Source organism: Azospirillum argentinense (assembly GCF_000632475.1).
Taxonomy (GTDB): Bacteria; Pseudomonadota; Alphaproteobacteria; order Azospirillales; family Azospirillaceae; genus Azospirillum; species Azospirillum baldaniorum.
On record NZ_CP007798.1, the window covers coordinates 115,343 to 163,159 of the forward strand.

The 47,817-nt window shown below is 65.0% G+C and carries 33 protein-coding genes (1 of these 33 running past the window's edge); 21 read left to right on the forward strand and 12 right to left on the reverse strand.

Going from position 1 to position 47,817, the window contains the following annotated elements:
- Both ABAZ39_RS32610 and ABAZ39_RS36400 read left to right on the forward strand, forming a co-directional pair.
- A protein-coding gene (locus tag ABAZ39_RS32610) for a recombinase family protein (protein WP_040137482.1) crosses the window boundary here: on the forward strand, positions 1-164 show its 3' end. The gene continues 427 nt to the left of window position 1, outside the view; the window shows 164 of its 591 coding nt (coding positions 428-591); its start codon lies off the left edge, out of view; its stop codon occupies positions 162-164.
- Positions 161-313, forward strand: a complete 153-nt coding sequence (locus ABAZ39_RS36400) for a hypothetical protein (protein WP_160174888.1) — start codon at positions 161-163, stop codon at positions 311-313. Before ABAZ39_RS32610 ends, ABAZ39_RS36400 begins: the two co-directional genes overlap by 4 nt.
- A gap of 98 nt (positions 314-411) precedes the next feature.
- Here ABAZ39_RS36400 and ABAZ39_RS32615 read toward each other — a convergent pair whose 3' ends face one another.
- From ABAZ39_RS32615 to ABAZ39_RS32635, 5 genes are all read right to left on the reverse strand, one after another.
- Entirely contained in the window at positions 412-1,461 is a 1,050-nt protein-coding gene (locus ABAZ39_RS32615) for a hypothetical protein (protein ID WP_051658844.1), read from the reverse strand.
- Between the two features lie 400 nt (positions 1,462-1,861).
- The gene (locus ABAZ39_RS32620) at positions 1,862-6,088 is read right to left on the reverse strand and encodes a glycosyltransferase family 4 protein (RefSeq protein ID WP_040138516.1); all 4,227 of its coding nucleotides are present in this window, start codon (positions 6,086-6,088) and stop codon (positions 1,862-1,864) included.
- A 96-nt stretch (positions 6,089-6,184) separates the two neighbouring features.
- The gene (locus ABAZ39_RS32625) at positions 6,185-7,630 is read right to left on the reverse strand and encodes a hypothetical protein (RefSeq protein WP_144243689.1); all 1,446 of its coding nucleotides are present in this window, start codon (positions 7,628-7,630) and stop codon (positions 6,185-6,187) included.
- Positions 7,614-8,807: a glycosyltransferase family 4 protein gene (locus ABAZ39_RS32630; protein ID WP_040138518.1), complete on the reverse strand. Its 1,194-nt coding sequence runs from the start codon at positions 8,805-8,807 to the stop codon at positions 7,614-7,616. Before ABAZ39_RS32630 ends, ABAZ39_RS32625 begins: the two co-directional genes overlap by 17 nt.
- Positions 8,804-11,029 carry a glycosyltransferase gene (locus ABAZ39_RS32635; protein ID WP_081863511.1) on the reverse strand — a complete coding sequence of 742 codons (2,226 nt, stop codon included), beginning with the start codon at positions 11,027-11,029 and terminating at the stop codon, positions 8,804-8,806. Before ABAZ39_RS32635 ends, ABAZ39_RS32630 begins: the two co-directional genes overlap by 4 nt.
- A gap of 590 nt (positions 11,030-11,619) precedes the next feature.
- Between ABAZ39_RS32635 and ABAZ39_RS32640 the strand changes: the two genes are divergently transcribed.
- The 7 genes from ABAZ39_RS32640 to ABAZ39_RS32670 all read left to right on the forward strand — a co-directional run bounded on the left by ABAZ39_RS32640 (position 11,620) and on the right by ABAZ39_RS32670 (position 23,070).
- Positions 11,620-13,737 (forward strand): glycosyltransferase family 4 protein, encoded by a 2,118-nt coding sequence (locus ABAZ39_RS32640; RefSeq protein ID WP_160174889.1) that lies wholly within the window; start codon positions 11,620-11,622, stop codon positions 13,735-13,737.
- A gap of 143 nt (positions 13,738-13,880) precedes the next feature.
- On the forward strand, positions 13,881-14,864 hold the full coding sequence (fcl, locus tag ABAZ39_RS32645) for a GDP-L-fucose synthase (protein WP_040138521.1): 984 nt from the start codon (positions 13,881-13,883) through the stop codon (positions 14,862-14,864).
- 714 nt (positions 14,865-15,578) lie between these two features.
- Positions 15,579-17,123: a M10 family metallopeptidase gene (locus tag ABAZ39_RS37625; RefSeq protein ID WP_040138522.1), complete on the forward strand. Its 1,545-nt coding sequence runs from the start codon at positions 15,579-15,581 to the stop codon at positions 17,121-17,123.
- Positions 17,124-17,317: 194 nt separating this feature from the next.
- Positions 17,318-18,760, forward strand: coding sequence for a class I SAM-dependent methyltransferase (locus tag ABAZ39_RS33660; protein WP_051658845.1), 1,443 nt, complete (start codon positions 17,318-17,320; stop codon positions 18,758-18,760).
- Between the two features lie 37 nt (positions 18,761-18,797).
- Positions 18,798-20,165 (forward strand): DUF2142 domain-containing protein, encoded by a 1,368-nt coding sequence (locus ABAZ39_RS32660; protein WP_040138523.1) that lies wholly within the window; start codon positions 18,798-18,800, stop codon positions 20,163-20,165.
- Between the two features lie 59 nt (positions 20,166-20,224).
- Positions 20,225-21,610 carry a DUF2142 domain-containing protein gene (locus tag ABAZ39_RS32665; protein ID WP_160174890.1) on the forward strand — a complete coding sequence of 462 codons (1,386 nt, stop codon included), beginning with the start codon at positions 20,225-20,227 and terminating at the stop codon, positions 21,608-21,610.
- Between the two features lie 167 nt (positions 21,611-21,777).
- The gene (locus ABAZ39_RS32670; protein WP_040138525.1) at positions 21,778-23,070 is read left to right on the forward strand and encodes a nucleotide sugar dehydrogenase; all 1,293 of its coding nucleotides are present in this window, start codon (positions 21,778-21,780) and stop codon (positions 23,068-23,070) included.
- A 25-nt stretch (positions 23,071-23,095) separates the two neighbouring features.
- On the opposite strand, the gene ABAZ39_RS32675 is transcribed toward ABAZ39_RS32670, so the two are convergent.
- Together ABAZ39_RS32675 and ABAZ39_RS32680 are read right to left on the reverse strand one after the other, a co-directional pair.
- On the reverse strand, positions 23,096-23,923 hold the full coding sequence (locus ABAZ39_RS32675) for an ABC transporter ATP-binding protein (protein ID WP_051658846.1): 828 nt from the start codon (positions 23,921-23,923) through the stop codon (positions 23,096-23,098).
- Between the two features lie 14 nt (positions 23,924-23,937).
- Positions 23,938-24,798: an ABC transporter permease gene (locus tag ABAZ39_RS32680; RefSeq protein ID WP_200475616.1), complete on the reverse strand. Its 861-nt coding sequence runs from the start codon at positions 24,796-24,798 to the stop codon at positions 23,938-23,940.
- A 306-nt stretch (positions 24,799-25,104) separates the two neighbouring features.
- On the opposite strand from ABAZ39_RS32680, the gene ABAZ39_RS33800 reads away from it, so the two are divergent.
- The 6 genes from ABAZ39_RS33800 (at position 25,105) to ABAZ39_RS32705 (ending at position 32,960) form a co-directional block, all read left to right on the forward strand.
- On the forward strand, positions 25,105-27,540 hold the full coding sequence (locus tag ABAZ39_RS33800; RefSeq protein WP_081863514.1) for a glycosyltransferase 61 family protein: 2,436 nt from the start codon (positions 25,105-25,107) through the stop codon (positions 27,538-27,540).
- Positions 27,541-27,856: 316 nt separating this feature from the next.
- Positions 27,857-29,077, forward strand: a complete 1,221-nt coding sequence (locus tag ABAZ39_RS35360; RefSeq protein WP_081863515.1) for a class I SAM-dependent methyltransferase — start codon at positions 27,857-27,859, stop codon at positions 29,075-29,077.
- 608 nt (positions 29,078-29,685) lie between these two features.
- Positions 29,686-29,874: a hypothetical protein gene (locus ABAZ39_RS35985; protein ID WP_144243690.1), complete on the forward strand. Its 189-nt coding sequence runs from the start codon at positions 29,686-29,688 to the stop codon at positions 29,872-29,874.
- Between the two features lie 5 nt (positions 29,875-29,879).
- Positions 29,880-30,761, forward strand: a complete 882-nt coding sequence (locus ABAZ39_RS32695; RefSeq protein WP_144243691.1) for a hypothetical protein — start codon at positions 29,880-29,882, stop codon at positions 30,759-30,761.
- Positions 30,762-30,779: 18 nt separating this feature from the next.
- Entirely contained in the window at positions 30,780-31,058 is a 279-nt protein-coding gene (locus ABAZ39_RS32700; RefSeq protein WP_040138528.1) for a hypothetical protein, read from the forward strand.
- A gap of 219 nt (positions 31,059-31,277) precedes the next feature.
- The gene (locus tag ABAZ39_RS32705; RefSeq protein WP_051658847.1) at positions 31,278-32,960 is read left to right on the forward strand and encodes a glycosyltransferase family 4 protein; all 1,683 of its coding nucleotides are present in this window, start codon (positions 31,278-31,280) and stop codon (positions 32,958-32,960) included.
- A 100-nt stretch (positions 32,961-33,060) separates the two neighbouring features.
- Here the strand turns inward: ABAZ39_RS32705 and ABAZ39_RS32710 are convergent, their stop codons facing one another.
- From ABAZ39_RS32710 to ABAZ39_RS32720, 3 genes are all read right to left on the reverse strand, one after another.
- Positions 33,061-33,624 (reverse strand): D-sedoheptulose-7-phosphate isomerase, encoded by a 564-nt coding sequence (locus ABAZ39_RS32710; RefSeq protein ID WP_040138530.1) that lies wholly within the window; start codon positions 33,622-33,624, stop codon positions 33,061-33,063.
- 117 nt (positions 33,625-33,741) lie between these two features.
- A complete protein-coding gene (locus ABAZ39_RS32715; protein WP_040138531.1) occupies positions 33,742-34,788 on the reverse strand; it encodes a rhamnan synthesis F family protein in 1,047 nt (348 codons plus the stop codon).
- Positions 34,788-36,443, reverse strand: coding sequence for a class I SAM-dependent methyltransferase (locus ABAZ39_RS32720; RefSeq protein ID WP_160174891.1), 1,656 nt, complete (start codon positions 36,441-36,443; stop codon positions 34,788-34,790). The genes ABAZ39_RS32715 and ABAZ39_RS32720 overlap by 1 nt, the downstream gene beginning before the upstream one ends.
- A 440-nt stretch (positions 36,444-36,883) precedes the next feature.
- On the opposite strand from ABAZ39_RS32720, the gene ABAZ39_RS33665 reads away from it, so the two are divergent.
- From ABAZ39_RS33665 to ABAZ39_RS32745, 6 genes are all read left to right on the forward strand, one after another.
- Positions 36,884-38,374: a glycosyltransferase gene (locus ABAZ39_RS33665; protein WP_051658848.1), complete on the forward strand. Its 1,491-nt coding sequence runs from the start codon at positions 36,884-36,886 to the stop codon at positions 38,372-38,374.
- Positions 38,364-38,531, forward strand: coding sequence for a hypothetical protein (locus ABAZ39_RS36405; protein ID WP_160174892.1), 168 nt, complete (start codon positions 38,364-38,366; stop codon positions 38,529-38,531). Before ABAZ39_RS33665 ends, ABAZ39_RS36405 begins: the two co-directional genes overlap by 11 nt.
- 288 nt (positions 38,532-38,819) lie before the next feature.
- Complete coding sequence (locus tag ABAZ39_RS32730; protein ID WP_040138533.1) at positions 38,820-39,779, forward strand: UDP-glucuronic acid decarboxylase family protein; 960 nt, start codon at positions 38,820-38,822, stop codon at positions 39,777-39,779.
- A 44-nt stretch (positions 39,780-39,823) separates the two neighbouring features.
- Entirely contained in the window at positions 39,824-40,909 is a 1,086-nt protein-coding gene (gene gmd, locus ABAZ39_RS32735) for a GDP-mannose 4,6-dehydratase (RefSeq protein WP_051658849.1), read from the forward strand.
- 140 nt (positions 40,910-41,049) lie between these two features.
- A complete protein-coding gene (locus tag ABAZ39_RS32740) occupies positions 41,050-42,492 on the forward strand; it encodes a mannose-1-phosphate guanylyltransferase/mannose-6-phosphate isomerase (protein WP_040138534.1) in 1,443 nt (480 codons plus the stop codon).
- A gap of 10 nt (positions 42,493-42,502) precedes the next feature.
- Positions 42,503-44,359, forward strand: coding sequence for a glycosyltransferase (locus ABAZ39_RS32745; protein WP_051658850.1), 1,857 nt, complete (start codon positions 42,503-42,505; stop codon positions 44,357-44,359).
- 83 nt (positions 44,360-44,442) lie between these two features.
- On the opposite strand, the gene cysN is transcribed toward ABAZ39_RS32745, so the two are convergent.
- Positions 44,443-46,341, reverse strand: coding sequence for a sulfate adenylyltransferase subunit CysN (gene cysN, locus ABAZ39_RS32750; protein WP_040138535.1), 1,899 nt, complete (start codon positions 46,339-46,341; stop codon positions 44,443-44,445).
- Positions 46,341-47,264 (reverse strand): sulfate adenylyltransferase subunit CysD, encoded by a 924-nt coding sequence (gene cysD / locus ABAZ39_RS32755; RefSeq protein WP_040138536.1) that lies wholly within the window; start codon positions 47,262-47,264, stop codon positions 46,341-46,343. Before cysD ends, cysN begins: the two co-directional genes overlap by 1 nt.
- Between the last annotated feature and the right edge of the window lie 553 nt (positions 47,265-47,817).

Here is a 47,817-nt window from a genome sequence, read left to right on the forward strand (position 1 = left end):
AGCTCACGACCGCGCAATGCCGTGAAATCATTGAGATGGTGACATCGGGGAGGAAGTCCGCCGCCGAGGTTTCCCGGCTCTTCGGCGTCCATCCCGCCACGGTCAGCCGCTTGCTCTCCCGGGCCCGCCGCTTAGCGTACGATTTTGAACAGATTCTGCGATGACCCCCCTTCGCTTCCTTGTACAGCCGATGCAGTTCATCGGCCTCAAGGTGCCGCTTCAGATGAACTTTGCTGCCCATCCTCAGACAGGTGGAACAGCGGAGCCTCAATGGAAGCCTTCAGCCGCCGACGGTATGATTGATATTATCTGAACACTTCGAAAAACCAGCCTTGAGCAGAGGCCGGTTGGGCCCAGGTCAGTCCAGATCCGATCCACCTTGGTCGAAAGCCGCTCTGACCATGCTCTTGCTTATCGCCCCGATGCCTTTTGGAGGATTTTCTGCTGGAACTCTTCGGATTCCAGAAAAGCTTGCACCATGTCATCAAACGACTGATGGATGCTCAAGTGAAACTCCACGACATCCTCTCCCTCCGGCATGCGGCCGAGGATCGTGCGGTAGGCCCAGACAATCGCGTCCCGGCTGAGGGGCGGTGAGCCCCGCTCGAAATTGCCGATGGCTTGCCCACGGTATTCGGGAGAGTCGAGGAACCACTGGGTAAGCGAGGGCAGGCTTGTATGCTGGGTGCGCAGCCAATCGATGATTGACCAGTCCGTCGGTTCCCGCCCGAGCAGGATGCGATGACACCAGAGAACAGCGTCGGCACTGAGGCCATCCTGCCGGGACGCGCCGGTCAGGCCGAAGGCCATTTCGACGGCCTGCACCTCGGAACGGATGATGGCCAGCCGTTCTTCGAACGTTGCGCCATTGCCGCGGATGATCTGGCGAACGAAGCGCGCCTTGTAGTTGATCAACCCTTCGGTATCGACATACAGGGAGTCACGGAGTTGCTCGTTGTCACACAGCACGCTGTGGAGGAGCGCCTGGTCATCCATGACGGAGTGCCATTCCCGTCCCGCGGACAGAGCCTGCTCGTCGATGTCGAAGAAGCGTTTGTTCCATTCCTCCACGATGAAAGCTGTGGAGGGGTGCGCGAAGTTCAGCAGAAACACCCCGTTGTTGATGTCCCACCATCCTCCCTCAGCGCCCTTGCTGGCAATCAGGGCATGGCGATTGTGGCTTTCCGCGTAGGCCCGGACATCGAACGCCAAGTCAGCGATGAAAGCGTCGGCATCCATATAGAAAACCCAACCCCGGTACCCGCGGCGGAGCAAATCGGACAGCAGGATGATGCGGTTGAAGGCCGCGTGCCAGGGATGATAGCCCCGCTTGATTCCCACATACGCATCGTAAGGGATGCCATGCCGCTGTGCGTAGGATGCGTTGAGGCGACCGGTGATGGTCAGCATCTCCGCGTAGCGGAATGGATCGGCCGTTTGTAGGATCAGCATCTGGGTCACTGTGTGTTGTCCTTGCGCAACGGCTGGTTCCCAGCCTTCCTCTCATGCACGGTCCGTTGCCCTCGCCGACATGCGGCCGTTGTAAAGGCTCCCATGATCGGCTGGCCGCAAGCGCCTTCGGTATCATACGAATGCGGCCAGCACCACTGGTGCCGCCGGCATTGTGAATAGGCATGGCATCGGCGTGGACGGTCGGGCAGCCAAAGCCTCGATCCACAAGACGCGCTCCCGCGCCGGGTTGTCGAAGGCCAGTTCGATGGCGTCCCACCGGCAATGGCCCCGCAGGCACGTGGCTGACCTGTTTGCGAGAACCGATCCTCTAAGAGCTCCTATCAAAACCCGTGGAAAGTGGGCTGAAGCCGTTGATTTACCTCAGCCCTACCCGGTTTTGATCCGCACTCTAAGCCTGCACAGGTATCTTCCTGGATATGGTGTCCGTGCCAAGCAGATCGCGCAGCCATACGGCCGCGTGGTTCCAGCTGTGCCGCCCAAGCGCCTCGCGATGACCGGTGAGCCCCATTCGCCCAGCCTCGACGGGATTCGCGGCCAGGAGCGCGATGGCGTCGGCCACTGCGGTGGGGGTTTCCGCGACGATCCCGTTCGTGCCGTTCGTGACGAGATCCAGCCCCGTCAGGCAGCGGCCGGTGACGATCACGGGCCGCCCCGCCATCCACGAGTCAAGGATCGCGGGAGCCGAAGCGTCATCCAGGACGACGGTGGCGACCGCACCCGTCAGAGCACCGATGAAGGCGGTCCGGTCCAGGTCCGTCAGCGCGCGGATCCGATCGCCGCAGGCCCGCAGAGCATCGGGATCGACATCGGCGGTCCGATTGGCGGCCTGATCGACGATCAGGATGTCGAGGTTCGCCACGCTGTCCAGAAGACCGGCGAAGGCTTCCCAAAGCGGCGCAGGGAGACTTGCCGCACCGACCAGAAGGACGTAAGGGCGCGCGATCCGACGGGCCGCCCTGAATGCCTTTTCCGCCGCGATGCGCTCGATGAACGCGGTCGGGTCCACCCCGCCTCCGGGCAGGACCGCGACCCGGTCGCCCATGTCCGGGAACAGGAAGCGGTCGGCTGAGGAGAAGGTGAGGATGCGCTTCGCCGAACGGCAGGCCTCGAAGAAGGACGGCCAGTACGCCGACGGCCCGTCGAACCCATCCTGGAGCAGGAAGAATACGGGTACGGTCGCCCGGCGCAAGGCGTCGAGCAGTTCCATCGGCATGCGCGAGGCGTCCCAGCGAACCAGCATCGCGTCGCAATCGGCAACGCGCTGCTCCAGCGCCGTGGCAAGGGCCGGTGCGTTCAGGGCATGGACGGCACGGAAAGCCGTCTCCAGATCCTCGGAACGGTCCGCGGCCACATTGCGCAGCGTGCGGGCGAAGGCCGGCCAGTGATCGACGCGCGTGATGGTCGCGGCATCGAGAGCCAGGTCGACGTTTTCGAACGCGTCGTCGAACCCGCTCCGTTGCGACAAGCGTTCGAGCAGGAAGCCTCGCCGGCGCGGACCATCGTCCTCCGCCTCCCCGTCCGGCAAGGACAGCTCGATCAACGTGGCCACGCCCGGATCCAGCTCCACATCCAGGGTGAAGGTCTGCCGGAGAATGCGGGTTTCCGGCTCGCCGCCATTCACGCGGACCTGAACCGAACCATACAGGCTGGCGTCGAGCCGGCCTTCCAGACGCACCGTGCGGGTGCCAAGCCGGGCAAAGATCCCGGCGGTCGCTCCGCTCCACCGGTGACGGCGGCCGTCCATCTGCTCCAGCGGATACCAGCCGCCAAGCAGGCACGTCTGCCGCAGGATCGGGATGATCTGCCGGCCAAACGCGATCGCTTCCGCGTCGAGCCGGCTTCCCAGAGCTTGGACGGTCGGCGTGTCCGGGGAAGCCGGCGGCGTGCAATCCAGCAGCGTGGCGGACTGGGCGAAGGGAAGGACGGCCGAAACCGCCGGAGCGGTGCGGGGCAGGATGGCGGTACCGAACTCCCCCTGGTCCCGCACCTCCTCAAGGTTCGGCGCGATGAGGTCGATCGTGGCCTCGCCGGACGCGGCCAAGGCGTCGAGCATGAGCCGCAGGCGATCGTCCCGCCGGTCGCGGCAGGGTTCGGTGCAGGAATCCGCAACGACGAGCAGGCGCAGGGGCTGGGAACGCCGAACGCTCTTCACGGCGGCCGCCCGGACGACGGCGCGCAGGGCATCGGCCTGCACGTCCCATCCCAGGGTCTGGGCGGCATGGCGGTGTGCCGCCTCGCCCAGGGACTGCCTCAGGGCCGGGTCGGACATCAGGTCGCGAATGGCCTTCACGAAGCCTTCGAGCGGCGCAATAATCACGTGCCGGCGATCCGCCACGTCAAAACCGCGCACCCCCGTCGGGGTCGAGACGGTGGGCAGGCCGTACGCCATGTATTCCGACGCCTTGAGGCTCGACCCGCTGCCCATCGACACCGGGTTCAGCGCGATGTCGGCGTGGCGCAGAAGCCGTGTCTTCTCGTCCTGGTCGACCGTGCCGAAGCGTTTCAGGCGAGGCTGGTCGGCAAACTCGTCCAGTGCCGCGCAGACGCCGCCAATCACCCACAAGCTCATCCCCGGCAGAGCGGGCAGCACGTCTGTGCACAGGAAACGGGCCGCATCGACGTTTGGCCGGTGGTCGCTGCCGATGAAGACGGCGACGAAGCCGGTTTCGGGGTTGCGCCCGGCTCGCGCGGCGATGTCGGCCGCGGCCTGTTCGGGCGGCAGGATCTCCGCCCCGTTGAGCACGAGCCCGATCGGTTTCCCCGGCGCGCGGCGCGCGAACTCCTCGCCGTCCCCCGCTGCGACGGCGACAACGGCATTGGCGACCGACAGGGTGTTGTCTTCCAGCGCCGCGACGAAGGCGGACAGCGGCGCGCCGTCGGTGTGGTTCGACAGCAGATCGGCCTTCAGCTTGGCTTCGACATTGTGCGCCTCGTACAGCACCGGGCGCAGCTTGCCCGTGGTGTCGAGCAAGGGGGCGAGATAGGGATGGGAAAACACGATGGCCGCCGCCCGGTTGCCGAGTCTTGCGAAAAGCGTGCGCAAGGGCTCGTTCCGGTTGCAGAACAAGGCGGAGGCGATGTCTCCCACCGACACCGTGTTGCGGCGCATGGTCATCGCCTCGAACGCGTGCTGCGCCTGGGTCTTCGGAACACGGAACTCGAAGAAACCGGGAGAGAGCTCCTCCACGGCCACGCCCTCGCCCCCGGAAAGGCAAAGGTTGACGACGTCGGCATCGCGCGCCAGACGACGGCTGAGCTGGACGATGCGGTTGGCGCCACCGGTCACGGGTTCGCGCACGGAGTAATCGTTGGCGATCAGGATCAGGGGGCGGTCCGCGATCATCGATTGGCCGGCTGGCGACCGATCGGCCAACGATCGGTCAACCGGGCGCGGCGCCGTTTCGAGGACCGGTCGGATCGCCGATGCGATGCCTTCGGCCACGCGGTCCCAGGTGAACGAGGTTCGGACGAGATCCTGCGCCCTCCTGGCGAGATCGCGGGCCAGCGTCTTGATCGTTGCGAGCCGCAGCACACCGTCCGCGAACTCCGCATGCTCCGCGACGATGCAGTGCACATCGTCCTTCACCGGCAACCCGCGCACGCCCATGGGCGTGGACACGACCGGCACGCCGGCCGCCATGGCCTCCAGCGCCTTCAAGCTGGTTCCCGCCCCCTGGAAGATGGGGTTGACGAAGAGGGAGGCCGTCTTGAACAGGGCGGTCTTCGTCGCGTGGTCGACGGGTCCGATGACGGAGACGTTGGCGGCCGTCGCGGCCATGCGCTTCCGCACGCTGCCGGCGATCACGAAATGAACCATCGGCAGCCGGGGCGCCAACTCGTTCAGGATGAAGGCCGCCGCCTTGAGGTTGGGCGGATGGTCGGAACCGATGAACAGAGCGGTCGGGCGCGAACCGATGCGGCTGGCGAGTGCGGGGTGCCGTGCGGCAAGGTGCCCAGCCGCCGCCTCGGCGCCGGAATTGTCGAAGCCGGCCGGATCGACGCCGTTCGGGGCCAGATGCAAGCGGGAGCGGGGGATGGCGAATTCCAGGGCGAAGCGCGCCCTCTCCTCGGCCGACGTCGCGAACACCAGCGCGCTGCCCTGGGCGAGCCGACGCTCCAGCCCTTCCACGAACCGGCGCAGCCTGTCCACGCCGGGACCGGACGCCAGTGCCTCCACCATGGCGGTTTCAAAATTGTGGCTGTTGTAGATGCGCGGCTTGCCATCCCGCCCGAAACCACGGTCGTAGAGCAGGGTGTAGGGAAACTCGTGGATGATCGCGTCGGCCTCGGCGGCGAGCGCATCCACCACCTCATGATAGCGGGTCGGCGTGCGACCGACGAGCGCGGCGGCGACCCCGACGAATTCCCCCGTGATCCCCTCCCGGTGGAAAGCGCGGTGGATGTCCTCGAAGGCTGGGCATTTCGGAATCCGGTGCTCGCGCAGACGCTCGGTGACCTGGATCCGCTCCTCCGGGCCGTCCGGATGGGTCCAGGTGACGAGGTCGATCTCGAAATGCCGGCTCAGCTCTGCATAAACATGGTGGAACCGGAGTTCACCACCGCTGGACGGAGGGAGGAAGGCGGGAAAGAAGTTGAGGACTAGGAGTTTTTTCACGACCGTCTATCCCGCTTTCACTCTTTTACTGCCGCCCTCCCGCGGTTCGGGATGCAAGCGGAGCCGCGACACGCCGTATCGGCTTGAGTCAGCCGGTTACGGCGCTGGAGGGCGAGGTTTCTGCCCGGTGCGCAGGGACGCAAGCTCATATTCAAGGTCCGCGACCGTCCGCAGCAACCGGTTGATCGTCCCGTAAAGGGCGCTCTGCACGTCCGACGGATCGTTGGCCCCGTCGATGTAGGTGACGATGCCCTTGTCCCGCGCCTCGCCGGAGAATTGCAGGGTGTGCAGGAAGCCGGCGGGCGTCACGGAACCGGACGTGAGTTCCTCCATGTAGGAGCGCAGGCCGGAATCGTCCGCCTCACGCTTCAGAAGGCGCCGATAGGCAAGCGAGATCGCCTCGGTCGGGTCGCCTTCGAAGGGAAACTGGCTCATATGGTAGAAGACCCCGGTGTCCTTCCCCTCGTCGGCCGCATCCGTCACGATGGTCACGGCGTTCGACTGGCCGGTAAGGTGCTTGACGAGGCCGTTCAGCACATTCGCCGCATCCGGGCCGGCGCCCCGCAGCCTGCCGCACCACAGGGCGAACTCTTCGCGTGTCGGCACGCGGTCGGCAAACTTCTGGAACAGGAGGAACAGAACCTCTCCCGGCATGACGTCGGCGATCCGCCGGAGATCCAGCGTGTCGGATTCGGCGGTGGCAATGGCGTCACCGGCCTGGATGCTGTCGATGACCCGTTCGGCGAGCCGGGCAAGATCCTGCAGGCCGCCCGCGGAGTCCATCCCGGCGGGTTCGCTGCGCGGGTAGACGGCGAGGGAGGTCACCGCGACCGCAAGCATGCGGTCGTCCTTGGAATTCGCGATGAAATCGCTCGGGCGGCGCTGGACCGGAGCGTGGATGCCGATCTGATGGACACGGCCCGACAGCAGGGCATCGGGCGGCAGGACCGCCCGAATCCAGAACCCCTCATCCGGGGACACCGGATCGTCGACAACCTCCGTCTTGTACTTCCGGTTGTTGACGACGACCGACAGCCTGTGCGGTTCCAGGCCGTCGACGCACTTCATCACCTTCCATTCGACGACGAGATCCCGTTCGCGAAGGAGCGGGACCTCCACCGTGCCGATCGCCTGGCTGCTCCAACGGAAGCCGTGGTTGGTGCCGTCGCGCCATTCCGAACCGTGCCAGCCGTTGCCGGAAAAGTACCCCCAGATCGGAATCTCGATGGATTCCAGACCCGCCGGGCGTTCGTTGCCGGACAGGCTGCCATTGAACACCGGGCGGCCGACGCCCAGCATGTCCACGGAGGCGATGCGGTCCACCATCCGCTCGGTCCGCATGTAGGCGATCTCGTCAGCCAGCAGACCGATTGCGGCGTTGAGCACCTCCTGGGAACCGCCTCCTTCGCCCTTCAGCTTCTCCAGCTTGCGGCGGATATCGAGGCTGTTCTCATACATCAACTGACCGAAGACACCCTTCAGGTCGTTGTGGAGCTGTGCTTGTTCCATCGCGGCAAGGCCACCATCAATCGGCTTGTTCATGGGAATCCCTGCTTTTGGTGATGATGTCCATCATCCGACTGTACATGTGATCACGGGAAAAAGACTTCGCTCGGGCGCGGGTGGCGGTGCCGATGGCGGCGCGCTGCTCCGGGGGGAGCCGCAGCATTTCGACCATGCACTCCACATGCTGCCAGTGCCACGCGGTTCTGCACAGGCCTCGGGAAAGCTCACCGTCCAGAAGCTCTCCGACGCTGCTGACGTCGTTGGCGATGATCGGCAAACCGAACGAGGCCGCCTCGACCAACGCCAGGCTGAACCCTTCGTACTTCGTCGGGAAGTAGAAGAGATCGGCGAGCAGGAAGTAATCGTCGACCTGGTCCGTCTCTTCGACCAGGGTGACGAGACTCTGGAGCCGGTTGTGGCGGACCAGCGCCTCATGCAGTGCCGAACAGCGGCCCCCGCCGACCCAGACATAGTGGATGTCGGGCTCGACGCGGGCAACGTCGCGAAGCACCGCGATCGCCTCCTCGAACCCTTTCTGGGTGTCGTGGCGACCGACCGTGAGGACGATGCGGTCCTGCTCCCTGAAACCGTAGCGGGCGCGCAGCGCCGGCCGCTGGCCGCGACGCTCGGCCAATGCGGCGTCGTCGAGCGTGGCGGTGTTCGCCGGCCCGTTGTGGACGACGCGGATATCCCCTTCCGGGGCCCGCAGGCTGTCGGCGATGAAGAACCGATTGTCGCGCGACACGCAAACCCAGCGGACCGGACCGCGCATCGATGCCCGCAGGATCATGCGCTCGGCGTCGGTCATGTCGATCGGGTGGGGACAGAGATGGACCAGTGCCACCGACGGAAGACGGCGTGCCGTCAACTCGGCCAGAAGCCCGGTGCCGACCGACAACCAATTGAGGTTGACGAAGGGAACCACGTCCACGGTGGACGGGAGACGGTCGAGAAGACCGGCCAGCATGGCCTGCTGGCGCTGGATGTTCTCCACGGGCCCGACCGACCAGTCCCAGACGATGTCATTGTCCTCCACCAGCGTGGCGGACGCGGCCCTGGGCAAGGCGGCAAGGCGGTGGTGGACCTCCGTGCCGACGACCGCGGTGACACGATGGCCGGCAGCCCCCAGCGCCTCGATCAGCCCGACCAGATAGACCTCGGCTCCCCCGAAACGCTCGGCCGGACAGAGGATCAGCACATGCAGCCGGTTCATTGGGTGGCGCCCGCCTTGGACAGCAGCTTCAACAGGGAAGCTTCGCGCTGCCCGTACTGGACGGCGAAACTCTTGATCACGCGATCGAACTGCTGGACCGAATGCCTCTCCTCGGCCCAGCGGAGGAAGCGGGCGGACCGGGCCTCGTACTCTCCCTTCACGAACAGAATGGAGAACAGGGAGGCCACAAGCGGACCGAAGGCGGAGAAGCGCTCCTCATGATCCAGGGCGCGGCCGGTCGTGCTCGGATTCGGGTCGAGCCGCAACAGGCAGACCCCGCGGTTGACGAGATGGCTCTTGATCTCGACCGCCGCGGGAAGTTCGGCGCCAAGGTGAACGCAGGCACGGTAGCCATGGCTGATGGAAAAATCGCAGGCGTCGGCCTGAACGAGGCGCAGGCGCTCGAAACCGGCCAGCCGTGTGGCGAGGGTTTCGGAGACGGGCGTGCAGGAATGGACGTCGATGGTGACCGACCGGCGGTGTTCGCGGGAGAAAAACGCGTAAAGGCGCAGAATCGCGTCGATGTGGCGTTCCAGATCGTCGCACAGGACAAGGATGTTGCCCTCGTCGCTGCGGCTGAAGGCGGTATCGATCATGGGAACGAGGAAGTTCTGGACCCGCCTGGGCAACGACTGCGCCAAGCCGGCATACACCGACAGGCCAGTGGAGAAGACGCAGGACGTTCCGCTTTGCACCGAACCGCCTCCTTCATCCTCGCCGAACCAGGTCTTCCATCGCTCCAGCGTTTCCGCCGAGACGTCGGCGACCACCGTGCTCCCGGCATCCACGGCCCAGTGATCGTCCGGCGGGGCCTGCAGAATGGCGAGCACCGGCCGGATCGCTGCGAGCCGGGCGGCGGCGAAGCCGGGGGTTTCATCCACGTTGGCGTGGATCATGTTCTTCCATTGCCATTCCTGGAGCGCATCGCGCGTTTCCAGATCGCTGGCGTGCGGATAGACGATGTGGACGTGGAACAGCTCGGACAACCGGCGGATCATGAACGCGGTGCGCCGGCGCGGCGCCGAATCCTCCTTCCAGAATTCTGCGACCGGCACGACCGCGCAGCGACGCTGGCGCGCCACCTCCACCAGCATGCCCAGCTTGCCCTCGAAATCGTCGCGCAGGGAGCGGGTGATGCGCTGCGACACCTCCTCCAGATGCCCCCGCAGCGCGTCGGGCTGCGTGATCGCCTGGCGGCAGACCGGAATGAGGTCGGCGATCCGTTCGATTTGGTGGCTGGGTTCGGTCGAGGTGATGCCTTCGAAGGCATGGGCGGTGCCGATGACCGCCTTGCCATAGCAGACGGCTTCCACCGTCTTGATCTTCAGACCGGTGCCGAAATCATAGGGACTGATGATGTAGTCGCAGGACGCATAGAAGTCGTCGAGGGAAGCCACCCGGCCGAGGATCCGGACCTGCGGCATCCGGGCATCCGGCAACGTTTGCGCGAAGGTTGAAATCAGGCCGCCGATCCACACCTCGACGCGACCCGCGAATTCGTCCAGAAGCGGGGCGGCCGCCTCCATGAAGCGGCGCAGGTTCTCGCAGTTGATGGGGTTCTCGCTGCCGACATAGCCAAAGACGATGGGCCCCTGCCGAACCGGCGGCGGCGGAAGGCGCAAGGACTCGAAATGGCCAAGGGTGACCACCGGCCGATCGGTGACGGTGCGGAAATACTCCGCCTCTTCGGACTTGATCGCGAGAATGACATCGGAGCGCGCCAGACCACGCGCTTCGTCCGCTTCCGTCGTGTAAAAGAAATCCGCAGGAAGGTTGTTCTTTTGCAGGATTTTCTTCCGTCCACCAAGGCGGTCGTGCGTATCGAGAACCTTCAACGCCCTGGGATGCACCCACTCGAATGCCCTGCTGAAGAAGACATAATTGACAATAACAATGTCGAAAAAGACGCCCCAGCCGAGCCAGTTGACATTCTGGCCAATCTCGTCATCCCACCAATCGTCAAGACCATAAGCGTCCTGGTCGGTAGAGGATACAACCGGCTTGCTTGGGTGAATGATCGAAAGAAACTCCCATTCATCCCGAAGTTCGCGGTAAGAATTGGGGTCTATTTTGTTCAGCCATTCCCGAGGAAAATAAGCAAAGTAAATATTTCCGCCCTGGTTTTGCAGTGTTTTGGTTACTTGAAAGATGCGCTTGCGATTCCCGCGAGTGGTCGGATGGGTCGGCGTAGGAGTGACGACCAGAACATTAAAATTCTTCATTACCTGTCACACGAATGGGAACCAGGGAAATTATACTACCGGAAGATAGGGGGCCGTTGCCACCCCCGTCAAGACCTCACAGCCGGGCCGACCCGGCCAAGGGCAGCGGCCTCATCCACACATGGCGACCGCGGGTCGCAATGCGTCGCCACGCGGCACGCCGAGCCCCTGGCCGTCGCCGGCGTCGAACGCATCGGCACCACCCTTCCCGTTGAGGCCGCAGCGCACGACTATGCTCAAACCGAGGCCCTTGTCATCGCGGCGTGATGCCGTCGAGCGCACGTCAGGACTTGCACTCGACGGTATTACTCGCGCATGCCTCATCTCGTTGACCTTGGAAAGGTAAAATGCTAGCCGTTCGCAAGCATCCCTTCCACCGCCCCCCATGGAAGACCATGTTGACCAATCAATGTGCCCGCAGTTGCTTTGTAAACAGCGGCCAGGAAATCGTTTCGGTCGATCATATCGATTGCGGGCGCTTGATTGGCTGGTACAAGAGCTTGAACGAGGACGCCGGCACAATTTCAATTGTCATTGGCGATAACCACGAAATGGAGATTGCCGCCAATCTTCCGCGCCAAGATGTCGCGATGGCGGGCTACGGCGCTCCGGAATGCGGGTTCGACCTCGTCTTCCAACCGCCCCTGCCGGTCTCGACCCGGATCGCGATCGTTTCCAGGGGCACGGGCAAGGAGCTTCTGTCGGCGATCGTCTATGACGAGGGTATGATCATGCAATCCGGCAACGCGGCGGCCGAGGAACCGGTCTCGCTGTTCGGCGTGCCGAGCGTCCCGGCGCCCCAGGAGCCTTTCTCCGAGCGGGGGGTGGCCATTGCGGGCAACAACCTGATCCTGTTCGACATTTCGGATCTGGTCTATTACATCGGCCATCATGACAACCTGACCGGCATCCAGCGGGTGCAATCCTGCATCCTGCTGGCCATGCTGCGTCACGGCATCTATGACCGGCGACGCCTGCTGTTCCTCAGCTACAACAACCACCGCGGGCACTTCATCCATATTTCGGTGGAGTTCATGAGCGCCCTGCTGGAGGATCTGCTGCGTCCGGCCCGTGACCGGCGGATCGCCTACTCCAGGGAGGACGCCAAGGTGGGCCTCCTGCCGCAGTCGGCGCCGCTGCATCAGAGTTTCGGCGCGCTCGCCGGCCAGTCAGCCGTGCTGTGCCTGCTGGGAGCCGCCTGGGTCAACCGCGACTACTTCCGGCGCGTGGTGGAATTGAAGCGCGTGCTCGATCTGCGTTTCGCCATGGTCGTGCATGATCTGATCCCGATCTACGCCCGCGAAACCTGCGACCAGGGAACGGCGCGCGTCTTCACGAGTTTCCTCAAGCGCGCCCTGCGCAACACCGACCTCTTCTTCGCTGTCTCGCAGAACACCGCGCGGGATTTGCAGCGCTACGCGGAAGAGATCGGCGTGACGGCCCCTCCGGTCATCGTCACCCAGAACGGCTCCACCTTCGATGAGTTCATCGCCGCCGGCGCCCCGCCGTCGCCGCTGTTCATGGAGCGCATCCGCAAGCCCTTCACCCTCTTCGTGTCCACGATCGAGGGGCGCAAGAACCACATCTTCGTCTTCCGTGTCTGGCAGGAACTGGTGAAGGCCGGCGTCGATGTGCCGGATCTCGTCTGCGTCGGCCGGCTGGGGTGGCGGGCCGAACAATTCCTGTCCAAGCTGACGGAAACCAACAATCTCCAGCGCCGGATCCACATCCTGAAGGATGTCTCGGACGAGGAACTGGACTGGCTCTACAAGAACTGCCTGTTCACCGTCTATCCGAGCCTTTACGAGGGCTGGGGCCTGCCGGTGGGTGAATCGCTGGCCAAGGGCAAGCTGTGCGTCACCAGCAGAACGTCCTCCCTGCCGGAGGTCGGCGGCGATTACGCGGTCTACATCGATCCCAACGACACCGGTTCCGCCATCCCGGTGCTGCGCCGGCTGATCACCGACGCCGCCTGGCGCGAGGGGCTGGAGCACAAGGTCGTCACCAGCTATCAGCCGGTCTCCTGGCGGACGGTGGCCGAGCGGGTGATCACCGGTTGCCTGGAGGCCGGACGCAAGCCGCGCACCAGCATCTTCCCCACCATCGACTGCGGGCAGGAATACTGCTTCGGCGCCCTGCCGGACGCCCTGTCCGACCGGCTGGGGGAAGAGATGATGGCGCAAATCCTGGAAACGCGGCGTGCCCGGCTGACCAGCGCCTATCTGTCGGACGCGGCCTTCCTGGCGGCCGAGGAGTTCCGCATCGGCGAATCCTGGTGCGAGCCCGAGAGCTGGGGTGTCTGGTCCCGCTATCCGGATGCCGGCCTCGGCTTTCTTCTGCCGCAGGAATCCCAGGGCGGAGTGCAGGCTTGCCTGCTGCTCAATGTGCCGGACCCTTTGCGCGGGATGTCCTTCCACATCGAGGAGGACGGGGAGATCCTGGCCGCCGGCTATCTGAACAGCGAAGAAGTGTTCGTGACCTTCCGCATGCAGCCGCGCCACGATGCCGAAGGGCGCGTCCTGCCCTCACGGCTGATGGTCCGAACCCGACATGATCCCGCTAAGCAGGCGGAGCTGAGAGCGATCGACGCCCGCGGAATTGGGCTTGGCTTCAAGCGCTTCCTGGTCAACCGCTTCGATGATGTGCTCGGGCGCCTGGAGGTCATGGAACGGCTGTCGATGCGGGCTTTGGAGAAGCCGGCAGGATGATCCCGCGGGGCGCCGGGGCAGAAAGCCCGACGCCCCGCAGCCCTGCCATCCCGTTGCCGGCCATCACGGACGGACGGACGCGGCTGGCTTTCGCCGCCGTTCCGATCCATGGTGCTTCGCTGTCCGTTTCCAGGAGTCCAGACATGCCGTCGTCGTCCCCGTCCTCCTTTGCCCCTTTCTCTCTTGAAGGCAAACGTGTCTGGGTTGCCGGCCATCGCGGTATGGCCGGTTCGGCCATCGTGCGCCGCCTGGAGCGGGAGGGTTGCGAGGTTCTGACCGTCGGCCGGGAGGCGTTGGAACTGCGCCGGCAGGCGGAGGTGGAGGAGTGGATGGCCGCGGCCCGGCCCGATGCCGTCTTCCTGGCCGCAGCGACGGTCGGCGGCATCCACGCCAACAGCACGCGCCCCGCCGAATTCCTGTACGACAATCTTGCCATCGAGACGAACATCATCCACGCGGCTTGGCGCACCGGCGTCCGGAAGCTGGTTTTCCTCGGCTCGTCCTGCATCTACCCGCGCTTGGCCGAACAGCCGATGCGTGAGGACGCCCTCCTCACCGGGGCGTTGGAACCGACCAACGAGTGGTACGCGATCGCCAAGATCGCCGGCATCAAGCTGTGCCAAGCCTACCGGCGGCAGTATGGTTGCGACTTCGTCTCCGCCATGCCGACCAACCTGTTCGGCTACGGGGACAATTTCGATCTGCAGCAGGGCCATGTCGCCGCGGCGCTGCTGGCCAAGATCCACCAAGCCAAGGAAAGCGGGGCGGACACGGTGGAACTCTGGGGGACCGGCACCCCCATGCGCGAGTTCCTGTTCGTCGACGACCTCGCCGATGGCCTTGTTTTCCTGGCCAAGCATTACTCCGAAGAACCGCACGTCAATCTCGGCACCGGCCAGGAAATCTCCATCCGTGGGCTGGCCGAGCTGTTGGCGGAGGTAATCGGCTACGAGGGCGGATTCCACTTCGACACCAGCAAGCCCGACGGCGCCCCGCGCAAGGTGATGGACGTCAGCCGCATGGAGGCGATGGGTTGGACGGCGTCGACCCCGCTGCACGAAGGCTTCGCACGCACCTATGCATGGTACCGGAGCAATCTCGGCAAAGGCACATTGCGCGGCCCCTGAAGCAGGCCTCCGTTCGCTTCGGATCCACATCGCCTCATTCGGTTGCAGCCTCCTACCATCAAGCGTAGAGCCTGATGTGTCAGGCTCTACGCTTGCTCTCAAACGGCGGGCGCAGCCGGCCGGCTGCTTGCCTTCGCAGGCGTGAGTCTGCAGGGCTGCCAAAGGGGACGAGTCAGCCTCCAAAGCCGCTGGCATCACGCCGTCGGCGAGGCGCGGAATCGTCTTCACAATGGCTTTTTGAGCGTCTCATCCACACGAATAATCCTGACGGATTCTTCTGTCACCTTGGGAATACCCAGGCACCCGACAGATTTTGCGCCCGCTTTTTCCCAAAACCTGTTCAGTCTAAGCCCATCGCAGGCAGCAATTCCATAATTGCTGCACCACACGAAAACTGCGCAATCATTTTCTATTAGTCACAAATAGAGATTACTAAACACAACTGAACAATTTAATCGCTCATAGAAAACATCAAATTAAGGAAATCACTTTCCACTGAAAATTTAGGGGCGTCGTATGAGCACGCCGGACTCCGTTTTCCCTGTGACCAGGGCGCAGCCAAGTGGAAACATCATTGCTGATTCTTTGATATCGCAATACCAATGGGGGAATCTGGCAGGAGAAGGCGTTACCCTCACCTACTCCTTTGGGACGGCGGGTGTATCAACCTATCAGCCCTTTTACGCGACGCCGGACCCGGGAAGCGCCTGGACCTTGTCCGACACAGCCAAGGATGCCATCCGCACCGCCTTCGCGCATTGGAGCGCGGTGGCGAACATTTCCCTGATCGAGGTTCCCGACACCGGGGATTCCTGCGGCGACATCCGCATCGGCGGCAGCGCAGCGCCGTCGATTGCCTACACGATCATGCCCCACGGCACCCTGCCGGAAGGCGGCGACATCTGGTTCGGCCTGCAGTTCGCCGATCCCGGCCTGTCCTGGGAGCCCGGTTCCTACGCCTATCTGACCGCCGTTCACGAGATCGGCCACGCGCTCGGCCTGAAGCATCCGCACGAGACCGACGGCGTCTTTCCAGCCGCCCCCAGGGAGATCGACGCCCAGCAATATACGGTGATGAGCTACCGCTCCACCCCCAGCCTGCCGGCCGATTTCGGCTATTGGCAAAGCCGTTTCCCGAACACCCCGATGGTGAACGATGTGCTGGCCATCCAGCAATTGTACGGCGCCAACATGACGACCAACGCCGGCAACACCGTCTATTCCTGGCAGCCTGGAGAGAAGATCCTGGAAACCATCTGGGACGCCGGCGGCCACGACACCATCGACTGGTCGAACCAGACGACCCCGGCCCTGATCAGCCTCGTCCCAGGCACCTACAGCAACCTTGGCCCCACCTGGACGGCCGGCTTCACCCTGAAAACGGCAACGCTCGGCATCGCCTACGACACGTGGATCGAGGCGGCGATCGGCGGTTCCGGAAACGACATGCTGATCGGCAACAGCCGGGACAACCAACTCTACGGTGGCGACGGGGACGACACGCTCAGCGGCGGCGGCGGCAACGATCTGCTGGATGGCGGAAACGGGTTCGACACGGCCCTTTTCAGCGGCGCCTTCCACGACTACACGATCATGAACACCGCGCCGAACGAAGTGACGGTCTCCGGCCGCGACGGTGTCAGCATCCTGCGGAACATCGAGCACCTGTCCTTCGGCAACATCGTGATGGCCCCGAATCCCGATGCCGCTCCGGGCACCTGGGCAAACACCTTCTTTTCGATCGGGAGCGTCTCGTCGAGCCAGACCCTGCTGCAGCAGGCGGCGGCCTATGCCGGACCGGTGGACTTCCTGCAATGGCAATGGATCGGCACGAACGCCAGCGAGGCCGTCGCCGGAACGGACGGCAACGACTTCATCCACGGCCTAGCCGGCAACGACGCCCTGGTCGGCGGCGGCGGCGACGACGTGATCGACGGTGGGACCGGCTCCAATTTTCTGGTCGGCGGCTCCGGTCACGACACCTTTTTCCTCGACGGACGCAGCGGGCAGCCGGTCTGGTCGACCATCACCGACATCGAGGCCGGGGAGATGGCCGTCCTCTGGGGCTGGCAGAACGGAACCTCTTCCCTGACCTGGGAAGCCATGGCCGGAGCCGAAGGGAGCAAGGGAGCGACCGCGAACGTCGACTTCAACGGCGACGGCATACCGGACGCCTGCCTCACCTTCAGCGGAAAGCCGATCGACGCGCTGACCTCCGCGGTCGGCCAGGGCTACCTGAGCATCTGGGCGCTCGCCTGACGGAGGGAGCGGGACGGCCATCCGGCGCGTCCCGCTCCCGTGCGGGCAGCCGTGCAGCCGGAAGGCGCTGCACAACCGGGCCAAGAGGCTTGCTCTGGAAAGGCGACTTATCCAATATCGCCGGGCCCGCTCCGGGCATACACCGGCGCCATCGCCGTTCCTCTCTGCCCCGCCCGGCCAGGAAGTCCCGTCTTATGAGCCTGCTCGCCCGTATCGCCGCCCGCTTGCCGGAGCCTGCCCAGCCTTTTGTCCACCGCCTGGGACACATCCCCCGGCTGATCGTGGCCGAACGCTTCGTGGCTGAAACGGGCGGCCTCGCCAGCATACGGCTCGACCTGCAGGGGGCTCCGCTCGCGCCCGACCGGCCGGTCACGGTCAGCGTGGTGCAGCCGGCCACCGGCGATTCCCGCCAATTGAGCGTGCGCGACTGGACGCTGTTCCGGAACAGCTTTCCGGTTCCCTTCCCGGCCTTCGCCAACGAAGCCGGGGACGTCTTCCATCTGTTCGTGACCCAGGGCGAGACGCCGCCGGCCACCGCCGCTCTGGCCGCCCACGCCCGGCGCATCGGGCTCGACGCCCGTCCGCCCGTCGTGCTTCCGTCGGCCAGCACGTTCGGCATGGCGCGGGTGCTGCCCGGCTCGAACGACGCGCTTCCGGTGGCCTACGGCATCGACGTCTTCTGGTGCGACAAGCACGGGATGTATTTCGAGGGCTGGATTCATTGCCACCAGCACAAGCTGACCGGCCTGCGCATCCGGGTCGGCGACGACGTCTACGACGTGCCGGAGTTCCGCCGCCGCGAGGACCTGCTGGCCTTCTATCCGGACCATCCGCATGTCGTGGACAGCGGCTTCGTCGGCTATGTGCAGGGCCGACCCGGCCAGCCGGTCCATTTCGAGGTGACGAGCGATGCCGGCAGCCGCTCCATCCCCATCGAGCTTCCCAAGAGCACCCTGCTGAAGGAGCCCTGGACGGAGTACCAGCACGACACTATCAACGACTTCGTCCATACGCTTGGCCGTTTCGTCACGGAGGTGAACGAACGCAACCTCGTCGTCGCCGAAATCGGGTCCCGCCATGTCGGCGAGGCGAGCGAGAACATGCGCAGCTATTTCACCGGGGCGAAGCGCTATGTCGGCATCGACATCCACGCCGCCCCCGGCGTGGATGTGGTGGGCGACGCCCACGCACTCGACCGCCTCGTCGGGCAGGGCGGCATCGACGCCGTCTTCTCCCTGTCGGTGATCGAGCATCTCGCCTGCCCCTGGGTCCTGGCGGCGGCCTCCAACCGCGCGCTGAGCATGGGCGGCATCGTCTTCCACAGCGCCCCGCAGACCTACCCGCTGCATGAAACGCCCAACGATTTCTGGCGCTATTCCGACGAGGGGCTGAAGGTGCTGTTCGGGCCGGCGACCGGCTTCGAGGTGATCGCCGCCGGCATGGTGAACGTCATGCACATGTATCCGGAGGAACGGCGCGGCGTCTTCGCCTCCGTTCCGATCAATCCCGGCTACGGCAACGCCTTCATCCTGGCCCGCAAGGTGCGCGATCTGCCGGACGGCGCCGTCGCCTGGCCGATGGATTTCGACGAGAGCCGGGATCGTGCCGCCCAGTACCCTGTGCGCCCCGCCACCTGACGCAGGCCGATGCCGCCAGCGGGACCGGAAGACGACGATGAGAGACGACGCACAGCGGCCGGATTGGCTGCCCTGGATCGCCGGGGCCGTGACGGTGGCGCTCGGTCTCCTCTTCCTCATCCTGATGCCACCGCTTTACAACCCCGACGAGATGAACCACCTCTACCGGGCTGAACAGATCAGCCGGGGGGAACTGCTGGGCCGCCGGATCGGCGCGGATCGAACCGAGGCCGGCGGCACGATCGACGGCAACCTGATGGCGGCGTTCGTTCCCTACATCAGCGCCCAGATCAACCGCAGCCCGCCTCCGCCGTCCATCCGGGGGCTTCCCGAAGCCGCCATCAAATGGGGCGGCCCGGCGATGACCATCGATTTCCGCAACACCGCGATCTACCCCCCCTATTTCTATCTCCCCTCGGTGGCCGCCATTCTCGGAGGAAAGGCGCTGGGGGCCAGCATCCACCAGACCTTCTACGCGGCGCGCCTCCTGAACCTCCTCGCCGCCGTGGCGGTCCTGGTGACGGCGCTCGCCCTGTTCCGCACCGGCAGGACCGTGGCGGCCACGGTCCTGCTGTTCCCGACGGCGGTGTCGCAATACGCCGCGGTGTCGCAGGATGGGCTCCTGATCACGGTCGGGGCGCTCGCCGCCGCACTGGCCTCCCGCCCCCTGTCGGAACGGCGGGCGGCCACCGGCGTGGAAATCGCCTGGATCACCGCGCTGCTGGCGCTGCTCTTCGTCACCCGCCCGCCGCTGGTGCCGCTCGCCCTTCTGCCCTGGGCGCTCGCCCGACGCCCGCTCGCCCCATGGGGCATCCTGCCGACGCTCGGGCTGGTCGCCGTCACCGCCGGCTGGTCGCTCTATGCCGGCACGACGATCAAGGTGCCCTGGTGGGCCTCGCCCTTCCACTATTCGATGACGGAGCAGTTGACCGGCATCCTGACGTCCCCGGCCACCTACGGCGCCGTCCTGTGGCGGACCATGTCCGATCTGGGACACGGCTATCTCCTCCAGGCCGTCGCCGTCTTCGGGCTGCTCGACGTCTTCCTGCCCGGCTGGGTCTACGGCGTCGCCGCCCTGGGGATCGGGCTCGCCCTGCTGCGGGACGGCCATACCGCCAGCGGCGGCAACGGGCTGTTCCGCGGGACGGGAGTGATCGCCGTGGCCGGCACCTGGCTGCTGATCATGACGATCCAGTATCTGGATTTCTCACCCGTGGGCTTCGCCCACATCCTGGGGGTGCAGGGGCGCTATTTCCTGACCCCGGCGCTGTTCCTCGGCCTGCTTCTTCCGCACTGGAGGCTGCCGGCACCGCTGGCGGCGCTGTCGGCGGGCGCGCCTTTTCTGACGCCTGTGCTGGCCGCCGCCACCCTCCCCACCACGATCGCCCTTCACTACGCCACGTGAGCCCCATGGACGTCCTCTTGCGCACCGGTTCCGCATTTCAACGGGTCTCCGAGGCCTCCGTGGCCATTCTGGCGCGGCTGGAGCGCGGGTTGCCCCTGCTGTTCCTGGCCTATGCGCTGCCCATGGTGATCTTCCTCTCCATCACGATGCCGGCCTACCTGAACCCGGACGAGACGAACCACGCCATGCGGGCCGAGCAGGTGAGCCATGGAGCGCCCCTGAACTGGCGCACGGGACCGTTCGACGCCGGGGGAACGATCGACACCGGCCTTCTCTCGCTGCTGGAGGTCTACTGGCCGATCCTGGCCGAGGCCGACAAGCGTGTTACCCGCAGCATGCAGGACCGGTCCCATGCGGTGACGTGGAGCGGCAATCGCATGTTCGCCAACACGCCCAACACCGCCGTTTATCCTCCTACCCTCTATCTTCCGGTGACCGTGGCCATCTGGATCGGCAAGGCGGCCAAGCTGCCGGTGGAGACGACGCTGATCCTGGGGCGGCTCATCAACGGCGCGGTTGCGGCGTCCCTGACCGCGCTCGCCATCGCCCTGGCGGCACGGGGCCGCTTCGTGATCTTCGCCACGATGCTGCTGCCCATGTCGCTCGCGCAGTTCGCTTCCTGCTCGCAGGATGCGCTGCTGCTGTCCGGCGGGGCGCTGCTCGCCGCCCTGCTGTCCCGGCCGATGTGCGGCCGGCGACCGGCGACCGGGGCGGAGTATCTGGGGGCCGCCGTCCTGGTCGCCCTGCTGTCCATGTCGCGTCCGACCAACTTGGTCTTCATCCTGCCGCTTCTTCTGCCCTCCGTGGCGCCGCGCCTGACGGGCCGCTTCTCAGCCCTCACCGTGGTGGGCGGCGCGGTCGCGGCGACGCTGGCCTGGATCGTGTGGGTGGCCATCTACGTCCAGGTACCGCAACCCCATTCCGGCATCGTCCCGATGATGGGCGATCAACTCCGCCACCTGATCGCCGACCCGCTGTCCCTCTTCACGGTGCTGTGGAACACGGCCCTGATGTACACCCACGGTTACTACGTCATGATGATCGCCTTTCTGGGGTGGGGGCAGGCGGCCTTCACGGCCCCATCCTGGTTCTACATCCTTGCCGGCGTGGTGCTGCTGTTGGCCTGCGCCACCGAAGTCCTGGGTCCGCCGGGCCTGACGCGGCGGCAGCTCGCCGTCGCTTGGCTGAGCGTGGGCGCCTCGTTCCTCGGCATTCTCGTGATCCAGTATCTCAGCTTCTCGCGCGTCGGCGGAACGTTCGTGGAGGGGGTGCAGGGACGTTACTTCCTGCCGCTCGCCGCGACGGCCGGCCTGCTGATGCCGGCCATCGCCGCACCGGCGGCGCTGCGGCTGGCGACGGCGGTCCCGGTTCTGGTCTTCCCCATCGCCACGCTGCTGACCGTGCCGACGATGGTGATCGGGCGCTTCTATCTTCAAGCCGGCTGAGGCCGGGATCGCCCGGCGGCATTTTTGCCGCGAAGGCCCAGGCGCGCCATCATTCTCGCGCTATCATCCTTGGACCGAGGGCGCCGTCATGGCGGCGTGATTCAACCGAACGGCCTCCCGAAAACCCGGCACGGTTCACACCTCTCTGACTGCGGAGCCTTCTCGTCATGACCCATTCCCGCCACATCTCGGTCATCGGACTCGGCTATGTCGGCCTGCCGGTGGCCGTTGCGTTCGGGCGGGCCGGGGTTCCCGTCGTCGCCTTCGACATCGACGCACAGCGCATCGGGGCGCTGCGGAACGGGCACGACCACACGGGCGAGGTGCCGGATGCAGAGCTGGCCGAGGCCAGCCTGCACCTGACCGACGACCCGGCGGATCTGGCGCGGGCCGACTTCCACATCGTCACCGTGCCGACGCCGATCGACGACGCCCACCGCCCGGACCTGCGCCCGCTGCTGGCCGCCAGCCGCACCGTGGGGTGCCATCTGAAACATGGCGACGTGGTGGTGTACGAGTCCACCGTCTATCCCGGCGCCACGGAGATGGACTGCGTGCCGGTGCTGGAAGCGGAATCGGGTCTGACCCATGGGCGGGACTTCACCGTCGGTTATTCGCCGGAGCGCATCAACCCCGGCGACCGGGAACACCGCTTCGAAACCATCACCAAAGTCGTTTCCGGCTCGGACCCGCGGACGCGGGCTCTCGTCGCGGCGGTCTACGGCAGCGTGGTGAAGGCCGGCGTGCACGAGGCTCCCTCCATCGCCGTGGCCGAAGCCGCCAAGGTCATCGAGAACACCCAGCGCGACGTCAACATCGCGCTGATGAACGAGCTGGCGGTGATCTTCCATCGCATGGGCATCGACACCCGCGATGTTCTGGAGGCCGCCGGCACCAAGTGGAACTTCCTGCCGTTCCAGCCGGGGCTGGTCGGCGGGCACTGCATCGGCGTTGATCCTTACTATCTCACCCATCGGGCGGAGCAGCTCGGCCACAATCCGGAGGTCATCCTGGCCGGCCGCCGGATCAACGACACCATGGGCCAGTATGTGGCCCAGGAAACGGTCAAACGGCTTCTGCGCAGCCGCGGCGGACAGGCCGGGCCTTTGCGGGTCACCGTGCTGGGCCTGACCTTCAAGGAGGACGTGCCGGACATCCGCAACACCCGCGTGGTCGACATCGTGTCGGAGCTGCGCGGGTTCGGCGTGGAGGTCGCCATGCACGACCCGTTGGCTCCGGCGGACGAGGCCGCCCGCGAATACGGCCTGACTCTCACTCCGCGCGTGGCGCTGCCGCCGGCCGACGCCGTGATCCTAGCGGTGCCCCATGCCGCGTACCGGTCGGAGGGCTGGGATCTGGTGACCGGCCTGCTGAAGGACCGGCGTGGCCTGGTCATGGACGTCAAGGGAATGCTCGACCGCACCCGCAAGCCGGATGGCGTTCAGCTCTGGCGCCTCTGATCCGAGGCCGGTCGGCGGGGCGGTGTCAGAACCGGCGGACCGACGCGGCCAGAGAGGCCCCCTCGGGCAGGCCGGCGGCCGCGTCGGCCTCCTTGGCGGCCTCGTCGCAGATGGCCTGGTACTCGTCCATGACGCTGTCCACCGGACCGAACGCGCGCAGGCAGCCATTCTCCAGCCACAGGGCCTTGGTGCACCACATCCGGATCAGGTCGTTGGAATGGGAGGCCAGGAACATGATGGAAGAGCGGTGGATGAAGTCGGCCAGCCGCAGTTGGGCCTTGTGCAGGAACTTCGAATCGCCGGCGACCACCCATTCATCCATCAGCAGGATGTCCGGCGCGATGCAGGTCGAGATGCCGAAGGTCAGCCGCAGAGTCATCCCCGCCGAATAGGTCCGCAACGGCATGTGGAGATAATCGCCCAGTTCGGTGAACTCGGCGATGTCGGCGACATGCTTCTTGATCTCCTCGCGGGACAGGCCGATCAGCAGACCGCGCAGGATGATGTTCTCATAGCCGCTCTGGTCCATGTCCATGCCGAGCCCGATGTCGAACATCGGCGTCACCCGACCGTTGATCTCGACCTGGCCGATGGTCGGTTCGTAGATGCCGGCCAGCACGCGCAGCAGGGTGGTCTTCCCCGCCCCGTTCGTCCCGATCAGCCCCACCCGGTCGCCGTGCTGGATGTCCAGCGACAGGTCCTTCAGAGCCTCCACATAGATGCGGTTGGTGGCGTCGGACGCGATCCGTCCGGCCGTCCCGCGGGACAGCAGGGCGCGTTTCAGCGACCGCGACCCACCATGGTACAGCGAGAAATGGACCGATACGTCGCGGAGCGAGATGGAGGCTGACATCGCGGAAGCGCTCTTCAGATCCAATAGGCGATGCGGTTGCGGAAGCGGTGCAGGAACAGCAGGCTCGCCGCCACCGACAGCGCGGTGAAACCCAGTGTGACCGCGTAGGTCAGGGCCGAGGGCACCTGCCCCAGCAGGGGCTGGCGCAGAAGCTCGATGAAATGGTGCACCGGGTTGACCAGCGCCAGGGCGACGCGGTCGCCCAGCATCTCCGGCTTCCATATGATGGGGGTGAGGAAGAAGATCACCTGGGTCAGGCTGGTGATGATCTGCGGAATGTCGCGGAACCGGGTCGAGACCATGCCCAGCAACATGCCGACGCTGAGGGCGTTGACCAGGATCAGGAGCAGTCCCGGAACGGCGAGCAGGGAGGCCCAGCCCGGCACGATCCCGAAGATCACGGCCACCACCACATAGACCACCGCGTTGTGCCCGAAGATGATCAGGTTGCGCCAGATGTAACGGCAGACATGCAATGTGAAGGGCAGACGCATCTGCCGGATGTAGGCTTCCGATCCGACGAACACCATGCCCGATTCATTCAGCAGGCTGCTGAGGAACCCCCAGACCAGAAGCCCCAGGCAGAGATAGGGCATCAGATCGGCGACGTCGGTGCGCAGCAGATGGGCATAGAGGAAGCCCAGCGTCCCGATCATCACCGCCATGCTGAGGGTGAGCCAGAACGGCCCGAGAAGCGAGCGCCGGTAACGCTGCAACACGTCGTTCCACCCCATGCCGCCCCACAGCCGCCACATCGACAGACCTTGCCGGAGGTCGGTGAGGGTCAGCCCCCAGTTGGGGACCGCGGTCAGAACCAAGCGGGGAGACGGGCGGGACGGCGTCCCTGTGGCCGGGCCGGAGGTTTTGGAAGTCACGAAATCCTGCACAGGAAGGTTCCCTGGTCGGCGGCCCGGCAGTCATACGTCCGAACGGCGGGCCGACGCAAGCGCCCTTCGAGCGAGGTGGGGGAACCGCCCCCGGATGTCCCGGAGGCCCCGTTTCGTGAGGGGCTGGGGCCGAGAAAACCGCCCGTATTCGTAAGCAACAGACACGCAAGAAATGGAGCCGTGCGGAGGCCCGGAGCGGCTCAACCTTGCACGCCTTGCGCATCAAAACTCTCACATGATAAACTTTCCGCGGCTGATCGGGTCCGAAAGGACTACCCAACTGGGAAATGTTGAATGAATAATCAGGTCGAGATTTGGGGGGAAAACGTCAGCCTTCGAGAAGCCGCCGCCGCAACAGAAGCGGCGTTCGTCGAGTTCGGGACGCCCGACAAGGTATATGATCACTGGACACGGTCCTGGGTTGATCCAGCGCCCACTGTCGGTGCGGCGCGGCTCAAGAATGTCGCCTTCTCGTCAATTTTCCACACTCTTCTCCCCAACAATGGGTTGGTTGTCAAAGAGACGACTTATACGAAAGCATTCGATTTTTTCAAAATCGATCACAGCATTGATCCCGAATCCGGTAAGATCGGATTCAAATTCCCCGAAGACCCGGTCTACATCGACGATCCCGTTTTTGTGATCGGCGGCCATAGCAATTATTCGCTTTGGTTCATGTCCTGGCTCCCCAGGCTGCGCTGCCTGGATCTTCTGCCGCAGCTGGGAGTTGACCCAACGCGTCTGCGGTTCCTGGTCCATCACGATATTTTCGAGGCCCAGCTCAATTCGCTGGAGAAGATGGGATTCGGTGAGGATCGCCTCATCCGCAACACCATTGACCGTCCCCTCGTCTTTCGCGATGCCATCGTTCCGACTTTTTTCTCCAACCAGTATGTTTCTGTTCAGAACATTGCGTTTGTGCGCGAGCACTTCGCTCCGCAACAGAGTGCGGCCGAGATTGAGAATCCGACCAAGATCTACATCAGCCGTTACCGGCATGGGCGCAACCGCCGGAAGATCGTGAACGAAGGGCCTTTCCTGGCGCAGATCGCTCCCCACGGGTTCGAGCGCATCGCTCCGGAAGCGCTGAACTTCGAGGAACAGTCCGGATACGCGCGGCGCTCGCAGGCGCTTGTCGGTCCTCATGGGGCCGGGCTTGCCAACATGCTGTTCGCGCCGAAAGGCGCCAAGATCCTGATTATCGAGCACAGCGCGGAATCCCGGCGCTTTGCCGAAATGGCGGCGTTCTGCGGTCATACGCCGTTCACCTTTCATGCCGACGACGCAGAGGAGTCGACGGACTGGAGCCGCGACATCCATGTGGACATCGGCCAGTTTGACGCGTTCCTGCGGTTCGTCAGCCAGACGGAAGCGGCAGAGATCGATCCTCTTGCCTTCAAGCCCGGTGAATTGGAATCGTTCATCGAGAGCCTGACATGGGCCAATCCCCGCCGCGCCGCAGCCAAAGCCGCCTCCGGCCAATCCAGCCCGGAGGACAAGGTCCGGTACGCCTTCCGCCTTCTTACCGGGGAAACGGCACCGGACGCGCTCGCGGAGAGGCTGAAGGATGTGGCCGACGCGCCGGGACTTTTGCGTGCGGAGCTTCTGAACGCTCCGGAAACGGCCGCTGCGGCACCGGAATTGCGCATCGCCCGCCATGTGGCGGCGTTGCGGCGGGCTTACGAGAACGGTCCCCCACGGCTGGTCGTTGGAGCGGCCGATACCAGGAACGAGGGCTGGACGTCGTCGGACATCGAGGTCCTGAACCTTCTCAAACCCGCCAGCTTCGATCTCTGGTTCGAGCCGGGCACCATCGAGGCGATCCTGGCAGAGCATGTTTGGGAACATCTGTCCGTGGAAGAGGGAATCCAGGCGGCGCGCACCTGCTTCCAGTATCTGCGGGACGGCGGCTATCTGCGCATCGCTGTTCCCGACGGATATTTCCCCAATCCCGCCTACATCGACCGGGTGAAGATCGGCAAGGCCGGGCACAAGGCGCTCCACACGCACGAAACGCTTGAGCGGCTTCTGACGGAGGCCGGGTTCCAGGTTCGCAAGCTGGAATGGTTCGACGCCGCCGGCGTTTTCCATCAGGAATATTGGTCGTCGGCTTGTGGCCACATCCAGCGCTCGCGCCAGCATGACATTCGAAATTCTGCGCAGAAGATCGGCTATACGTCGCTGATCGTGGACGCCGAGAAGCCCGCCACCCCGGAAGCAGAAACTGGCCTGCTGATCGGCGGAGCCACAGCCCGTCAGAACGGCTGGCAAATGGTTCCAGCCGAGGATTTCCTGGAAAAGGAATGGGTGGATATCGAGCGCGAGTTCATCCGGGGGCGGCGGATCACGCGCATCGTTTCGGAGCATCTTCTGGACAAGTATGACCAACCGACCCGGCGGCGCCTGCTCGCTCGAATGGCCGACGCGTTGGCCGTAGGCGGGAATCTGCGCCTCGCCGTGCCGGACGCCCAGTTCAAACGCGGCGACTATCAAGAGGCAATCGCCCGCAATTCCCGTGCAATGTTTGATCATCTCTCAATTCATGAGGAATTTGCCGGTTTGCCCGTTGAGATAAAAGTGGTCGAGTTCATAGACGACGCTGGATTGCATCATGACGAAGATGAAAACCCTGATTACGGAAGAATAACCAGAAGCAAAAAAAATGATATTCGCAACAAAGGTGGCAGCCTCAATTATACTTCTCTAGTCTTAGATGCCAAAAAGATTTAATAGGCAGAAGATATCAACAGAATGCAGATTTTTCAGGAGTTTGATGCAAACGGCGGCAGAGCCATTGCTCTCCGTCTATTACAACAAGAGAACTAAGGATAAAACCAATGAATTATTTATTCGAAGCTCTTTCTTACTTCACTCTTTTACAACCAGCGTCTCCATGGCCATATGGCGGAAGTTTTCAGGGGCATCAAAGGCTTCCGCCATATTGAGTTGTGCAGTTACTCAGCAATGTTCTGCCATAAGCAGTTCAATGACACAGAGCCGTGAATAATAAGTAAGCTCTGTTAAAGTCATTTGCCAGATATTAGGAATGAAGATGCATGATATAGAACTGAAATTTGATATGACCATACCTGGCCAAGTCAGTGAAGTAGACCTGAGAGCCATCGCCCAACTGGCTACTGGCCTGTCTCCTGGTTCAATTATCGTCGAGCTGGGAAGTCTTTATGGCAGAACAGCTTTTACCTGGTCTATGAATGCGCCGAGTGGAAGCAAGGTGTTCTGTATTGATCCCTGGCACCGGGAGCATTGGATCATCAATCTTGTTGAACGGCCATTCAATGCTCCTCCTTTTTCCTTCGACGCGTTCAAGAAGTATACGGAAAATTGTCCTGGAATTACGCCGATACAAGGGTACAGCCCCGACGACGTCATGGATTGGAATCAACCAATCGACGTTTATTTCGATGATAGTATCCACCAGAACCCAGGTTTCCGTCGTAATCTAGAGTTCTGGGAACGTTTTGTGAAGCCTGGTGGAATTATTTGTGGAGACGATTACAAACCTCGTAACACAGACATGCTTCAAGAGATCCATGGCCTTGCAAATATTTACGGGGTCGAGGTCAAAACGTTTGACGAATTCTGGGTTATTCAGAAGCCATCATTGTTTAACCGATCTGCGTATGCCTCTGAGAGCCAACATTTTCGTTTTCTTAATCCCGATTCGGCTATTCCTAGCATTGAAGCATCTGTTCTAAAAACGGATTCGGGAATTCCTACCCTCCTGTCTAAGAGTGAAAGTCGCCGCTTAGCCCAACTGTCCAAGGCGATACCAGCCAATGGTACCGCCCTTGATCTTGGTGCTTTCTATGGTCACAGCAGTTGGATCATCGCCCAAAACGCTGATCCATCTATCCATGTGTTTGCTATCGACACTTGGAGGCGCCAATCTTGGATGCGTAATATAGAAAGCCGCTTCAGCGCCCCGCCTTTGTCCTGGAAAGCTTTTCGTAGTTACACGGCAGGGTGCACCAATATCTCTTCGATACCAATGTCTAGTCCAGAATCTTTTGAAAACTGGAATATACCGATCGATCTTTATTTTGAGGATGCAACCCATGCTGCTCCCATGATTGGCCGGAACCTTCACTTTTGGAGCAAACACGTTAAACCAGGCGGAGTCATTTGTGGTTGGAATTACCGCCACAACAATAAGGATCTGCTGAAGGAAGTTGATTTGCTCGCTTCGCGTTTCGGCGCGAAGGTTTCCACGCATGGTCAGTTGTGGGAAATTGTGAAGCCGAACTGAATAGAATGGCAGGACGAGAGGCGCTCTGCGCGCCTCTAAGAGCTCCTATCAAAACCCGTGGAAAGTGGGCTGAAGCCGTTGATTTACCTCAGCCCTACCCGGTTTTGATCCGCACTCTAAATTCTATAGAGCCATAGCCACGTCATTTATAGGAAAATTATCACTTAATTCGTGTTTTCATGGCTGTTGCCTCACCCCAAGAAGGGTGAATTATCATACAGCTCCAAACCATCATTATCGATGATATATTAATGATTATCGCTTGATGGAAATATATTCCACAGCAATTAGAAGTTATAGGCGCCCTTCTCCTTAGTAATGTAATTTTCTTTTTAACCGGACATGCATCCGCCTGCGGAAGAATGCTGCGCTAACAAACTTGCAAATCGGAAAAAATTCCTGTATTTATGCCCTCCCCTTCTTCTGGAAGGGACGCAAGCCCGTGGTTTCGTCGGAACAGGTAAAGGGACCATCATATGAAAACATTCATAGCGATGGATGACGCAATGGGGAGGCCAAGCGCGATTTTGCCGGCGCCTACCACCACGTTCACCATTGTCCTATCGCCCGGCCAAGCAAAAACAGCGCCGGTACCGACAGGGGCACGCGTGGTTCTGTTCAGCGCCTCGGCCCCGTTCTGGGCTCGCATCGGGGAGGCCGCCGCAGTACCGACGGCTGACGTGCTGGACGGCAGCGGCCCGGAAGCCAATCCGGTCGCCCGGGCATTGGAGGGCGCAACACTGATTGGTCTCGCCGCCGCTTCGGCATGCGCCGTCAGTCTGTCCTTCTATCGGTGACCGCCATGAACAGCGCTTACTATGCTTTTCCTACCCCCGATCTGGCAGGATTCGCGCGAACGGCCGATCCCAGTTTCACCGGACAGGTGCGAGTGCCGGCGGGTGCGGTCGGCGCTCCCGGACTGGCAATCAACGGCGATCCCGACACCGGACTGTTTGCTCCCGGAACGGACACGCTCGCGCTGTCGACCGGCGGAGCCGAGCGTGCGCGGGTGGACGCCGCCGGCAATCTTGTCGTCGGCGGGTTGTCCTCGATCCAACCGGGAACCACGCCAACCTATCGGGCGGGCGCTCTCCAGGTGCGCTCGGCCGGCGCCGGCATGAACATTGAGCGCTACACATCCACCGGCAGTTCACCACCGGCATTGTACCTCGCGAAAAGCAACAACGTCACGCCTGGATGGCATGGCGCTGTCAGCGACAGTACAGTCACCGGCGAGATCCAGTTCCATGGTTCGGACGGCGCGAAGTTCCTCGCCACCGCTGCGATCCGCTCGGCGGTCGACGGCGCGCCTGGAACGGACGACATGCCCGGCCGGCTCCTGCTCTTGACGACCATGGACGGCGGGACCATGCCGACAGAGCGGATGCGCATCTCCGCCAATGGGACCGTCACGATGGGCGCCACCCCCGGCGGCGAAAGCTTGCGCGTCACTCCGGTCGCGGCCGCCGTCAACACTTTGGAGGCGGCGGGCGCCGTCAGCGGTGCGGCGCCGACTCTGTCCGTCCAGGGTGCCAACGCCGACATCGACCTCAAGCTGTCACCCAAGGGTGCGGGCCATGTGCGGTTTGGGCAGTACACCGCCGCGGGCGGGCTCGCCGTCACCGGCTACGTCGAGATCAAGGACGCAGGCGGCGTCGTGCGCCGCCTCGCCATCGTCAACTGACCCAAAGGAATCACGAGCATGGCCATCCGCAAGACGCTTCCCACGCCCTTCGGCGTTGAAGCCACCTATCATCACGTCTCCGCCCTGCAGATTCACTACCGCGAGCGGGTCTGCGACGTGGTGGTGTCGAGCTTCCTGGACGAAACGGCCCGGCGCGCCGATTGCCAGCCGCTGGGAACCCTGGAAACGATACGCCTCGGTTTTGCCGAATTGGGCGCCAAAACGGAGCCGGGTCGGGACGCCGTCTATGCGGCGCTGATGGCCCGCTCCGAATGGACGGGAGGGGAAGCCGTGTGATGCCGAAGGCGCTTTGCGCAGCAAAGTGCGACAGGGCATACGTCCGGCCGACCATGGAGGCCTTCCTGCGTCGGCCGTATGACGGCGAATGACCGCGGGAACGGGGAGTGGCGTCCCCGTGTCCTGCCAAAGCCGTCAGGGCCGGCGCGGTTCAGGCTGCGCCGACAGCGCCACGCGGTGTATCATCAGCGCCCGCCTCTCTTTTGAAAGCGTCTCCTGGTGTCGAACGCCGCCATTTTCTTTCATCCCGACGGCTATCTGACCGCACGCAAGGACCTGAAGGGCCGTCATGTCGCGGGCGAGTCCTTCCTGAACGGCTTTTTTCGCCATTCCGGCCAGTCGGAGTTCATCTGCCATGCGGCCAGCCCGGAACAGGCCCGGAGCTTTGCCGAACTGGCCGGGCGCCTCGCGCCCGGAAGCTCCACGCAACTGGTCCCGACGACGGCGCCCGAAGGATTGGCAAGGGTCGGCTGCCTGTTCGTGCCCGGGCCGGGGATCGACCGGTTCGTCTGGCAACGGCGGCGCGTGGGGCAGCGGACCTACAGCCTGTGCGGCATCACCCACACCACCTCGGAATCCCCGGAGATGTTCGGCCAGCTTCTGACGGCGCCGGTGCAGCCGTGGGACGCCGTCATCTGCACCTCCCTGGCCGCCCGCGCCTCGGTGGAGGCGATCCTGCATCCCTATGCGGCCTTCCTGAGCGAACGCTTCGGTGCCGCGAAGATGCCGATGCCGCAGTTGCCGGTGATCCCGCTGGGCATCGATACCGGCGCCTTCCGTTTCGACGAGGCGGTGCGCCACGAGGAGCGCAAGCGGCTGGGCATCGCACCGGACGACATGGCGGTGCTCTTCGTCGGCCGCCTCAGCTTCCACGCCAAGGCCCACCCGATACCCATGTACATGGCGCTGCAGCGGACGGCGGAGCGCACCGGACGGCGCATCCACCTGATCCAGGCAGGCTGGTTCAGCAACGACTCCGTGGCCGCGGCCTTCCAGCAGGGCGCCCGCCGCTATTGCCCCTCGGTCAACGCGATCTTCCTCGACGGGCGGTTACCGGACGTGAGGACACGCATCTGGGCGGCGGCCGATCTGTTCACCTCACTGTCGGACAACATCCAGGAAACCTTCGGCATCACGCCGCTGGAGGCGATGGCCGCCGGCCTGCCCGTCGTCGTCGCCGACTGGAACGGCTACCGCGAGACGGTGCGCCACGGTGTCGACGGCTTCCGCATTCCGACGATGCTGCCGCCGCTGGGCTCCGGGCTCGATCTGGCGGAACGCTACGCCATCGGCGTGGACACCTACGATTACTACATCGGACGGGCGTCCCAGATGACCTCGGTCGACATCGACGCGGCCGAGGACGCCTTCACCCGGCTGACGCTCGATGGCGCGCTGCGCCGGCAAATGGGCGAAGCGGCCCGCGCCCGTGCCGGGGAGTTCGACTGGCGGGTCATCGTCCCGCGTTACCAGGAGCTGTGGCGGGAGCTTGCCACGATCCGGGGGCAAGGGGTGGAAAGCGCGCCCTGGCGCGGCGGCAACCTGCCCGATGGCGATGCCCGCATCGGGCCCAATCCGGTGCGTCCGGACCCCATGAGCATGTTCGCCTCCTACCCGACGGAAACGCTTTCCGGCGCGACGCGGCTGGTCCGCACCGAAGGCGCGAGCATGGCCATGCTGACGGAGCTGCTGGCCGATCCGCTGAACTCCACAGCCCGGGGATTGCTGTCGCCGCCCGCCGAACTCGCCCTGGCGTTGGACGCCTTCGCGCCGCCGCTCGGCCGCAGCGTCGCCGAGGTGGCCGCCCAGCTGCCCGCGGACCATCGGCTGATGTTCGCGCGAAGCCTCGTCCATCTTCTGAAGTTCGGCCTGCTGCGAATGGCACCGCCGCCGGTGGCATGAGCGGGGCGTGCCGGACCGCTTCCCTCCCCTTCCCGGGAACGGTCCGGCAGCCATCGCCCATCCTGCGGAGCCCCGGCGGGCCGGGGCCCGCGCAACGGCATCAGAGGCAGCGCGCCTCGACCATTTCGCAAATGTAATGGTAGATGCAGAGATGCACCTGCTGGATGTCCGGGGTGTGGCGCGACGGCACGGCGATCAGGTGGTCGCACAGATCCGCCATCTTGCCGCCGCCCTCTCCGGTCAGTCCGACGGTCGTCATGCCCGCCGCCCGCGCTGCCTGCAGGGCGTTCACGACATTCTTCGAGTTGCCGCTGGTGCTGATCCCGAACAGCACCCCGCCGGGGGCGGCGTAGGCCTCCACCTGGCGGGAGAAGACGGTGGCGTAGTCGTAATCGTTGCTCCAGGCGGTCAGCACCGCCGCGTTCGACGACAGGCAGATGGCCTTCAGGGCGCGGCGCTCCTTGAGGAAGCGGCCGACCAGCTCGCCGGTGATGTGCATCGCGTCCGCCGCCGAACCGCCGTTGCCGCACACCAGCAGAGGACGGTCGTTGCGGAGCGCTTCGGCGATGGCCGCGACGGCCCGTTCGGTCACCTCGTCGAATTCGGGAGTGGCCGAGCGCTGGATCAAGGCGGCCGCGGCGGCCAGATGCGAAGAGAGGGCCATAAACGTCCCGTTCGTTCAAAGACAAGGTTCAGGAGACGGCGCGACTATAGGAGGCAATGGAGCGCAGCATCAAGCGGCTCCGGTGGGCTTTGGCACCAAACCGCGCGGTGTCCGGCATCAGACGCTGCGGTTCTTCAGGGACAGTTCGAGATGCCGCAGGATCAGATCGGTGTCGTAATCGGTCGACTGCTTCACCACCCGCTCCCAATAGGTCAGCAGGGGAATGCGCGCCGGATTCTTCTGCAGCAGTTCCCGCTTCAGGAACGGGAAATCCATCTGGGCGATCATATAGTCCCAGAAGAAGTGGGTCGAGTTCAGCGGCCGGCCGGCGTTGATGGTGCGGAACACCTGCTGAATGAAGTTCTTGCGGACCGGATCGATGCCTTCGGACAGGATGTCCCGCTCCACCACCGCCTCGATCAGAGCCGCCGCCGCGTCCCGGTACGGGAACGCCGCGCGGCACCGCAGACCGGCCTGCCGCATCGCGCGGGTCAGCCCGACCTCGTACTTCATGATAATCCAGGTCTTTGACTGGACGTAGCGCAGCTTGTTCCAGAACCCGGCGAAAGCGGGCGATTGCAGCGCCGGCTTGTGGAAGACCAGGAAATAGCTTTGCAGATGGAAGGAGAACTCCCAGCAGTCCGAAGCCCCCCAGACGTCCGCCGTTTCCGGCTCCATCCGCTCCAGCACGCCCGCGATGTGGTGGAGTGGGCCATAGACGCTGTCGTTGGCCAGCAGCAGCGTGTCGAGCGCGGCGAGGTCGGGGATGGCCGCGATGCCCTCCTTGTAGGCACCGAAATCGTAACCGATGTTGGCGCGCCGCAGGATGAGCGCGCAATGGCGCTGCAGCCAGGCGACTTCCGAAGCGCCCAGCGTAGGCGCGTTGCTGACGAAGATGATGGCGAAGCCGCTGTCGGCCAACTGGCGCAGGTAATGCCGCGCGAAGTCGTGCACGACGCCCTTGCGGTCGTAATGCACGAACACCGCCACCCGGCGGGCGTCGGCGAAGGGGACCTTTCCATCCCACCGCTCGCGCACATAGCTTTCCTTCCGCAGGAAGCTGAGCGCGTGGGCGATATAGGCGAAGAGCAAGCGGTTCTGTTTGAGCAGCCACATGAAGACGGCGCGCAGCCGCTGGACGATCAGCGTGAGGAATTCGACCATCATACCCCTCGCGCTGCAAGGCGATGAGTACGGGCCAGGGCTTTCGCCTGCTCGACGATGTCCGGCGGCACGGCCGGCGATGCGGATGGATCGAGAAGAACGGACACGGCTTCCGCGGCTCCGTTCTTGTCCTTGGCCTGCACCAGGGCAAGCGCTTGGTGGTAAAGCGCCGGCCACAGCAACGCCATCGCCTGTTCGGGCGCTGCGGCGAGCAGCCGGCGGCTGGCCTCATGGGCCTTGGCGAACCACGTCGACGCCATCTTCGCCGCTTTGCGGTGGTTCAGGCACAGAATGCCGAGCCCGAAGGTCACCGACGCCGTCTGGCCCAGGGTCCGGGTGGGCAGGTCCCGCTCGACCCCCAGCGCCAGCCGGTCAGCGACGGCGTAGTGGCCGAGGTTGAGCAGGGTGGTGAAGGTTTCCTGCCGGACATCCGCCAGAATCCCCAGCGGAATGCGCTCCTTGAGCACCAGGCTGGGCTCTGTTTCAAACCGCTCGACGGCGTCGGCCGCGGCGGCGGGGTTGGTCCAGGCCAGGATCTGTGCGGCGTAGCCACGGGCGCGCCAAGTCAGATCGTCGGTTTCGCCGTCGTCGGCGCCGATCTTCTGAAGCACGGCGCGGGCGTGCTCTCCGGCCATGGCCGCCGCCTGGAAGCAGGTCCGCGCCAGATCGCGGTTCCCGTGATGCAGCCAAGCCAGCATGCCCAGGCAGTAAAGGATGCCGCACAGGCTGAAGGGGCCCCGGGCATGGAACGCGGCCAGATCCGCCGGCCAATCGGTCCAGGCCAGCAGTTCGTCGGGCTTGTCCAGATCGAAGCCGAAACGCGCCCGGCACGCCTCGATCACCTGACGGGCGGCCTCCTCCGCTTCGGCGAAGCGGCCGGCGTGGGTCAGTTCCTTCAGGCGGCGGTAGCGCAAGCCGAGACCAAGCGGCGTGTCCGGCGCGATGGTCCTCGCCCGCTCCCGCAGATAGTCGATGTAGCGGTTGCGGTCGAGCCGCCGCGACAGGTCGGCGGTTCCCTCGGTCATCGAGACGGCGGCGCGGAGCGTCGGTCCATGCTCGGTCACCTGGACGGCCGTGAAGCCGGCACGACGCAGCAGGGCCTCGAAACCGGCGCGGCTGTACAGGGTGACGTGGTAGCCGGGGCTGAGCAGCGGCACCAGGATGCCGGCCGGGGTATCGGGCGCGATCGCGCCGGCGTTGGGCGTGGTCAGCAGCAGCGTGCCGCCGGGAGCGAGCACGCCGCGCAGGATCTCCAGGAAGCCCAGCGGTTCGAACACATGCTCGACCACCTCGGAGCAGAGCACCAGATCGAACGGTTCCGGCCCGGCGTCGGCCGGCGTGCGCAGATAGGTCGAGGCGATGGGAAGATCCAGCATCTCGCGCCCGAAGTTCGCCGCGAATCCCGGATCGATGCCCTGAACCGACCAGCCGAAGACGGAGCGCGCGAAGTCGAGCGAAAAGCCGAAGCCGCAGCCGATCTCCAGATAGCGCTGGACCTTCGAGAAATCGATGGCCGCCAGCGGCTCCGCCATCACGTCGATACCGGCCCCCTGCTCCAGATAGAAGGCGAGCGCCTCCTTGGTGGCGTGGGCGGTCTCGTATTCCGGTTCCTTCAACGTTGGGAAGAAGGACGTGCCGCAATGATTGCAAAGCACCAGCGGCAGCTCGGGACACGGAGGAATGGCCGAACGGACCTGCAGACGGACGGGTTTCGGAGCGGTATCCGCGCAAGCAGGGCAGGGTGCCTCGACGGTGTTGTCGATATCCCAGTCGATGTGCATCCCGGAAACAGCCTTTGGTAATGCGGACGGATAAGCGGAGAACGAGTCCGCAATAGCAGAATAGCCGTTGGACAGGCAACCGTGCTGAGGTTTTGACAGGCGCCGCGGGAGGAACCCGCTTGGCAGCGGCCGGGCGAGTGTGTTACCGCCTGACCATAGCCTTGCGGACACGACCGTGGCTGCGGGTGCCGGTTTGGCAAGGGACGGCCACAATCCAGGATGGCCGTATCGTCACGCGGTTTCCCGTCCCTTCCCCGCCGGCCGGGCTGCCCATCCGCGCCGTGCCCCATCGGGCCGCACCGAAACACCGAGCCATGCCGCCCTCCCTCATCCATCTCGACCCCGGCCCACAGCCCCACGCCGCCAGCCATCACGATCTGGTCTGGGCTTTCTCGGGGTGGGCCTGCCGGGAAGGTTGCCGTCTGCACGCGGCGGACCTGCGGGTGGGCGATGCCCGCTTCCCCGCCCACACAGGCGCCATCCGCCTCGACGCCGAAACGGCGCAACTCCGTCATGGTCTGGCGCCGGCGGTCCTGGACTGCGGCTTCTGGGGCGTCGCCGTGCTGCCGGCGGGCGGGTTCTGGCACAGCCTCCAGCCGGTCATGCTCCTGGAATGGTCGGACGGCACGTGGGAGGAATGGCCCGCACGCGCCTTCGCCGGCCCCGGTCCGTCGCCCGGAGCGATTGTCGACACGTCCGCCGATCGGAAACCTGCCGAAGATATCCCGCTGGTCGCCATCGCCATGGCCACCTACCAGCCCGATCCCCCCCTGTTCCAGGCCCAGATCGCATCGATCCGGAACCAGACGCACGGGCGCTGGATCTGCCTCATCGAAGATGACGGGTCGGACGACGCCCATTGGGCCGTCATCACCGCCGCGATCGCCGGGGACGAACGCTTCCTGGCGCGGCGCAACACCACCAACCTTGGCTTCTACCACAATTTCGAACGGGCTCTGACCCGCGTTCCGGCGGAGGCCGCCTTCGTCGCCCTGGCCGACCAGGACGACCGCTGGGCGCCGGAGAAGCTGTTGGTCCTGGTCGGCGTCCTGGCCGGACGGCTGGACGCCATGCTGGCCTTCTCCAACATGACGGTGGTGGACCGGAATGGCCGGCTGCTTTCCGAAACCTTCTGGCCCGGCCTCGACAGCCGTCACGACAGCCTCGACGCGCTGCTCATGGCCAACGTCGTCACCGGCTGCGCGTGTCTGTTCCGGGCCTCCCTCCTCCAACTGGCCTTGCCCTTCCCGGCGCTCGGGCGGCTCGCCTACCACGACCACTGGATCGCCTGCTGCGCGACCGTGGCTGGCGGCATCGCCTATGAACCGCGCTCCCTGGCCGGTTATGTCCAGCATGGGGGCAACAGCCTGGGCTACCGCCGCCGTCCCGGCCTCCGGCTGGCGTCCAGGATCGCGGCGTGTCTTCTCCTGTCCCCGGCGATCGCCCTCGCCGGCCAGTTGGCGATGGTCCGGCGCCGGCTGGCCCAACCGCTGAAGCTGCTGGTCAGCCTGCCGGACACGGAACTGGTCTGCCGCACGGCCTTCGCCGAAACACTGCGGCGGCGGGCGACGCTGGACGACGACGGCCGGCGGGCGGTGTCCACCTTCGCGCCCGGACCGCGCATCGGCCTCCGCCTGCTCGCCGCCCTGCTGCGGCCCGACCGGCGGGGAAAAGCCTTCCGGGGGGTCGCCGCACGTCTGTTCACCGGCCGGGTCATCGCCCACCTGATGAGCCTCCTGGCCCGCCTGCGCCCCCTGCCCGCCGCGAGGCGCTCGGTCACCGGGGAGCGGGGACATGCCGGATGACCCTCTAACCCCTCCTCCATCCCTGTCCACCCCCACCATGGCGGAGACCCTGTGGGCGTTCCATGCCGGCCGCTGGGACGAGGCCGGACGGATCTGCGAATTCCTGCTGGCCAGGGACGGCGCGCCGGACCCCGACGCGCGCAGCGGCACGCGGTGACGGCGGCTCCGCTCTCGGCCGACTTGCAGACGGCCCCCTCGCCCGCGCGGCGGACAAACTGCGCCGCGTGGTGGCCGGCAACCACCGCCGGCTGCGCCCCTCATAAGCGTCCCTGACCGTCCGGGCATCCGCCCCCGGGGCCCGTCCCGCGCCGGAAGCGGGCCTTCCGGGCCGAATTTTGGCACCCTCCCGGAAACGCTCTGGATCGTTGCGCGCCGGGCGTTGTCCTGATAAGCCGGTTTCCTGCGTCGCCCGGCAACCAGAACGTCTGCTTCAGAAGGAACCTCCATGGTCAAGCATCGCGGCTACAGCCAACATGTGCTGGTCACGGGAGGGGCGGGTTTCCTTGGGTCGCATCTGTGCGAGCGGCTGATCGAGCGCGGCGACGAGGTTCTCTGCGTCGACAACTACTTCACGGGCGCACGGCGCAACGTGGCGCATCTGATGGCCTCCCTGAACTTCGAGCTGATGCGCCACGACGTCACGTTCCCGCTGTATGTGGAAACCGACCGGATCTTCAACCTGGCCTGCCCGGCCTCCCCCGTGCATTACCAGTACGACCCGGTCCAGACCACGAAGACCAGCGTGCACGGGGCGATCAACATGCTGGGGCTGGCGAAGCGCACCGGCGCCACGATCTTCCAGGCATCGACCTCCGAGGTTTACGGCGATCCGTCGGTCCATCCGCAGCCGGAGGACTATTGGGGCAACGTGAACCCGATCGGCCCCCGCGCCTGCTACGACGAGGGCAAGCGCTGCGCCGAAACCCTGTTCTTCGACTATCACCGGCAGTACAAGCTGCCGATCAAGGTCGTCCGCATCTTCAACACCTACGGCCCGCGCATGCACCCCAACGACGGGCGGGTGGTGTCCAACTTCATCATGCAGGCGTTGAAGGGCGAACCGATCACCGTGTATGGCGAAGGCCAGCAGACACGGTCCTTCTGCTACGTCGACGATCTGATCGACGGATTCCTGCGTTTCATGGACACCGGGCCGGAGCACAGCGGTCCGCTCAACCTCGGGAATCCCGGTGAGTTCACCATCCTGGAACTGGCCGAACTGATCATCGAGCTGACCGGGTCGACATCGACCATCCAGCGCCATCCCCTGCCCCAGGACGATCCCAGGCAGCGCCGGCCCGACATCACCAAGGCCAGGGCGCTGCTCGATTGGGAGCCCCGGGTGCCGCTTCGGGACGGCCTGGAGCGGACCATCGCCTATTTCCGGAAGAATTTCTTCGATTGACCCTCCCCATCGGCCAGCCCAGGGCCACAGATATGGAAGATGCCTTGAACAAAGTTGCCTTGATCACCGGTATAACCGGACAGGACGGCGCCTATCTGGCAGAGCTTCTGTTGTCCAAAGGCTACACAGTCCACGGCATCAAGCGGCGCTCCTCCTCCTTCAACACTGAGCGGATCGAGCATCTCTACCAGGACACCCACGAATCCGACGTGCGGTTCAAGATGCACTATGGCGATCTGACCGACGCCACCAACCTGATCCGCATCGTGCAGGAAGTTCAGCCGGACGAGATCTACAACCTCGCCGCCCAGAGCCACGTCCAGGTCAGCTTCGAAACGCCGGAATACACCGCCAATTCCGACGGGCTCGGCACGCTGCGCCTGCTGGAAGCCATCCGCATCCTCGGGATGGAGAAGCACACGCGCTTCTATCAGGCCTCCACATCCGAACTGTACGGCCAGGCGCGGGAAACGCCGCAGAAGGAAACCACCCCCTTCTACCCGCGCAGCCCCTACGGCGTGGCCAAGCTCTACGCCTACTGGATCACGGTGAACTACCGCGAAGCCTACGGCATGCACGCATCCAACGGCATCCTGTTCAACCATGAAGGACCGACCCGCGGCGAGACCTTCATAACGCGCAAGATCACCCGCGCCGTCGCCGCCATCGACCACGGCCTGCAGTCGAAGCTGTATCTCGGCAACCTGGACGCCCGGCGGGACTGGGGCCACGCCCGCGACTATGTCGAGGGCATGTGGCTCATGCTCCAGCAGGAAAAGCCGGACGATTACGTTCTGGCCACCGGCGAAACCCACCCGGTGCGCGAATTCGTCGAGCTGGCCTTCGCCCACACCGGCCGGACCATCGTTTGGGAGGGCCAGGGCGTGGACGAGAAAGGCCTCGACAGCAGAACCGGAGCCGTTCTGGTCGAGGTCGATCCCCGCTATTTCCGCCCGACGGAGGTGGATCTTCTGCTCGGCGATCCGTCCAAGGCGCGGGCACGCCTGGGCTGGCATCACCGCACCAGCTTCCTGGATCTCGTGCGGGAGATGATGGAAAGCGATCTCCAGCGCATCCAGAGGGGCCCACATTTTCTGGAAACCGGCATGCCGGGCGGGGGCCGGGAATGAGCGGGCCGGCCGGCCCGCTTTCTCCCCGCCTTGTCATAGGTTGCGGTCACCTTCCGTTCAGATTTCCTTTGTAAGACAGCATCCGGGTTCCTTCACGCAGTCAGGTCTCCCCGTCGACCGCCGAACCGCAGAGAGCGTTCATGACCGATTCCGTTGCAACCCTGCGCATCCATCCCGTCCTGCTGTCCGGGGGAGCCGGTGTCCGGCTCTGGCCGATGTCGCGCGAACAGCATCCCAAGCAGCTCCTGCCGCTGTGTTCGGACCGGTCGATGCTGCAGGACACGGCGCTGCGGACCGCCGGGGGCGAGGAGTTCGCGGCCCCCCTGGTCATCTGCAACCAGGAGCACCGCTTCATCATCGCGGAACAGCTCCGCCAGATCGGCATCGCCGACGCCAAGATCGTCCTGGAGCCGTTCGGCCGCAACACCGCCGCCGCCGCCGCCCTGGCCGCGCTGATCGTCGCGGAGAGCGATCCCGGCGGGCTGCTGCTGCTGCTGCCGGCCGACCATGTGATCCGCGACGAGCCGGCCTTCCGGGACGCCATCGCCTGCGCGGCGCGCGTCGCCGCCGCCGGTTACCTGACCACCTTCGGCATCGTCCCGACCGCGCCGGAAACCGGCTACGGCTACATCCGCCACGGCGCCCCGATCCCTGGCCACGACGGCGCGCACGCCGTCGCCGCCTTCGTCGAGAAGCCGCCGCGCGCCGTGGCCGAGACCTATCTCGCCGAAGGCTCCTATTTCTGGAACAGCGGCATGTTCATGCTGCCGGCCGCGCTCTTCCTGAGCGAGCTGGAGCGCTACGAGCCGGCGGTCCTGGCCGCCTGCCGGGCGGCGCTCGCCGCCAGCAGGACCGACATGGACTTCGTCCGTCCCGATGCCGACGCCTTCGGCGCGGCGCCCTCCATCTCCATCGACTACGCGGTGATGGAGCGGACCGGGCGCGCGGCGGTGGTGCCCTGCTCGATCGGCTGGACCGACGTCGGCGCCTGGTCGGCGCTGTGGGAGATCGGCGCCAAGGACGAGGCCGGCAACGTCTGCCAAGGCGACACGATCGCCTGGGAGAGCCAGGGCTGCTACGCGCGCAGCGAGGGAACGGCGCTCGTCGCCCTGCTCGGCATGACCGACACCGTCGTGGTCGCCACCGAGGACGCGATCCTGGTCGCCGCCAAGGACCGGGCCCAGGACATCAAGCCGATGGTGGAGCGGCTGAAGAAGGACGGCCGCAGTGAGCCGCTGCTGCACCGCCGCGTCTACCGGCCCTGGGGCTTCTACCAGTCGCTCCACTCCGGCGACCGCTTCCAGGTCAAGCGGCTGACCGTCAAGCCGGGGGCGCGCCTGTCCTCGCAGATGCACTATCACCGTGCCGAACATTGGGTCGTGGTGAACGGCACCGCCCTGGTCACCCGCGGCGAGGAGCAGATCCTGCTGCGTGAGAACGAGTCCGTCTACATCCCGCTGGGCACCCTGCACCGGCTGGAGAACCCCGGCAAGGTGCCGCTGAACCTGATCGAGGTGCAGTCCGGCTCCTATCTGGGCGAAGACGACATCGTCCGCTTCGACGACACCTACGGACGGGTGTAGACGCACCACCATGACCCAGGCAGCCCATTCCCCCATCGACCAGCCCGCTCCGGAAATCACCCAGGCGCCGCTCGTTTTCGTGTGGCTGGCGCGTGGCGACGTGCGCCAGGGGCTGCCCACCACCGCCCCGGAGGCGCGCCACCGTTTCCTGGCTTGGTGGGCGCTGTTCGGCCGGGCGGAATACGCGCATCTCGGCGATCCCTTGCCCGCCGCGCATCGGGCCTGGTTGTCCGCCCCGGCGCCCGGGCTGCCGCAGGACACCGGCTTCCCGATCAGCCGCCTGATGATCGAGGTCTGGAACTGGAGCGCCGAACTCCGGGAGCGCTTCCCGCTGGACCGCCGGGAAGGACGGATCGCCTTCGCCCGCTGGTTCATCCTCGAGGGGATGGTCGATCACGATCTCGGCAGCTTCCTGTCGGAGGAGCAATGGGCGGCGATCGCCACACCCGGCGCCGGGGTGGCCGCCGGGCTGGCGCCGCTCGATGGGCTGCTGCTCGCCCTGTGGGAGAGCGAGCCGGAACTCCGCCAGTCCCTCACCCTGACCAGCCCCGCCGGCCGCGAGCGCCTGCTCCGCTGGTACCAGGAGAACGGGGCGCGGCTGCACGCCGAGGGCCGCCTCGCCCACGACCGGGCCCGCCGGGCCCGCACCCCGCGCGCACCGGGTCCCTCCCCTCTGCCGGCCGCCGCCCCCCGCCCGACGAAGCCGGACGAGCCCTTCGGCGTGAACCTGATCGGTTTCGCCCACGGTGAACTCGGCATCGGCGAGGACGTGCGCATGATGGCGCGGGCCTGCACCGCCGCCGGCATCCCCTTCAGCGTCTTCGACGTGCCGATCCGGCTGTCGAACCACCGCTCGGCCGACCGCCGGTTGGACGGGCTGACCAGCCGCGACCGCCCCTATCCGGTCAACGTCTTCTGCCAGACCGCCTTCGACACCGCCGCCCTGCTGCTGGAGCACGGGCCGGGCCTGTTCCAGGACCGGATCAACATCGGCTACTGGCCGTGGGAGCTGCCGGATTGGCCGGACGCCTGGACCCCCGCCTTCGATCTGGTGGACGAGGTCTGGTCCGCCAGCCACTACACCCAGGAGTCCATGGCGCTGAAGGCGCCGGTGCCGGTCGTCCACATGCCCATGGCGGTGGAGGCCCGGCTCTCCCGCCCGTATCGCCGGTCCGATTTCAAGCTGCCGGAGAACCGCTTCCTCTTCCTCTACACCTTCGACTGGAACTCCTACCCGGCGCGCAAGAACCCGGCGGCCGCGATCGCCGCCTTCAAGGCCGCCTTCCCCGATCCGGCCACCCCGGTGGCTCTGGTCCTGAAGACGATGGGGGCCGTGGAGGGCGCCATGGAGAAGGACCCGCAATGGCGGGCCCTCGCCCAGGCCATCGCCTCCGACCCGCGCATCGGCGTGATCAACACCGTGCTCGACCATGACGCGGTGCTGGGCCTGTGCTCGGTCTGCGACGCGGTGGTGTCGCTGCACCGCTGCGAGGGCTATGGCCGCACCCTGGCCGAGGCGATGTTGCTGGGCAAGCCGGTGATCGCCACCGGCTGGTCGGGAAACGCCGACTTCTGCATCGCCGAGACCGCGGCGCTGGTGCCGGTCCGCGTGGTCCCGGTGGGGCAAGGGGAGTATCCGCACGCCGAAGGCATGGTGTGGGGCGACCCGGATCACGCCGTGGCGGTGGAGGCTCTGCGCCGCGTCGCCGGCGATCCCGCCTTCCGCAACCGGATCGCCGCGAACGGACGCGCCTTCATGGAGCGCTGGGCCGATCCCGCCCACATCGGACAGCGCTACCGCATGCGTCTCCAGACCCTGCGCCGCGCGCGCAAGGACCGTCCGGTGGCGTCCGCCGTCCCCGGATAAGGGGACGCCTCCGGGGGGCGCGAAACGGACGGACGCGGACAGGAAAATGGGGGCAGGGAAACGGGGACGGGGAACCGCCGGCGTCAGATCACGCCGCGGGTCTCCAGCATCGCCACGACACGGGCCGCCAGTTCCTGCGGCGTATGATCCCCGGCGTGCAGATGCAGTTCCGGGGCTTTCGGCGGCTCGTAGGGGCTGTCGATGCCCGTGAAGTTCGGCAGCCGTCCGGAGCGGGCCTTTCGGTAGAGGCCCTTGGGATCGCGCGCCTCGCAGGTTGCGAGCGGCGCATCGACGAAAATCTCCAGAAACTCGCCGTCCTCCATCAGGTCACGGGCCATGCGCCGCTCGTTGCGGAAGGGCGATATGAAGCTGGCCAGGACGATCAGCCCGGCTTCGGTCATCAGCTTGGCCACCTCCGCCACGCGGCGGATGTTCTCCACCCGATCCGCATCGGTGAAGCCCAGGTCCTTGTTCAGCCCATGGCGGACGTTGTCCCCGTCCAGGCTCATGGTCCGGCGGCCCCGGCGGTGGAGCTCCTGCTCCACAAGGTCGGCGACGGTGGACTTGCCGGCTCCCGAAAGGCCGGTGAACCACAGCACGCACGGCTTCTGGCCGTTGACGGCGGCCCGCGCGGCCTTGTCGACCCTCATCCTCTGCCAGTGGATGTTCGACGCCCGGCGCAGCGGAAAGCCGATCATCCCGCAGCCGACCGTGGCGTTGGTCATGCGGTCGATCAGGATGAAGCCGCCGGTTTGCGGGTTCTCCCGGTAGGGATCGAAGGCGACGGGTCGGTCGAGCGCCAGATTGCACAGGCCGATCTCGTTCAGGCCGAGCTGCCGGGCGGCGGAGTGCTCCAGGCTGTTGACGTTGACGGCGTGCTTCAGCTCGGTGACCTGCGCGCCCGCGGTGGCCGTGCCGAGACGCAGGACATACAGGCGCCCGGGCAGCAGGGGCTGCTCGCCCATCCACAGGATGTGGGCCGCAAACTGGTCGGCAACCTCGGGCCGGGCCTCCATCGCCGCGACGACGTCGCCACGCGACACGTCCACCTCGTCGGCCAGCACCAGGGTCACGGCCTGATGGGCGACCGCACTGTCGAGATCGCCGTCCATGGTGACGATGCGCGACACGGTGGTGGTCCGCGCACCGGGCAGGATCGCCACCGGATCGCCGACCCGGATGGTGCCGCCGGCGATGGTGCCGGAGAAGCCGCGGAAGTCCTGGTCGGGACGGTTGACCCGCTGGACCGGCATACGGAAGGGGCGGCGAAGGGCGTCGGACGCGATCTCCATCGTTTCCAGCCGGCCGAGCAGAGTCGGCCCCCGGTACCAGCCCATGGCCGCCGACGCCGTGACCACGTTGTCTCCGGTCAGGGCGGAAAGCGGAATGCAGTCGACGCCGGAAATGCCCAACCGGGCGGCGAACTCCCGGTATTGCGCGGCGATGCGGGCGAAGACCGCCTCGTCCCAGCCCACCGCATCCATCTTGTTGACCGTCAGGACGACGTGCCGGATGCCGAGCATCGCGACGATATGGCTGTGCCGGCGCGTCTGGGTCAGGAGGCCCTTGCGCGCGTCCACCAGAAGAACCGCCGCATCCGCCGTGGAAGCGCCGGTCGCCATGTTGCGCGTGTACTGCTCGTGACCGGGCGTGTCGGCGACGATGAACGCGCGCCGGCTGGTGGTGAAGAAGCGGTGGGCGACGTCGATGGTGATGCCCTGCTCGCGCTCCGCGGCCAGACCGTCCACCAGAAGCGCCAAGTCCAGCTGGCCGGTTCCGGTCGTCCCATAACGCCGGGAATCCCGCTCGAGGCTGGCCAGATGATCCTCGCACAGCCGCTTGCTGTCGTAGAGCAGGCGGCCGATCAGGGTGGACTTGCCGTCATCGACCGAACCGCAGGTCAGAAAGCGCAGAAGTTCCTTGCCCTCCTGCTCCCGCAAGCAGGCATCGACCGTGGCGGCGGCGTCATGACGATCTGGCATCAGAAATAGCCTTCCTGCTTCTTGATCTCCATGGACGCCCCGGCATCCTGATCGATCAGCCGGCCCTGGCGCTCCGAGGTGGTCGCGCGCAGCATTTCATGGATGATTTCCGGCAGGGTTGCTGCACGGCTCTCGACGGCGCCGGTGAGCGGGTAGCAGCCCAGTGTGCGGAAACGTATCCAGCGCATCTCCGGCGTCTCTCCCGGACGCAGCGGCATGCGGTCGTCGTCCACCATGACGAGCATGCCGTCACGCTCGACCACGGGGCGGGAGCGCGCGAGATACAACGGCACCACGGGTATCTTTTCCTTGTGGATGTACAGCCAGATGTCGAGTTCCGTCCAGTTGGACAGGGGAAAGACCCGCATGCTCTCCCCTTTGCGGACACGGCCGTTGTAGAGGCTCCACAGTTCCGGGCGCTGGTTCCTGGGATCCCAGTGGTGATTGGCGGTGCGAAAGGAGAAAATGCGCTCCTTGGCACGGGACTTCTCCTCGTCGCGGCGAGCCCCTCCGAAAGCCGCGTTGAAACCATGCCGGTCGAGCGCCTGCTTCAGGGCCTGCGTCTTCATCACGTCGGTGTGTACGGTGGAGCCGTGGGTGAACGGCCCAATCCCCTCACGCACACCGTCCTGGTTGATGTGGACGATCAGGTCCAGCCCCAACTCCATGACCCTCTGGTCGCGGAACGCGATCATCTCGCGGAACTTCCATGTCGTGTCGACATGAAGCAGCGGGAATGGCGGCTTCGACGGATAGAACGCCTTCATCGCCAGATGCAGCATCACCGAGCTGTCCTTGCCGATCGAATAGAGCATGACCGGCCTGTCGCACTGGGCCACGACCTCGCGCATGATGTGAATGCTCTCGGCTTCCAGCCTCTGCAGGTTGGTCAACCCGCCGGCAAACGACGAAGGAAAACCCATCGGGGGCGGCACCCTGCTGCGACGTTGGGACCAGGCGATGATCGCACAACGGATAGACAGGGAAGAAAGACACAACCGGACAACCGCCTTTTCCGTGCAGCCACACCGCCCCACCTTCCCTTCCACCGCCATGCCCAGGCTTGGAGTTTTGTCGCGCCCCACAACCGTACCCCGCCATACCCGCCCCGTCCCCTTCGGGGCTGGAGCCGAATCACACCCGGATGACCGGCGCCGACTCCGGAAAAACACTGCATTCCCGATTCGTCAACGACTCGGGGCCGACTCGAAAATATAGAGTTGGAGTCTTGTCGCGGTCCGATAAGCGTCCACAGAAGGCGCAAGCCATCCCCTGGAGTGTTGTCGCGCGAATTTTGGAGTCTAGTCGCGCGAATCGTGATTCGCACCTGGAGTCTTGTCGCACAAACAATTAGATAAACTCTATTAGCCTTACAAATAGTTCGCGCGACAAGACTCCAAATTGCAGCCCCGAAAAAACCGTGATACATCGGACAGGGTCAAATGAACCCGAAACGAGCCATGAGCGAAGCCAGCG

What these genes read in the sequence shown, in the direction of transcription:
- ABAZ39_RS36400 (WP_160174888.1), top strand. Translation starts at nt 161, where the DNA reads ATGACCCCCCTTCGCTTCCTTGTACAGCCGATGCAGTTCATCGGCCTC.
- ABAZ39_RS32625 (WP_144243689.1), bottom strand. Translation starts at nt 7,630, where the DNA reads ATGAACAAGCCGATTGATGGTGGCCTTGCCGCGATGGAACAAGCACAG.
- ABAZ39_RS32630 (WP_040138518.1), bottom strand. Translation starts at nt 8,807, where the DNA reads ATGAACCGGCTGCATGTGCTGATCCTCTGTCCGGCCGAGCGTTTCGGG.
- ABAZ39_RS32635 (WP_081863511.1), bottom strand. Translation starts at nt 11,029, where the DNA reads ATGAAGAATTTTAATGTTCTGGTCGTCACTCCTACGCCGACCCATCCG.
- ABAZ39_RS32640 (WP_160174889.1), top strand. Translation starts at nt 11,620, where the DNA reads ATGGCGGGCTACGGCGCTCCGGAATGCGGGTTCGACCTCGTCTTCCAA.
- fcl (WP_040138521.1), top strand. Translation starts at nt 13,881, where the DNA reads ATGCCGTCGTCGTCCCCGTCCTCCTTTGCCCCTTTCTCTCTTGAAGGC.
- ABAZ39_RS33660 (WP_051658845.1), top strand. Translation starts at nt 17,318, where the DNA reads ATGAGCCTGCTCGCCCGTATCGCCGCCCGCTTGCCGGAGCCTGCCCAG.
- ABAZ39_RS32660 (WP_040138523.1), top strand. Translation starts at nt 18,798, where the DNA reads ATGAGAGACGACGCACAGCGGCCGGATTGGCTGCCCTGGATCGCCGGG.
- ABAZ39_RS32670 (WP_040138525.1), top strand. Translation starts at nt 21,778, where the DNA reads ATGACCCATTCCCGCCACATCTCGGTCATCGGACTCGGCTATGTCGGC.
- ABAZ39_RS32675 (WP_051658846.1), bottom strand. Translation starts at nt 23,923, where the DNA reads ATGTCAGCCTCCATCTCGCTCCGCGACGTATCGGTCCATTTCTCGCTG.
- ABAZ39_RS33800 (WP_081863514.1), top strand. Translation starts at nt 25,105, where the DNA reads ATGAATAATCAGGTCGAGATTTGGGGGGAAAACGTCAGCCTTCGAGAA.
- ABAZ39_RS35360 (WP_081863515.1), top strand. Translation starts at nt 27,857, where the DNA reads ATGAAGATGCATGATATAGAACTGAAATTTGATATGACCATACCTGGC.
- ABAZ39_RS32695 (WP_144243691.1), top strand. Translation starts at nt 29,880, where the DNA reads ATGAACAGCGCTTACTATGCTTTTCCTACCCCCGATCTGGCAGGATTC.
- ABAZ39_RS32700 (WP_040138528.1), top strand. Translation starts at nt 30,780, where the DNA reads ATGGCCATCCGCAAGACGCTTCCCACGCCCTTCGGCGTTGAAGCCACC.
- ABAZ39_RS32710 (WP_040138530.1), bottom strand. Translation starts at nt 33,624, where the DNA reads ATGGCCCTCTCTTCGCATCTGGCCGCCGCGGCCGCCTTGATCCAGCGC.
- ABAZ39_RS32715 (WP_040138531.1), bottom strand. Translation starts at nt 34,788, where the DNA reads ATGGTCGAATTCCTCACGCTGATCGTCCAGCGGCTGCGCGCCGTCTTC.
- ABAZ39_RS33665 (WP_051658848.1), top strand. Translation starts at nt 36,884, where the DNA reads ATGCCGCCCTCCCTCATCCATCTCGACCCCGGCCCACAGCCCCACGCC.
- ABAZ39_RS36405 (WP_160174892.1), top strand. Translation starts at nt 38,364, where the DNA reads ATGCCGGATGACCCTCTAACCCCTCCTCCATCCCTGTCCACCCCCACC.
- ABAZ39_RS32730 (WP_040138533.1), top strand. Translation starts at nt 38,820, where the DNA reads ATGGTCAAGCATCGCGGCTACAGCCAACATGTGCTGGTCACGGGAGGG.
- ABAZ39_RS32740 (WP_040138534.1), top strand. Translation starts at nt 41,050, where the DNA reads ATGACCGATTCCGTTGCAACCCTGCGCATCCATCCCGTCCTGCTGTCC.
- ABAZ39_RS32745 (WP_051658850.1), top strand. Translation starts at nt 42,503, where the DNA reads ATGACCCAGGCAGCCCATTCCCCCATCGACCAGCCCGCTCCGGAAATC.
- cysN (WP_040138535.1), bottom strand. Translation starts at nt 46,341, where the DNA reads ATGCCAGATCGTCATGACGCCGCCGCCACGGTCGATGCCTGCTTGCGG.
- cysD (WP_040138536.1), bottom strand. Translation starts at nt 47,264, where the DNA reads ATGGGTTTTCCTTCGTCGTTTGCCGGCGGGTTGACCAACCTGCAGAGG.